At 64.7% G+C, this 57,671-nt stretch carries 43 protein-coding genes and 1 pseudogene (1 of these 44 cut by a window edge); 31 read left to right on the top strand and 13 right to left on the bottom strand.

Annotation, left to right across the window (positions count from 1 at the left end; genetic code table 11):
* The 4 genes from BM397_RS21070 to BM397_RS21055 form a co-directional block, all read right to left on the bottom strand.
* Window positions 1–379: the 5' portion of an amino acid ABC transporter permease gene (locus BM397_RS21070; protein WP_092428189.1), read on the bottom strand. The gene continues 296 nt to the left of window position 1, outside the view; only the first 379 of its 675 coding nucleotides appear in the window; it begins with the start codon at window positions 377–379; its stop codon lies off the left edge, out of view.
* Between the two features lie 10 nt (window positions 380–389).
* A complete protein-coding gene (locus BM397_RS21065) occupies window positions 390–1,061 on the bottom strand; it encodes an amino acid ABC transporter permease (RefSeq protein WP_092428187.1) in 672 nt (223 codons plus the stop codon).
* A 103-nt stretch (window positions 1,062–1,164) separates the two neighbouring features.
* Window positions 1,165–2,010, bottom strand: coding sequence for a substrate-binding periplasmic protein (locus tag BM397_RS21060; protein ID WP_176806765.1), 846 nt, complete (start codon window positions 2,008–2,010; stop codon window positions 1,165–1,167).
* Window positions 2,011–2,191: 181 nt separating this feature from the next.
* The gene (locus tag BM397_RS21055) at window positions 2,192–2,911 is read right to left on the bottom strand and encodes an IclR family transcriptional regulator (protein ID WP_092428183.1); all 720 of its coding nucleotides are present in this window, start codon (window positions 2,909–2,911) and stop codon (window positions 2,192–2,194) included.
* Window positions 2,912–3,194: 283 nt separating this feature from the next.
* Here BM397_RS21055 and BM397_RS21050 point away from each other — a divergent pair, with 283 nt between their 5' ends.
* From BM397_RS21050 to BM397_RS21025, 6 genes are read left to right on the top strand one after another with little or no spacing between them, the layout of a single operon-like run.
* Window positions 3,195–3,923, top strand: coding sequence for an amino acid ABC transporter ATP-binding protein (locus BM397_RS21050; protein ID WP_176806775.1), 729 nt, complete (start codon window positions 3,195–3,197; stop codon window positions 3,921–3,923).
* A 21-nt stretch (window positions 3,924–3,944) separates the two neighbouring features.
* On the top strand, window positions 3,945–6,056 hold the full coding sequence (locus BM397_RS21045) for a hydantoinase/oxoprolinase family protein (RefSeq protein WP_092428179.1): 2,112 nt from the start codon (window positions 3,945–3,947) through the stop codon (window positions 6,054–6,056).
* Window positions 6,053–7,705 carry a hydantoinase B/oxoprolinase family protein gene (locus BM397_RS21040; RefSeq protein WP_092428177.1) on the top strand — a complete coding sequence of 551 codons (1,653 nt, stop codon included), beginning with the start codon at window positions 6,053–6,055 and terminating at the stop codon, window positions 7,703–7,705. The genes BM397_RS21045 and BM397_RS21040 overlap by 4 nt, the downstream gene beginning before the upstream one ends.
* A gap of 27 nt (window positions 7,706–7,732) precedes the next feature.
* Window positions 7,733–9,100: an aminotransferase gene (locus tag BM397_RS21035; protein ID WP_092428175.1), complete on the top strand. Its 1,368-nt coding sequence runs from the start codon at window positions 7,733–7,735 to the stop codon at window positions 9,098–9,100.
* Complete coding sequence (locus tag BM397_RS21030; protein ID WP_218124905.1) at window positions 9,097–9,879, top strand: class II aldolase/adducin family protein; 783 nt, start codon at window positions 9,097–9,099, stop codon at window positions 9,877–9,879. Before BM397_RS21035 ends, BM397_RS21030 begins: the two co-directional genes overlap by 4 nt.
* Window positions 9,880–9,914: 35 nt before the next feature.
* Window positions 9,915–10,991: an AbrB family transcriptional regulator gene (locus BM397_RS21025; protein WP_092428173.1), complete on the top strand. Its 1,077-nt coding sequence runs from the start codon at window positions 9,915–9,917 to the stop codon at window positions 10,989–10,991.
* 234 nt (window positions 10,992–11,225) lie between these two features.
* On the opposite strand, the gene BM397_RS21020 is transcribed toward BM397_RS21025, so the two are convergent.
* The 5 genes from BM397_RS21020 to BM397_RS29050 form a co-directional block, all read right to left on the bottom strand.
* Window positions 11,226–12,653: an MmgE/PrpD family protein gene (locus BM397_RS21020; protein ID WP_092428171.1), complete on the bottom strand. Its 1,428-nt coding sequence runs from the start codon at window positions 12,651–12,653 to the stop codon at window positions 11,226–11,228.
* Between the two features lie 15 nt (window positions 12,654–12,668).
* On the bottom strand, window positions 12,669–13,337 hold the full coding sequence (locus tag BM397_RS21015; RefSeq protein ID WP_092428169.1) for an amino acid ABC transporter permease: 669 nt from the start codon (window positions 13,335–13,337) through the stop codon (window positions 12,669–12,671).
* Between the two features lie 11 nt (window positions 13,338–13,348).
* Window positions 13,349–14,020: an amino acid ABC transporter permease gene (locus BM397_RS21010; protein ID WP_092428167.1), complete on the bottom strand. Its 672-nt coding sequence runs from the start codon at window positions 14,018–14,020 to the stop codon at window positions 13,349–13,351.
* Window positions 14,021–14,088: 68 nt separating this feature from the next.
* Entirely contained in the window at window positions 14,089–14,928 is an 840-nt protein-coding gene (locus tag BM397_RS21005) for a substrate-binding periplasmic protein (protein ID WP_092428165.1), read from the bottom strand.
* A gap of 87 nt (window positions 14,929–15,015) precedes the next feature.
* Window positions 15,016–15,252, bottom strand: coding sequence for a hypothetical protein (locus tag BM397_RS29050; RefSeq protein WP_143015400.1), 237 nt, complete (start codon window positions 15,250–15,252; stop codon window positions 15,016–15,018).
* A gap of 687 nt (window positions 15,253–15,939) precedes the next feature.
* On the opposite strand from BM397_RS29050, the gene BM397_RS20995 reads away from it, so the two are divergent.
* From BM397_RS20995 to BM397_RS20960, 8 genes are all read left to right on the top strand, one after another.
* Entirely contained in the window at window positions 15,940–17,526 is a 1,587-nt protein-coding gene (locus BM397_RS20995) for an ABC transporter substrate-binding protein (RefSeq protein WP_092428161.1), read from the top strand.
* A gap of 54 nt (window positions 17,527–17,580) precedes the next feature.
* Window positions 17,581–18,576 carry an ABC transporter permease gene (locus BM397_RS20990; RefSeq protein ID WP_092428159.1) on the top strand — a complete coding sequence of 332 codons (996 nt, stop codon included), beginning with the start codon at window positions 17,581–17,583 and terminating at the stop codon, window positions 18,574–18,576.
* Window positions 18,573–19,415, top strand: coding sequence for an ABC transporter permease (locus BM397_RS20985; RefSeq protein ID WP_092428157.1), 843 nt, complete (start codon window positions 18,573–18,575; stop codon window positions 19,413–19,415). The genes BM397_RS20990 and BM397_RS20985 overlap by 4 nt, the downstream gene beginning before the upstream one ends.
* 1 nt (window position 19,416) lies before the next feature.
* The gene (locus BM397_RS20980) at window positions 19,417–21,030 is read left to right on the top strand and encodes an ABC transporter ATP-binding protein (RefSeq protein WP_092428155.1); all 1,614 of its coding nucleotides are present in this window, start codon (window positions 19,417–19,419) and stop codon (window positions 21,028–21,030) included.
* 119 nt (window positions 21,031–21,149) lie between these two features.
* Window positions 21,150–22,808 carry a GMC family oxidoreductase gene (locus tag BM397_RS20975; RefSeq protein ID WP_092428153.1) on the top strand — a complete coding sequence of 553 codons (1,659 nt, stop codon included), beginning with the start codon at window positions 21,150–21,152 and terminating at the stop codon, window positions 22,806–22,808.
* Window positions 22,795–23,040 carry a hypothetical protein gene (locus BM397_RS20970; protein ID WP_092428151.1) on the top strand — a complete coding sequence of 82 codons (246 nt, stop codon included), beginning with the start codon at window positions 22,795–22,797 and terminating at the stop codon, window positions 23,038–23,040. The genes BM397_RS20975 and BM397_RS20970 overlap by 14 nt, the downstream gene beginning before the upstream one ends.
* A complete protein-coding gene (locus tag BM397_RS20965; RefSeq protein ID WP_092428149.1) occupies window positions 23,037–24,524 on the top strand; it encodes an amidase in 1,488 nt (495 codons plus the stop codon). The genes BM397_RS20970 and BM397_RS20965 overlap by 4 nt, the downstream gene beginning before the upstream one ends.
* The gene (locus tag BM397_RS20960; protein WP_092428147.1) at window positions 24,521–25,537 is read left to right on the top strand and encodes an alpha/beta fold hydrolase; all 1,017 of its coding nucleotides are present in this window, start codon (window positions 24,521–24,523) and stop codon (window positions 25,535–25,537) included. Before BM397_RS20965 ends, BM397_RS20960 begins: the two co-directional genes overlap by 4 nt.
* A gap of 12 nt (window positions 25,538–25,549) precedes the next feature.
* On the opposite strand, the gene BM397_RS20955 is transcribed toward BM397_RS20960, so the two are convergent.
* A complete protein-coding gene (locus BM397_RS20955; protein WP_092428145.1) occupies window positions 25,550–26,302 on the bottom strand; it encodes a FadR/GntR family transcriptional regulator in 753 nt (250 codons plus the stop codon).
* A 639-nt stretch (window positions 26,303–26,941) separates the two neighbouring features.
* Here BM397_RS20955 and BM397_RS20950 point away from each other — a divergent pair.
* Window positions 26,942–28,654, top strand: coding sequence for a GMC family oxidoreductase (locus tag BM397_RS20950; protein WP_092428143.1), 1,713 nt, complete (start codon window positions 26,942–26,944; stop codon window positions 28,652–28,654).
* Here BM397_RS20950 and BM397_RS20945 read toward each other — a convergent pair.
* Window positions 28,651–29,424 (bottom strand): IclR family transcriptional regulator, encoded by a 774-nt coding sequence (locus tag BM397_RS20945; RefSeq protein WP_092428141.1) that lies wholly within the window; start codon window positions 29,422–29,424, stop codon window positions 28,651–28,653. The two genes, BM397_RS20950 and BM397_RS20945, sit on opposite strands and share 4 nt — an antisense overlap.
* A 126-nt stretch (window positions 29,425–29,550) precedes the next feature.
* Between BM397_RS20945 and BM397_RS20940 the strand changes: the two genes are divergently transcribed.
* From BM397_RS20940 to BM397_RS30095, 13 genes and pseudogenes are all read left to right on the top strand, one after another.
* The gene (locus tag BM397_RS20940) at window positions 29,551–30,633 is read left to right on the top strand and encodes a succinylglutamate desuccinylase/aspartoacylase family protein (protein WP_092428139.1); all 1,083 of its coding nucleotides are present in this window, start codon (window positions 29,551–29,553) and stop codon (window positions 30,631–30,633) included.
* An 80-nt stretch (window positions 30,634–30,713) separates the two neighbouring features.
* The gene (locus BM397_RS20935; RefSeq protein WP_092428137.1) at window positions 30,714–31,733 is read left to right on the top strand and encodes a sugar ABC transporter substrate-binding protein; all 1,020 of its coding nucleotides are present in this window, start codon (window positions 30,714–30,716) and stop codon (window positions 31,731–31,733) included.
* Between the two features lie 92 nt (window positions 31,734–31,825).
* Complete coding sequence (locus BM397_RS20930) at window positions 31,826–34,315, top strand: ATP-binding cassette domain-containing protein (protein WP_092428135.1); 2,490 nt, start codon at window positions 31,826–31,828, stop codon at window positions 34,313–34,315.
* A 59-nt stretch (window positions 34,316–34,374) separates the two neighbouring features.
* Window positions 34,375–35,358: an ABC transporter permease gene (locus BM397_RS20925; protein WP_176806764.1), complete on the top strand. Its 984-nt coding sequence runs from the start codon at window positions 34,375–34,377 to the stop codon at window positions 35,356–35,358.
* Window positions 35,358–36,110 carry a creatininase family protein gene (locus BM397_RS20920; protein ID WP_092428133.1) on the top strand — a complete coding sequence of 251 codons (753 nt, stop codon included), beginning with the start codon at window positions 35,358–35,360 and terminating at the stop codon, window positions 36,108–36,110. Before BM397_RS20925 ends, BM397_RS20920 begins: the two co-directional genes overlap by 1 nt.
* A gap of 4 nt (window positions 36,111–36,114) precedes the next feature.
* Window positions 36,115–37,638, top strand: a complete 1,524-nt coding sequence (locus tag BM397_RS20915) for an aldehyde dehydrogenase family protein (protein WP_092428131.1) — start codon at window positions 36,115–36,117, stop codon at window positions 37,636–37,638.
* A complete protein-coding gene (locus tag BM397_RS20910) occupies window positions 37,638–38,726 on the top strand; it encodes an aminotransferase class V-fold PLP-dependent enzyme (protein WP_092428129.1) in 1,089 nt (362 codons plus the stop codon). Before BM397_RS20915 ends, BM397_RS20910 begins: the two co-directional genes overlap by 1 nt.
* A gap of 16 nt (window positions 38,727–38,742) precedes the next feature.
* The gene (locus BM397_RS20905) at window positions 38,743–39,132 is read left to right on the top strand and encodes a RidA family protein (protein WP_092428127.1); all 390 of its coding nucleotides are present in this window, start codon (window positions 38,743–38,745) and stop codon (window positions 39,130–39,132) included.
* An 8-nt stretch (window positions 39,133–39,140) separates the two neighbouring features.
* Window positions 39,141–39,806, top strand: coding sequence for an N-acetylmannosamine-6-phosphate 2-epimerase (locus tag BM397_RS20900; RefSeq protein WP_245696161.1), 666 nt, complete (start codon window positions 39,141–39,143; stop codon window positions 39,804–39,806).
* The gene (locus BM397_RS20895; RefSeq protein WP_218124904.1) at window positions 39,803–40,666 is read left to right on the top strand and encodes an ROK family protein; all 864 of its coding nucleotides are present in this window, start codon (window positions 39,803–39,805) and stop codon (window positions 40,664–40,666) included. The genes BM397_RS20900 and BM397_RS20895 overlap by 4 nt, the downstream gene beginning before the upstream one ends.
* Window positions 40,663–41,454: a glucosamine-6-phosphate deaminase gene (gene nagB, locus BM397_RS20890; RefSeq protein WP_092428123.1), complete on the top strand. Its 792-nt coding sequence runs from the start codon at window positions 40,663–40,665 to the stop codon at window positions 41,452–41,454. Before BM397_RS20895 ends, nagB begins: the two co-directional genes overlap by 4 nt.
* Window positions 41,451–42,569 (top strand): N-acetylglucosamine-6-phosphate deacetylase, encoded by a 1,119-nt coding sequence (locus BM397_RS20885; protein ID WP_092428121.1) that lies wholly within the window; start codon window positions 41,451–41,453, stop codon window positions 42,567–42,569. The genes nagB and BM397_RS20885 overlap by 4 nt, the downstream gene beginning before the upstream one ends.
* A gap of 93 nt (window positions 42,570–42,662) precedes the next feature.
* A pseudogene (locus BM397_RS30095) lies at window positions 42,663–42,842 on the top strand (integrase catalytic domain-containing protein); the annotation flags it as partial.
* 380 nt (window positions 42,843–43,222) lie between these two features.
* Here BM397_RS30095 and BM397_RS20875 read toward each other — a convergent pair.
* The gene (locus tag BM397_RS20875; RefSeq protein ID WP_092428117.1) at window positions 43,223–45,055 is read right to left on the bottom strand and encodes a gluzincin family metallopeptidase; all 1,833 of its coding nucleotides are present in this window, start codon (window positions 45,053–45,055) and stop codon (window positions 43,223–43,225) included.
* Between the two features lie 3 nt (window positions 45,056–45,058).
* Window positions 45,059–47,683: a caspase family protein gene (locus BM397_RS20870; protein WP_092428115.1), complete on the bottom strand. Its 2,625-nt coding sequence runs from the start codon at window positions 47,681–47,683 to the stop codon at window positions 45,059–45,061.
* Between the two features lie 185 nt (window positions 47,684–47,868).
* On the opposite strand from BM397_RS20870, the gene BM397_RS20865 reads away from it, so the two are divergent.
* From BM397_RS20865 to BM397_RS20855, 3 genes are read left to right on the top strand one after another with little or no spacing between them, the layout of a single operon-like run.
* Window positions 47,869–55,254: a cupredoxin domain-containing protein gene (locus BM397_RS20865; protein ID WP_143015399.1), complete on the top strand. Its 7,386-nt coding sequence runs from the start codon at window positions 47,869–47,871 to the stop codon at window positions 55,252–55,254.
* Window positions 55,236–57,032, top strand: coding sequence for a hypothetical protein (locus BM397_RS20860; RefSeq protein WP_143015398.1), 1,797 nt, complete (start codon window positions 55,236–55,238; stop codon window positions 57,030–57,032). Before BM397_RS20865 ends, BM397_RS20860 begins: the two co-directional genes overlap by 19 nt.
* Before the next feature lie 44 nt (window positions 57,033–57,076).
* Window positions 57,077–57,616, top strand: coding sequence for an SCO family protein (locus BM397_RS20855; RefSeq protein ID WP_092428109.1), 540 nt, complete (start codon window positions 57,077–57,079; stop codon window positions 57,614–57,616).
* Window positions 57,617–57,671: the final 55 nt, after the last annotated feature.

Here is a 57,671-nt window from a genome sequence, read left to right as displayed (position 1 = left end):
CCTCGACTTGTCCGCGCGGCACGCTCTCGATACCGGCGCGGACGACCTCGGCGAAGTAGGCCGAAGTGTTGAACACCAGCGCCAGGACCACCGCCTGCATCGAGGAGGTCTCGAAGCCGAGGAAGGGCAGGCCGTAGTAGATGAAGATCAGCAGCACCAGCGGCGGGAAGGCGCGGAAGAAGTCGATGTAGGTGACCAGCAACATATTAAGTGGGCGGATACGCAGATCCTGCAGGACCGAGATCACGATGCCGCCGAGTACCCCGAGCGGCACTACGATGAACGACAAGATCAGCGTGGTCTTCAGTCCGATCAGCAGCTGTGGCAGCACCGTCTTGGCGATTTCGACGTTGAGGAATTGGAACAGGAAGTTTTCCATCGGGCTTTCCTCAGTGGGTCCAGCGCAGGCGGCTCTCGAGCCGACGACTGAAGATGACGAGGGGGAAGAGTATCAGCAGGTAGCCGAGCGCAGCGGCAAAGAGTGGCGAGGCGTTGGAGGAATAGCCGAGCGCTGCCGATGCCTCTGCCAGTAGGTCCGGCACCGCCACCACCGAGGCCAGCGAGGTGTTCTTCACGGTGGCGATGGTGCGTGATGTGAGCGGCGCGATGACGAGCCGTATGGCCTGCGGCAGAACCACGTAGATCAGCACCTGCCAGCGCGTCAGGCCGGAGGCGCGCGCAGCCTCGCTCTGACCCTTGGGAAGCGCGTTGATCCCGGCGAAGACAAGTTCTTCGGTAAAGGCCGAGAGTACCATTGCAAGCACCGTCCATGCCGTGCCGAAACCGCTGGGTTTCAGCCCCAGGTAGGGCAGGCCGAAGAAGCCCACGACGATCAGCATGAGCGGCGGCAGGGCGCGCAGGATGTCGGCATAGAGCACGATGAAGGTGTTGATGACCCGGTTCTCGAGCGTGCGCAGCAGCGCCAGCCCGATGCCGATGGCAAAACCGGTGATCACCACGAGCACCGAGAGCTCGACCGTGACGACGAGGCCTTTCCACAGGTCTGGGAGGTAGGTCAGGATGACATTCAGGTTGAAGAAGGCCTGAAGCAGATCGTTCATGGGAGCTCCGGGTCGTCAGGGAGGTGAAGAGGTGGCGGCCGGGAGGGAGATCCCCGGGAGGGGGCCCGGCCGCCGGGGGGATGCCGGTCTTGCCGGCACGCCCTTACTTGCAGGCCATCTCGTGGTCGCCGGCTTCGTAGCCGGTCAGACCCTCGGGGCCGTAGCCCGCGACAGCCGTGCCGGTCATGCTGTTCTCGATCGGGGCGATGCCCGTCCATTTCTCAAAGATCTTGGCGATCTCGCCTTTGGACTTGAGGCATTCGAGCGCGGCATCCACGCGGTTGCGCAGTTCGGCGTCATCCTTGTTGAAGGCGTAGCCGAAGTATTGCTGCTTATCGACGTAGAAGCTCGACGGTTTGAAGATCGGCTGCTCCTTCGAGAGCTGACCGGCCGAGGCGCTGTACATCACCGCGGCATCCGCCTGGCCGGTCGCCACCGCCTGCGCCGAGTCGGAGTGCTTGTCGAAGCGGGCGACGGTGATGTCGTACTGTTCGGCCTCACCGGAAATCCAGCGATCAAAGAGGTTGCCCTTGTTCGTCGCCACGGTCTTGCCGCGCAGGTCTTCCAGCGAGCTGACGTCGTCGTTGCGGGCATTCAGCAGCAGGCCGAAGGTCGCGTCGCCATAGCCCTCTGCGAAGAGGATGCTCTGCGCGCGCTCCTCGGTGATCGTCGCCGGGGCGAGGATCATGTCGAACTTGCCGGCCATAAGTCCGGGAATGGTCGCGGACCAAGGCTGGTCGATAACCTTGATCTCTTCACCGAGCTGTTCGGACAGGGCCTTGGCGATGTCTATGTCGATGCCCTCGTAGCTGCCATCCGGGGCAACCATCGCGAAGGGTGCGTAGCCGACGTCGGCAGCCGCGACGATCTCGGCCTGGGCGGTGCCGGCGGAGAGTGCGGCAACGCCCAGGGCGCAGAGGGTGAGACGGAGAGGGGAGGGGGTTTTCATCTGGAAGTCTCCTGTTGGGATCGGCGCCCGAGCAGTTCGGGTCTTGTTAATCCTAGCGTTCTGTCTGATGAAACGCATGTTCACCAATTGGAATACTAGCTCCCCTGGGGTCAAGCCGAGTCTCGGTGATTTCCCTCAAAACCCCTCCTTGCTCCTCCCTTGATGCCTCTAAATTAATCACTCACCCGTAGAAGCGCGCGCCCAGGCGTGCTGAGAGGTTGGCTGCGGTCCGCAGCACCTTCGGCTTGAGTTCTTCAATGTAGCTTTCGGTGAGGCGCGACTTTGGCCCCGAGATCGTTAGCGCCCCGACGAGCCCCTGCGCGGCGGAAAACACTGGCGCGGCAAGGCCGTTGATTTCGGCATCGCGTTCGCCAATGGAGACGAGCGGCAGTTGCTCGAGAGTCCGCAGCGGTGCGGTCAGGTTAGGGTCCTGCTTGGGGAAGGTGGTGAGAACCCGGCCCGCTGCTCCGCGGTCAAGGCTGACCGTATCGCCTTCGGCCACATGCTCCCGCAGCAGGTGATCGCTGTCTTCGCGGAAGAGGCACATGCGGCGATTGCCGATTCTCTGAAAGAAAGAGACGCATTCGTTGGCGTCGAGCACCAGCTGCTGCATCGCGGGGCGTACGTGCGATTCGAGGTTAAACCCTGATGTATAGGCCTTGCCGAGTCGGTAGATCTCGGGGCCGAGCGCATATTTCCTGTCCGCCGTGACGGTGACCATCTGCTCTTCCGCAAGCGACACCAGCATCCGCAGCGCGGTACTTTTCACCATGCCCGTGCGGCGGCTGATTTCTGCAAGCGACAGTTCCTGCGTGCTCTTGTCGAAGAGCTTGAGCACTTGCAGGGCGCGAATCACGGCCTCAACGGATTTGGTTTTTCGTTCGATCTGGATTTCTGTCATGGCTCCTCCAAAATGCCTGAATGCGTACTGCGTGATGCCTGCCTTGATCGCATTATTTTAGAACATCATTTCGCCGAGTGGAACACTTCGGAGTATTTGATCATCTCTTCCTGCGCGGTCGCGGAGGGGATTGCACAAAAAATATGCGGCCAAGTGGGCGGCCTCGGAAATCCAGAAGCTCGAGCTTGACGTTGTGAGAAGTGGTCGTTCTATTCATGAGCATCACGTTTCGCACAGCGCAACCATGGAGGCTCCCTTGCTCGATGACCAGACGACCCGGCCCATTCTCGAACTGCGAGGGCTGACCAAATCCTTCGGGGAAACAGAAATCCTCAAGGCCGTCGATCTCGATGTGGAGCAGGGCGAGATGGTCTTCATCATCGGTCCGTCGGGCTCGGGCAAGTCGACGCTTCTGCGCTGTTGCAACCGCCTCGAAGAACCCAGCGGTGGGCGCATTTATGTAGATGGCAAGGACATCTGCGATCCGAAGAACGACCTCAACAAGCTGCGCCAGAAGATCGGGATGGTGTTCCAGTCCTTCAATCTCTACGCGCATATGACGGCGAAGCAGAACGTGATGCTGGCCCTGCGCAAAGTGCAGAAGAAGTCCAAGGAAGAGGCCGAGCAGACCGCCATCGAGATGCTGACCCGCGTCGGTCTCGCAGAGCGCGTCGATCACTTTCCCTCGCAACTTTCGGGTGGTCAGCAGCAGCGCGTCGCCATCGCACGCACGCTCGCGCTCGGCCCGAAAATCGTGCTTTTCGACGAGCCCACCTCGGCGCTCGACCCCGAGCTTGTCGGTGGCGTGCTGCAGGTCATGCGGCAGCTGCGCGAGGAAGGCATGACCATGGTCGTCGTCAGCCATGAGATGCGGTTCGCGCGCGATGCGGCCGATCGCGTCGTCTTCATGGCCGACGGCGTGATCCAGGAAATGGGCCCGCCCGAACAGATCTTTGGTGCGCCGCAAGTCGCGCGCACCCGTGAATTCCTGTCTTCGCTCGACGGGCACTGAGACCGGACAAAAGGAACCAAGATGAGTCAGATCCGCCTTTCCTTCGACATCGGGGGAACCTTTACCGATTTCGTGCTCCAGGATCCTGAACGCGGTCGCATCCGCTTCTGGAAGACGCTCTCCACGCCGCATGCGCCCGAAAAGGCCGTGGTGCGCGGCGTCAAAGAACTGCTGGCAGCCGAAGGGGTGAACCCGGCTGATGTCGGCATGGTGCTGCATGCGACCACCGTGGCTACGAACGCCATCCTCGAGCGCAAGGGCTCGAAGACCGCGATGATCACCACCGAAGGCTTCCGCGACGTGCTGCTGCTGGGGCGGCAGAAGCGCTACTCCACCTACAATATGCACCTCGCCAAACCGGATCCGCTCATCAAGCGCCGGGACATCTTCGAGCTCTCCGAGCGCGTCTACCTGCGCGGCCACGAGGCCCGCGCGCCGGAGCAAGCCAAGATCGATGCCCTGCTGACCAGGATCGCAGAGGCGGGCTACGAGGCGGTCGCGGTCTGCCTGCTGCATTCCTACGCCGATCCGTCGCACGAGCGCCTGATCCGCACCCGCGCCGAGGCGCTGGGTCTCGAGCTCGTGCTGTCGCTCAGCTCGGATGTCTCGCCGCGGTACCGCGAATACGAGCGCTCATCGACAGTTACGGCGAATGCCTACGTAAAACCGATTGTGGCCCGCTATGTGGATCGGCTCGAGAAAGCACTGAAGGCCGAAGGGCTGACCGCTGATCTCTACATCATGCAATCCAATGGTGGGCTGGTCTCGCCGGAGCTGGCCGCAGACTTCCCGGTGCGCATCGTCGAAAGCGGTCCGGCAGCAGGCGTGCTGATGTGCCGCGCGGTGGGCGCCGAGGAGGGGATCAAGGACCTTCTGACCTTCGATATGGGTGGCACCACGGCCAAGCTCGGCGCCATCGACAATGGCGAGCCGGCGATCTTGCCGACTTTCGAAGTCGATCAGGTGCAGTACACCAAGGGGTCGGGCCTGCCTCTCAACATCTCGGCCATCGAACTCCTCGAGATCGGAGCGGGCGGCGGCTCGATCGCGACGCCCCATCTTGGCGGCATCCGCATCGGCCCGGAAAGCGCCGGCTCCGAGCCGGGCCCGGCCTGCTATGGCAATGGCGGTACCAAGCCCACCGTGACCGATGCCAACCTCGTGCTGGGTTATCTCAACCCAGGCACCTTCAACGGCGGCAATATGAGCCTCGATCTGGAGGCCGCCCGCGAGGCAATTCGGCTGCACCTGGCCGAACCGCTCGGCCTCAGCATTGAGGAAGCCGCTCTGGGGATCCACCTCATGGCGACCGCGAACATGGAACGTGCCCTGCGGATCGTCTCGGTCGAACGCGGCCGGGATCCGCGCGACTATACGCTGGTCGGCTTTGGCGGGGCCGGCCCGGTGCACGCGGCGCGCCTGGCGCGGGCCCTGCATGTGCCCCAGCTGATCCTTCCGCGCGGGGCCGGGGTCGGCTCGGCGGTGGGCTTGCTGGCGGCGGACCCCAAGGTCGACTATGCGATGACCTGCCCGGTTCGTCTCGCAGAAGGGGCCGGCGCAACCGTCAAGGCCCTGCGCGACGATCTGCGCGCCAAGGCGGACGCCGATCTCGACCGGCTCGCCGCGAATGGTGCGCGCAGGCACCGGCTCATGGCCTCGCTGCGCTATGTCGGCCAGGGTTACGAGATCTCGGTCGAGATGCCCGATCCCGATCTGCCCGAGGCCGAGTTCCTCGAGGCCGCCTGCGCGCGCTTCGGCGCCGCTTATGCCAAGACCTACGGCTACCATGACCCGGCCCGTCCGATCGAAGCGATCGACTGGAGCTTCGAAGCGGTCATGCCGATCGGTGCGGGGCTCAATGCGCCGGATCGCCTGGGCGAGGGTGACAGCCGCATCGGAACCCGCAAGGGCTGGTTCGAAACCACCGGCCCCGTCGAGACCGCCATCCATGACCGCTACCGCATGGTGCCGGGAACACCTGTCATAGGCCCCTGCGTCATCGAGGAAGCGGAGACCACCATCCTGCTTCTGCCCGGGGACCGCGCCGAGATCAGCTCCTGCGGCAACCTCGTCATCACCATAGACGCCGAAGCGGACACCGCAGCACAGAGCATGGAAGGTGCAGCAGCATGACCATCACGCCGATCACGCAATCGCTGGTCTGGAACACACTGGTATCGATTGCCGAGGAAATGGGATCGACCCTGCGCCGGACCGCCTTTTCGGAAGCCGTGCGCGAGGCGGACGACTTCTCGACCGGCGTCTTCGACCGCCATGGGCGCCTGCTGAGCCAGGGCAATTTCACGCCCGGCCACCTCGGCTCGATGCCCGCCGTGGTCGAGACCGTCTCCTCGATGTATCCCGGTGAGAGTCTCAAGCCGGGCGATGCTATCGTTTTGAACGATAGTGGCCTTGGCTCGGGGCATTTCCCGGACTTCTACATGGTGACCCCGGCCTTCGTCGACGGGGACTTCTCGGGCTGGGTGGTCAATATCGCTCACCACGTTGATGTCGGCGGGGCCGCTCCCGGCTCGCAGAAGGTGATCGGCGTCACGGAGGCCTATCAGGAGGGCCTTCGCATTCTGCCGATCAAACTGGTGCGCGAGGGTGCGTTCGACGCCGAGCTGCTTCGGATGATCACCGCAAACGTACGCATCCCGGCCGCGGTCGAGGGTGATCTCGCGGCGCAGCGCAATGCCAACGAAGTAGGCGTGGACCGCTTCGCCGAACTGCTGCGCTCGGTCGGTCGCGAAACGCTGGATGCGGCGGTCGATGCGATCCTGGACGCCTCCGAGAAGCGGATGCGCGAGGCCATTTCGGAGATCCCCGACGGCACCTACTCCTTCGACGACTGGCTCGATGGGATCGGCGAAGGCGAGACGGGTCTGATCCCGGTGGCGGTGGATGTCACCGTCTCGGGCGACGGGATGGTCATCGATTTCTCGCGGTCCGGCGATCAGGTCGCCGCGGCGATCAATGCTTATTTCAACTACACGCGGGCGCATGGGTTCTTCGCGGTGAAGGTCTTCACCGACCCCGAGCTGCCGCAGAACGAGGGTGGCTTGCGGGCCATCGAAGTGCGCGCGCGCGAAGGCTGCTTCTTCAATCCCAAGTTCCCGGCACCTTCCGGCGGCCGGGCCGCGATCCAAATCCGCATCTTCGAGCTGATCAACGGCGCCATGGCTCAGGCGCTGCCGGATCGGGTGATGGCCGCCTACTCGCATTGGTCGAACCCGATCTTGTCGGGCACCGATGACGACACCGGCGAGCGTTTCATCTACTACGACCTGATCTTTGGCGGCTACGGTGCACGTCACGGGGCCGATGGCCTCGAGGGCACGGCGCCCGTGATTAACTGCGCCAACATCCCCGTCGAAGTTCATGAGACCCACAACCCCGTCATCATTCACCGGCTTGCGTTGCAGGCCGATACCGGCGGTGCCGGGCAGTATCGCGGCGGCTGCGGCATCGTGAAGGAGGTCGAGCTGCTGGCCTCCAAGGCTTCGCTGACCCTTCTGGGAGATCGCCATGTCAAGCCGCCGCACGGGCTCTTCGGCGGTGAAGCCGGAACGCTCGCCAGCTCGACCCTGCTGCGGGGCGGCGAGGAGATCGCACTGATTTCGAAACAGATGGTGGACCTGCAGGCCGGCGATATCCTGCGCCTGCAACTGGCCGGTGCCGGCGGCTTTGGCCCGGCCGGCGACCGCGACCCCGCCGCCATCGAAAATGACATTGCCGACGGGTTCGTCACCGAGCTGTGCGCCGCGCGCGACTACGCCTGACCCATCGGACTTCCAGAGGAAAACGCGATGAACGAACGCATCTCCGACAAGGCCGCACTTGACGCGGCGCATGCGGTGCACCCGCATACCAACCTGCGGCGCCACCTGCAGTCCGGACCCAACATGATCGTCAAGGGCGATGGCATCGAGGTGATCGACGCCCAGGGCAAGCGCTACATCGAAGGCGCTGCAGGCCTCTGGTGCGCGGCGCTCGGCTTCGGCTCGGAAAGGCTGGGCGAGGTCGCCAAGCAGGTGATGACCGAGATCGGTTACTACCACACCTTCCGCGGCGCCTCGACGCCCTGGGTCTCGGACCTTTCCGCCAAGCTTGGCGCCATCGCGCCCAAGGGGCTCGACAAGGTGCTGCTGCAGACTTCGGGCTCGGAGGCCAACGATACGGCAATGAAGCTGGTCTGGTCGTTCTGGGAAGCCCAGGGCGAGCCTTCGCGGGTCAAGATCATCTCGCGCCACAACAGCTATCATGGTACTGGCGCGCTGACCTCCCAGCTGACCGGCAAGGCCAATTTCCACGTCGGTTTCGGCCCCGGCTTCGACCGGTTCCGCTATGTGACCGAGCCCTATTACTACCGCAAGGCGCTTGAGGGAGAGACCGAGGCCCAGTTCTCCTCGCGGCTCGCGCAGGAACTCGACGAGATGATCCAGGCCGAAGGTCCCGAAACCATCGCCGCCTTCTGGGCCGAGCCGGTTATCGGCTCGGGTGGGGTCTTCACCCCGCCGGAGGGGTACTTCCCGAAAATTCAGGCGGTGCTCGACAAATACGGCATTCTCTTCGTCGCCGACGAGGTCATCTGCGGTTTCGGCCGCACCGGCGAGATGTGGGGCTGCCAGACCTACGGGATCCGCCCCGACATGATCTGCTGCGCCAAGTCGCTTTCGGCGGCGATGTTGCCGCTCTCGGCGGTGCTGATCGGCGAGCGGGTCTTCGAGGCGATGCTGAACCAGTCGGACAAGTACGGCAGCTTCGCCCATGGCTACACCTATGGCGGACACCCGGTGAGCTGCGCCGTGGCGGCCGAGGTGCTGACGATCTACGAAGAGATGGACCTTATTGGCCATGTGAAGTCGATCGAGCCAGCCTTCGTGCAGGGCTTCGAAAGCCTGCGCGATCACCCGCTCGTCGGCGACGTGAACGCGGTCGGCCTCATCGGCTGCACCGAACTTGTGGCCGACAAGCAGACAAAGGCAAAACACGCGCCCGAGGTGCAAATCACTGCCCGCTTCGAGGCCGCCGCGCTCGAGCGAGGTCTGATCACCCGCAATATCGGCAACCGCATCGCGCTGTCGCCGCCGCAGATCATCACGGCCGCCGAGGTCGAAGAGATGTTCACACGTTACCGCGACACTCTCGACGCCGTCGCCAAGGAAATCGCATGACCATGGACAAGCAGAAGAACCGCCCCGCCGATATCTCGCCGGAAGAATGGGACATCCGCTGCGATCTCGCCGCGCTCTACCGCCTGGTCGCGCACTATGGCTGGACCGATCTCATCTACACGCATATCTCCGCCCGGCTGCCGGGCAAGGAGCACCACTTCCTGATCAATGACTACCGGCGCATGTTCCACGAGATGCGCGCCTCGGATCTTGTCAAGATCGATCTCGAGGGCAAGAAGCTCGACGAGGGCAGCCGCCCCGAGCAGGTGGTCAACCGCGCCGGCTTCGTTATCCACTCGGCGCTGCACACCGCGCGCGAGGATCTGACCTGCATCGTGCACACGCACACCAAGGCCGGCATCGCGATCGCCTCGCAGCGCGATGGCCTGCTGCCGATGAGTCAGCACGCGCTGAAGTTCTACAACCACCTCGCCTACCACAACTACGAGGGCATCGCGCTCGATCTCGACGAGCGCGAACGACTGGTGGCGGACCTCGGGACGTCGCACCGCGCGATGATCCTGCGCAATCACGGACTCCTTGTCGGGGGGCGCACCGTGCCCGAGGCCTTCGACCACATCTACTTCCTCGAGCGTGCCTGCGAGGCCCAGATCGCCGCGCAATCCGGCGGCGCGGAGCTTGTCATGCTGCCCGACGAAGAGGTGCGTGCGCACACCTCCTCGCAGTTCCGGCACGATGAGATCCCTTCCTACGTGGACATGGCGTGGACCGCCGCGCTGCGGTTGATCGATCCCGAGACCTCGGACGTCTGGACCTGATCACCTTCATACCCCTCTAGGACAAGGAAGGGCGCATGCCCCGCCAGCTTTCACATCTTCTCGCGCCAGGGCTCTGGCGCGGGGCCGGCAAGCTCGTGCTTGCACTCGGGTTCGGAACTTTCGGGGGGTGGCTCGCGCATCTTGCCGGCCTGCCGCTTGCCTGGCTTCTGGGAGCGCTGATCGCGGCCATCCTGCTGGCCTCTGCGGGGCTCGCGGTCGACGTGCGGGGTGCGAGACGCTACGCGCTCATCGTGCTTGGGCTCGGGCTTGGCCAGAGTTTCACCGCGCCGATCCTCGCGTCCCTCGTCGGGCTGTTTCCGCTGATCCTGATCTGCGCGGTGCTGACGATCGCAAGCGGCGCTCTCGGGGCGGGAATCTACCGGCGCCAGGCGGGGCTGGATCCCAAGACCGCTTTCTTCTGCGGAGTTCCCGGCGGCGTCGTGCTCATGGCCATCCACGCCGAACGGGCAGGGCTTCCCGAGCATGAGATCACGCTGGCGCAGACCGTGCGCCTACTGGTGGTCGTGCTGCTCTATCCGCCATTGATCAAGCTTCTGGTGCCGCACGAGCCTGCGGATATCCTGAGTGTTGGCGCCTCGATCTCAAGCTGGAGCTGGCTGCTGCCCCTGTGGCTCTTTGCCGGATACCTAGCGGCGCTCATCGGTCGGCAACTCGGAACGCCGAACCCCTGGATGCTGGCGCCGACCTTGCTGGCCATAGCGGCCTCGTCACTGGGAGTGCTGCCCACGCAGATACCGCAGCCGATGATCATCGCGGGGCAGATCGTGCTGGGCCTGTCGCTCGGGGTGCAGGTGACGCCGCAATTCCTGCGCCAGGCGGGGCCGCTTTTCGTGGCATCGGTAACCTCCTCTCTACTGATCAGTGCGGTGCTGATCGCCCTTGCTTTCGCGGTCTACGCGCTCACCGACCTTCCGCTCGGCGCGCTGCTGCTCGGGATGGCGCCGGGTGGCATGCCGGAAATGGCGGTTACCGCCCATGCTCTCGGCGCATCGGTGCCGCTGGTGCTTGGCTTTCACCTGGTCCGGGTCGTCGTGGCGAATTTCCTGATCGAGCCGGTCTGGCGGCTGGCGCATCGTCTCAAGCTGAGCTGAGCCACGCCAAGCTAAGCTAAGGTGGTACGGAGGGGCAAAGCTGCCTCTCCGCCGCTGCATTCAGCACATGCCGCGGCTGACTTTCACCAAAACGGCGCATCTATCATGGGGGTGAACTGCCCCGCTCGTCGCGGAAGCCTCTTCCATATGAACAGGAACAAAACGGCCCGGCAGTTTCCTGCCGGGCCGTCTTGTTTGAGCGATGCCGTGGAATTCGCAGCTGCCTAGCGCTCCTCAGAGCGGAAGAGCCAGTGGCACGACCGACATGATCGGAGATAGAGATTTAGACGTTTCGATAGATAGAATGATATTCTTGATTTTTGCCTGCATCTCGGCAGGCAGTACGCCGGCCGTCAGGTCTTCGAACTTCTCCAGAAGCTCGGCATCGCTTGTGCCAATACGAGGGTCCCCCTTCGCCATATCAACCTCGCGGACAAGTGCGGTGCCGTCGGCCATCTCGACGCTGACCCGCGCGATCGTCTGACCTGGATAGAGCGCGTCGAGTTCTGGATCGGCGATCACTTCGACCCGTTTGGCCAACGCGTGCACGGTTGTATCGTTTAGCCGCTCTGGGCTGAGCTGCGCCGTGCCGATCGCGGCATCGGTCAGGGTGACGGCGATGATCCAGGGCAAACTGAACTGAGCCGCGACGCGGCCCGCGCCGGGCTCGATGGGGCGGCCGAGCATCTCGGCCGACAACGCCCAGGTCTTGACCGTCACCCGCGAGATGGCGGTGGGATCGAGGCGCTCTTCGCGGGCCAGCGTCAGCGCCGCCTCCGCCGCGGATTGGGCTTGGCGGCAGATCGGGTAGAACTTGAAGTAGGTGTCCCGGATCGTCCAGAGCGTGCCGAGCCCTTCGCACAGCCGGTCGACCCGCGGCGCGCTTGCCGCAAGCTCGAGCCAGCCTCGCCCCTTGGTCTCCGAGCCTTCGAGCGGGCAGCCGTAGAAACCACGTTCAGCCATGAGTGCAGCCTCGATGCCAGTGCGCGCGGCCCAGCCGGTATGCAGGGGCTTGGCCGAATAGCCGGCCCAGAGCGTTTCGGCAGTGGCATATGGCAACAGGAAACCGGCGGCGCCGAGGGCCCCGGCGAAGCTCTGTTCCTCGAGGCCCAGAAGCCAGGCCGCCGCAGCGGCCGAGCCGACGGTTCCGGCTGTTCCGTTCGGCATGTGACCGCGTCCCATATGTTCAGGGTGAACCGCCCAGGCGACGCGATGCGCGACCTCGTAGCCGACGACAATCGCGGTAAGAAGGTCGCGCCCGGTTGCGCCCTTCCACTCGGCCACCGCGAGCGCGGCACCGATCACCAAGCTGGCGTGAATGCCACCGAAGCGCCAGCCGTCCTGAATTTCATAGACGTCCGAGAGGGTGCTCCAGACCAGCGCTGCGGGCAGCGGGCCGCAGCGCTCGCCGCTGCCCGGCAGCGTGCAGGCATCGCCCGAGGGAAAGGCCTGGACGAACGACAGAAGGGCGGCGGCATCGGGGCTGTCGAGTGCGGCGATGGAGACTCCAAGCGTATCCAGAAGCGTGATCTTCACGCGCGAGAGGACATCCTCGGGAATGTCCTCGTAGCGCAGATTGGCGGCCCAGCGGGCCAGTCGCGCTGTGTCTCCCTGCGGTGGCAGGGCGGTGCCGCGCAGCGGCGGGGTCAACGTGTCATGCATGGGGGTTCCGGACGTTCAGGCGCCGGCCTTTCGGTTTTCGAGGTAGTTGAGAATTTGCACCATCGGGAAGAGCAGGGCGAAGTACATGCCTGCGGCCAACACCAGCGGCGTCGGACTGTAGGTGCTGCCCTGCGCCATGCGGGCCATCTGGAGCAACTCAGGAAGGGTGACGATCGAGGCCAGCGAGGTCATCTTGATGGTCTCGACGATATTCGTAACGATGTCGGGCATCATGTTGCGGGTCGCCTGGGGCAGCTGGACATGGGCCATGACCTGAAGCGCGCGCAGGCCGGTGGCGCGGGCAGCCTCGATTTGGCCATGCGGGACCGATGAGATGCCAGCGCGAAAGATCTCGGCGAAATAGGCCGAGACATTCAGCACCATCGCGAGCACGACGGAGCCCATGACGCCCATGTTGAGCTCGAAGAAGGGCAGGCCGTAGTAGATCAGGATCAGCAGCACGAGCGAAGGGAAGGCGCGGAAGAAGTCCACCCAGATCGTCAGAAGGCGGCGCAGCGCGGGGGATCCCAGCTTTGCAAGCACGGCCATGAGCACCCCTGTTCCCACGCCCACCGGCACGACGACGGCAGAGAGCAGAAGCGTCACCCCCAGCCCTTTCAGAAGGAAGGGAAAGCTCATCTTGAGGATCTCGAGGTTGAGGAAAGTCTGTAGGAACATGTCCATTGTATGGCTCCTCAGGCGCGCATGGCCGGCTGGTGTTCGAGCCGGCGGCTGGCAATCACCAGCGGGTAGATCATCAGAAGGTAGGCGATGGCGGCCATCATCAGTGGCGTGGTGTTGGCCAGTTCACCCTGCACCTTGAGCGCGAGCCCCAGCAGGTCGGGTGTGGCGACGGTTGCCGCGAGAGCGGTGTTCTTGATTGTGGCAATCAGTCGCGAGGTCAGTGGTGGCACGGTCAGGCGGATCGCCTGGGGCAGGATCACGTAGCGCATCGCCTGCAGGAAGCCCAATCCTGTCGATCTCGCCGCTTCCATCTGCCCTGGCGGGATGGACTTGATGCCGGACCAGAAGATCTCCTCGGCAAAAGCCGAGAGCACGAGCGCGAGCACCAGCCAGGAGACGGCGAAACCGGACATCCGGATGCCGAAGTAGGGCAGGCCGAAGAAGAAGAGGATGATGACCACGAGAGGCGGCAGCGAGCGGATGACATCGGCATAGGCGCGCACGGCGCCGCCAAGCAGTCGCAGGCGCATGGCGCGCGCGATCGCGAGGATGAGCCCCAGCAAGGTGCCGCTGACAATCACCAGAAGGCTGAGCCAGAGCGTCTTGAGGAAGCCGGAAAGAATGAGTGGCAGTGCCTGCCAGAAGATCGAGCTGTTGAAGAACTGGTGAATAAAGGCGTCCATTGGGTCCGGCAGTCGGCTGAAGAAAGGATTGGGCCGGACGGTTCTGCCATCCGGCCCCGGCAGCTGCGTCAGTCGCAGGCCATTTCGTGATCAGTTTCCTCGTAGAATTTGGTTCCGGGCTGGCCGAAGCCGGGTTGCGGCGTGTTCGTGATGCCGCCCGGCTCGGGCTGCAGGCCGGTCCATTTCACGTAGATCTCGTCCAGCTCACCCGAGGCCTTCAGGCATTCCATCGCGGCATCGAGCTTGTTGCGCAGCTCAAGATCTTCGGGACGGACGGCGTAGCCGTAGGGCGCTCCCTTGCGGATGGCGAAGCTGGAGACCTTGAGCATGGGCTGCTTCTTCGCGGCGAACCCGGCGGCGGTCTTGTACATCATGTAGCCGTCGGCCTGACCCGAGATCACGGCCTGAACCGCGTCAGGCGAGGTCTCGAACCGCGCGATGGTGATGCCGAACTCGTCCTGCCGTTCGGTGAGCCAGGCGTCGGCGCTCGAGCCCTTGTTGATGGCGATCGTCTTGCCCTGCAGGTCCTCGGCGCCGGCGATATCGTCGTCCGAGGCGCGCATTAGCAGCCCGTCGAGCGCTTCGCCGTATCCTTCGATGAATGCCATCATTTCCTGGCGTTCCGGCGTCATTGTCGCGGCGGACCACATGGCATCGAACTTTCCCGCTGCAAGGCCGGCAAAGGTGGTCGACCAGGGTTGCTGGATCACCTCGATGTCGATGCCCGAAATTTCCGAAAGCCGCTTGGCGATGTCGATGTCGATGCCTTCGAATTCCCCGGACATGCTCTTCATCGAATAGGGCGCAAAGCCGACGTCAGAGGCCGCGGTGATCTTTTCCTGTGCGAGCAGCGACGCTGGCGTGAGCGAGAGGCACAGGCAAAGGCTTATCTTGCGAATAGAGTGCATAAGAGTCCCTGTTGTTGTTTTATAGTTCTATTGAGTGGAATAGCAGTATGACTAATGCAACAACTGACGGACGGGTCGTCAAGCGACTCACGAGCCGTTGACTGCAGATGTCGGCCCCGATGCGACTTCCTGCACCATCTGCTTATTCGTTGTGCGGATCTGCCGTCGCGCCTGGGTTTCGGACGTCGAGATCTGATTAACGGGATTGCGGGGTTTCGGCAGAATCCCGGCGCCAGAAGGGGCCTTGATGCGCAAGAAGAGCCAAGCCGACGCGCGGATTGCGTTCGCGATCGGACAGGTCGATGCCGCCACGACGATCGGCAAGATGCTCCGTCGTCCCTACCACCGAAGGAGCGCGGAAGAGCTGCACCGCTCCGACCACCAGAAAGTGCAGGATGACTTATGCATCCATCGGGTCGGTCTTGCCCCGGCTGTTGCGCAAAGCCTCGCGTGTCCAGGCAATCCTGACCCTTCCGTGGTCAGAGCTTGTTGAGACGCCGGGGGCATCGTGGGCCTGTCCGATCTCCGCCTGCTCGGCGGCCTCGGACTGAGCGGGTTGCGCACGTGGCCTCGGCATCGCGATCGGCGCCCGGCAGGGACCAGAGAGGGCGCTCGGGGCGTTTCAATGCGCTGCAATGAAATAATAAAATGCGAACCCGCTTTGAGGTTTCCTTCGCGAAGGGGCGCAGTCGAAATGTTCCGAAACGCGGGCCTCGTCGTGAAGCGCAACGCAGGGTAGCGGCCACGAATGCTGCTGTTCACTGCCGGGGAATCGTCGCGGCGGGCGGTTCGGGTTGGGCCGCGGCGGGCACCGTCGCTCCCGGCTGAACGCAGAAGAGGATCGGTCCTCACGCCCAATTTTTGACCATATGTGGCAGCGGGGAAATATTTTTGGCTGGACCAATGTGCAAAAATTGGTCCAGCCACTTGACGGGTGCCGACCCTTGCGCTGTTACGGCGGGGCAAGCAGCGCGGAGGTTCGGGCTGCGGGACAGAAAGAGAGAACAGGGAATGAAGATTTTTCAGACAAGACGCGGTGCCTTGCGCCTGACTGCAGCGGCGCTTGCAATCTCGCTCGGCGCAACGGGCGCCATGGCGCAGACCAAGGGCGGTACGCTGAACACCATCGTCCAACCCGAACCCCCGCTGCTGGTGCTTGGCCTTAACCAGCAATCGCCGACCCAATATGTTGCCTCGAAGATCTACGAGGGCCTGCTGACCTATGATCCCGACCTCGCACCCCAGCCCGGTCTGGCCAAGTCCTGGGAAACGTCCGAGGACGGGCTGACCTATACTTTCACTCTGCAGGACGGCGTCACTTGGCACGATGGTGAGAAATTCTCGTCCGCGGACGTGGTCTTCAGCGTCGATAAATATCTGCGGCAGGTGCACCCGCGCGTCCGCCCGATCCTCAATACCTACCTCGAGAGCGTGACCGCGCCTGACGATCAGACCGTCGTCTTCAAGCTCAAGAGCCCCTTCGCACCCTTCATCCAGCTCTTCGGCACCGACAACATGACGATTGTGCCAGCGCACATCTACGAAGGCACGGAATTCGCCACGAACCCGCAGAACCAGCACCCGATCGGCACCGGCCCGTTCATGTTCGAAAGCTGGGAGCGCGGCTCGGCGATCACGCTGGTCAAGAACCCGAACTACTGGAAGGACGGCCTTCCCTATCTCGACAAGATCGTCTTCAGCATCATCCCCGACTCCGCCTCGCGTGCGGTTGCCTTCGAGCAAGGTCAGATCGACGTGCTGCGCGGCACGGATGTGGATCCGGTGGATGTCTCGCGGCTCGAGAACCTCGACGGCGTCGAGGAGACCACCAAGGGCACCGAGATGTATTCGACCATCACCTCGATGATCATGAACGAGCGCGAGCTTCCGTTCAGCAACAAGCAGGTGCGCCAGGCCATCTCCTACGCACTGGACCGCGACTTCATGGTTCAGACGATTTTCTTCGGCATCGGCAAGCCCGCCACCGGACCGATCTCGTCGACGCTGCCCTTCTACGACGGCGATGTGCCGAAGTACGACTACGACCTCGACAAGGCGCGGGAGCTGATCAAGGAATCCGGCGTCGATCTCTCGGCTCATCCGGTGAAAATCCTCGACTACCCCTATGGGTCGACCTGGGCGCGCCTGGCGGAATACGTCAGCCAGCAGCTCAAGCAGATCGGCTTTACCGTGGATATCGAGGCCACCGATGCGGGCGGTTGGGCGCAGCGTGTCGGCAACTTCGACTTCGACACGACCTTCCACTTCTCGGACCAGTTCGGGGATCCGGCGATCGGCGTGTCGCGCCTGTTCGTGACTTCGAACATCGTGAAGGGCTCGCCCTTCGCTAACAACGCTGGTTACAGCAATCCGGAAGTCGATGAGATCTTCGCCAAGGCGGCCTCCTCGACCTCGCGCGAGGATCGTCAGGAACTCTACACCGAGGCGCAGAAGATCCTCGTTGACGACGCGGCCAACATCTACCTCTTCGAGAACCAGAACGTCACGCTCTACAAGGACAGCGTGCACAACCTGATCACCTCGGGGGTCGGCACCAACTCGAACTTCGAGACCGTCTACATCGACGACGCGAAGTAACTCCAAGGGCCAACGGTCGCCTGCCGACCGTTGGCCCCCTTCACTGGAAGCCCCATGACATTTCTAAGACACGCGGTCCTGCGCCTGATCAAGGCTCTGACCGTCATCCTGAGCGTGGTCATCGCCAACTTCTTCCTGATCCGTCTTGCCCCGGGTGATCCCGCGGCAATCATGGCAGGCGAGGCCGGAGCGAGCGATCCCGAATACGTCGACAGGCTGCGCGAACAGTTCGGCCTGAACGAGCCGCTTCTGACCCAGCTCTGGCTCTATCTCAAAGGCGTGGTCCAGTTCGACTGGGGCTATTCCTACCGCATGCAGGTCGATGTGCTTCACCTGATCGCCGAGCGCATCCCGGCGACGCTGCTCCTGATGGGGGCGGCCTTCATCTTCTCGATCCTGCTCGGCATCCTGTTCGGCGTGCTGGCCGCATCCGCCCGGCACCGGCCCGGGCGTGGCTGGCTCGACAGCGTGATCGTCGGAATCTCGCTGCTGCTTTATGCCACGCCGCTGTTCTGGCTGTCGCTGCTGGCGATCCTGCTGTTCTCGGTCCAGCTCGGCTGGCTCCCGGCCTACGGAATGGAGACCCCGGGGACAGACTATGCCGGTCTCGAGCGGGCGAAGGACATCGCCCTGCACCTCGTGCTGCCGACAATCTCGCTCGGCTCGTTCTACATGGCCATGTACGTGCGCCTTGCCCGGGCCTCGGTGCTCGAGGTGATTGGCATGGATTACATCAAGACGGCTCGCGCCAAGGGGGTGCCCTGGGCCCGTGTCCTGCGGCGTCACGTGCTGCGCAACGCGATGCTTCCGGTCATCACCTTCTCGGGCATCCAGCTCGGGCAGATGGCAGGGGGCGCGGTGCTGACCGAGACCGTCTTCGGATGGCCGGGCATCGGACGGCTGATGTTCGATGCGCTCTTGCAGCGGGACTACATGCTGCTTCTGGGCGTGTTCCTCGTCACCTCGACGATGGTCGTCGTGTTCAACATCCTCACCGATATCATCTACAGCTTCGTCGATCCTCGCATCGGCGCAGGAGGTCAGAAATGAGTGCATTTCTGCGCAGGTTCCTCCGCAACCGCGGCGCCGTCGCCGGTTTCGGGATCCTCATGCTCGTGGTGGTGGTCGCGATCTTCGCGCCGCTGCTCTATCCCACCTCGCCCTGGATGATGGTCGGACGGCCCTTGCTGGTGCCCTTCTCCGACGGGCAGTTTCCGTTCGGTACCGACATGCTCGGCCGCGACATCGGTGCCGGGCTGGCTTACGGCGCGCGGGTGTCGATCCTGATCTCGCTGACCTCGACCGTCGTTGCCGTGGTGATTGGCGTCGGCATCGGCGCGGTGGCCGGCTACTACGGCGGTGTCGTCGACGATTTCCTCATGCGCGTCACCGAGATCTTCCAAACGGTGCCGCAGCTGGCCATGGCGGTGGTGCTGGTGGCGATCTTCACGCCCAACATCTACTCCATCGTCATCGCGATCTCGATCGTCTCCTGGCCGCCGGTGGCCCGCCTCGTGCGCGGCGAATTCCTGTCGCTACGGGAACGGGAGTTCATCCAAGCCGCCACGGTGATCGGCCTGAAGCCGCTGCGGATCATCTTCGGGCAGATCCTGCCCAACGCCATGTCGCCGATCATCGTGACGGCCTCGCTGATGGTGGCGACCGCGATCCTCACCGAGTCGGCGCTGTCCTTCCTCGGTCTCGGCGACCGGAACATGATGAGTTGGGGCTTCATGATCGGGGCCGCGCGGACGATGCTGCGCGAAGCGCCGCTGATGAGCATCCTGCCCGGCTGCGCGATCCTGCTGACGGTGCTGTCCATCAACCTGATCGGCGAGGGGCTGAACGACGCCCTGAACCCGCAACTGCGCAAGAAGGGCGGGCACTGACATGACCCAGACAGACACCATCCTGGAGATCTCGGGCCTCGGCGTTCCGCTTCCCTCGGTCGGCGACCGCAGCCATGCAATCACGGATGTCTCGCTCACGCTGAAGCGCGGCGAAATCCTCTGCGTGGTCGGCGAGTCCGGCTCGGGCAAGTCGATCAGCGCCAACACCGTGATGGGGCTTCTGCCGCCCGGCATGTCTCCGGATGCAGGCAGCGTGACCTTCAAGGGCCGCTCGGTTCTGGGTCTCGGCGAGCGCGAGATGGAGGCGCTTCGCGGCGCCGATATCTCGATGATCTTCCAGGAGCCGATGTCGGCGCTGAACCCGACCATGAAGGTCGGTCAGCAGATCATGGAGGTCATGGAAGAGCACAACCGGCCGGCAGATGCCACGGCACGCCAAAAGCGCATGCTCGAGCTGCTCGGAGTGGTCGGCCTGCCAGATCCGGAAAGCCTGCAGCACGTCTATCCCTTCCGGCTCTCCGGCGGTCAGAGGCAGCGTATCGTCATTGCCATGGCGCTGGCCCTCGAGCCGTCGATCCTGATCGCGGATGAGCCGACGACGGCGCTGGACGTGACGACGCAGGCGCAGATCCTCCAGCTGATCCGCGACATCCAGGCCAGCATGGGCATGGCCGTTCTGTTCATCACCCATGACTTCGGGGTGGTGGCGGACATCGCCGATCGCGTCGCGGTCATGGAAAAGGGCCGGCTCGTGGAGATGGGCACCCGCGACGAGGTGCTGGACAATCCGCAGCACCCCTACACGCGGCGCCTGCTGGCCGCCGTGCCGCACGGCCGCCCGCGCACCGACCCGGTGCCCAAGGGCGCGCCGATCCTGAAGGTCGAGAACCTGACCAAGACCTATGTCACAGCTGGCGGCTTCGGCCGGGCGCGGCGGGTCGTGCACGCGGTGCAGGACGTCAGCTTCTCGCTGGCGCGGGGCGAGACGCTCGGCATCGTCGGCGAAAGCGGCTCGGGCAAGAGCTCGATCGGCAAGTGCCTGCTGAAGCTGCAGGACATCGATGGCGGGCGCATCCTGTTCGACGGGTCCGACATCGCGCCCCTTAGCCCCTCGGCCTTCCGGCCGATGCGGCGACGGATCCAGATGATCTTCCAGGACCCCTTCGCCTCGCTGAACCCGCGGCACTCGATCGCGCGGATCCTGACCGAAGGCCCGGTGGCGCATGGCGTGCCGCAGTCCAGGGCGATGGACCGGGCGCGCGAGCTCATGGATCTGGTGCAGCTCGACCGATCGGCGCTCGAGCGCTACCCCAACGAGTTCTCGGGGGGGCAGCGCCAGAGGATCGGTATCGCCCGCGCGCTCGCGCTGGACCCCGAGTTGATCGTTGCCGACGAGTCCGTCTCGGCGCTCGACGTCTCGGTGCAGGCGCAGGTGCTCGAGCTTCTGGACCACATCCAGCGTAGCACCGGGGTGTCGATGATCTTCATCACCCATGACCTGAGGGTGGCCGCGCAGATCTGTCACAACATCGGCGTGATGCACCAGGGCAGACTGGTCGAATACGGCCCGCCGGCAGAGATCCTTGTGAACCCGTCACAGGAGTACACCCGCCGACTGATCGCGGCGATCCCCGGTCGGGCGCAGCCTCACTGAACCGCGCCGGCCCGCGTCTCCGGGACCGGGCCGACCGTCATGCGACAAGGACCGGCGCCGCGCGAGGCGCCGGCCGGAATCTCTGTGCCCGACAGACGGGCGAAGCAAGAAAGAACACCATGGCGCAGGCGCCCTTTGAAGAATTCGACTATGTGATCGTCGGTGCCGGTGCCGCCGGCGCGGTGCTGGCCAACCGGCTCAGCGAAGACCCCGCGGTGAAAGTGTGCCTTCTCGAAGCGGGGCCGAGGTCTCGCTCGCTGTGGCTGCAGTTGCCGGCCGGCTTCCTGAAGGCCATCAGCGATCCGAAAGTGACCTGGCAATTCGACTCCGAGCCGTCGGCGCACACCAACGGGCGCCGGATCGGCCTGCCGCAAGGCCGCACCCTGGGTGGCACCACCGCGATCAACGGCATGATCTACGCCCGCGGGCAGGCCGAGGATTTCGACATTTGGGCGCAGCGCGGCAATCCTGGCTGGAGCTATGAGGACGTCCTCCCATATTTCCGCAAGAGCGAGGCCATGCAGGCCGAGATGGACCCGGAGTTTCACGGCACCGAGGGCCCGCTGACGGTCACTGGCCCGACCTGGAGGCACCCGATCTGCGACGCCTTCATCCAGGCGGCGTCCGACGCCGGCCTGCCGAAGAACCCCGACTACAACGGCACCAGCCAGGCCGGCGCGGGCTATTTTCAGCGCACAATCGCGACGCGCTGGCGCTCCAGCACGGCGCGCGCGTTTCTCTCACCGGCACGGCAACGGCCGAACCTCGAGATCCGCACGGACGCGCTGGTCGGCTCGCTTGACATTGCCGAGGGGCGGGTGCGCGGCGTCTTCTACCGCCGGGGCAGGGGCGGCGAGACGCAAGTCCTGCGCGCCCGGCGCGAGGTCATTCTCTCGGCCGGGGCACTGAATACTCCGAAGCTGCTGGAGCTCTCGGGCATCGGCTCCCCCGAGCACATCGCGGCGCTCGGCCGGCCCGTCGCGCTTGCCCTGCCGGGTGTCGGCGAGAACCTGAGCGATCACTATTCGGTCCGCACAGTCGCCCGCGTCCGCAACAGCCTCACCATCAACGAGATGACCCGCGGCCCGCGCCTGCTGCGGGAGATGGCTATGTGGCTGCTCGGCCGCCCGAGCCTCTTGGCCGTAAGCCCGTCTATCGTGCATTGGTTCGGCTTCTCGGATCCGGCCGTCTCGCGCCCCGACTTCCAGGGCGTGTTCACACCCGCCAGCTACCGGGAAGGCGCCATCGGGCGGCTCGACACCTTTCCCGGCATGACGGCGGGTGTCTGGGGCCACCGCCCAAGCAGCCGCGGCCAGACCCATGCCCGCGATCTCGACCCGGCAAGCGCGCCGCGCGTCGAGGCCAACTACCTGGCCGATGCCGAGGACCGGCGGGTGCTGGTCTCGGGCATCCGTCAGGCTCGGGCCCTGCTGGCGGCACCCGCGCTGGCGCAGTTTTTCGACAGCGAGGTGATGCCCACGCCCGACGTCCGCAGCGACAACGAGATCCTCGACTTCGCGGCGCGATACGGGATGTCGGCGCAGCATCTCAGCGGCACGGCGCGCATGGGACCCGCCGGCGACCCCGACGCCGTCGTGGGTCCTGACCTGAGGCTGCACGGGCTGCAGGGCCTGCGCATCGCCGACGCCTCGGTGATGCCGACACCGCCCTCGGCGAACACCATGGCCGCCACGATCATGATCGCCGAGAAAGCCGCGGATCTGATCCTCGATCGCCCTGCGCCCACAACGGGGAGGCCGAACCTTGCCGCAGCTTGATGACTCACGTGACGGCGGCGCGCGTCTCGCCGATCTGGCGGCCTTCATCGCGGCTCATGCCGCGCGCGCCAAGGTCCCGCTCGCGCCGACACGTGCCGCCGAAATCGCAGCAGCTGCCCTGCCGCATCTCGACCGGTTGGAGACCCTACGGGCCAGTCTCGACGTCGAGGCGGCGCCAGATTTCATCGGGGCCCTGCTGGACATGGGCGAAACCCACGGAGACCAAGAATGAGCCCCTCCTCCGATCCGCTCGCCCGGTCACTGCGCGAGACGCTTGCCGATCTCGCGGAGGGCCAGACCACGTCGCGCCAGCTCGTCGAGGCATGCCTCACCCGTATCGAGCAGTTTCAACCCGTCCTCAATGCGTTCCGCGAGGTCCACGCCGCCGAAGCGCTGGCGGCCGCCGACAAGTGTGACCGTGAGCGCGCTTCCGGCACGGCGACCGGACGCCTGCACGGAGTGCCCATCGCGATGAAGGACATGTTCCATGGTGATGGGGAAAGTGCCGGCTGCGGCTCGGTGCTCCGCGCGGGACGCGTTCCGCCCCTCACTTCCACCGTGCGCCAGCGTATCGATGCTGCGGGCGCCGTCGTCCTCGGCACCACCAACATGACCGAGTTCGCCTATGGCCCGACCGGGCAGAATGCGATCACCGGTGATGTCCGCAACCCCTGGGATCCAGCCTGCATCTCGGGTGGCTCTTCCTCCGGCTCGGCAGCGGCGGTCGCGGCGCGGGCCTCCTTCGCGGCGCTCGGCTCCGACACGGCGGGATCGGTCCGCACGCCAGCCGCGCTGTGCGGGCTCACCGGGCTCAAGCCAACGCATGGCCGCGTGTCGCGCGCCGGTGCCATGCCCTTGTCTTTCTCGCTCGACACCATCGGTCCGCTGACCCGGGACGTCGCCGACAGCGCGCTGCTGCTGTCGATCCTCGCCGGGCCCGACAGGCGCGATCCCGCGACGCTGACGGCACCGGGGGCCTTCGAGGATCCCTTCGCCGAGGGCACCGCCCCGGGCCGCTCGGACGCCCCGCTCGCCGGGCTCAGGATCGGAAGGCCGCTGGGCTACTTCGACGAAGACGTCCCCGCGCATGAGGCGGCCCTGCTCGACCAGACGGCGGAGCTCCTGGCCTCACTGGGCGCCACGATCCTCAGCGTTCCGATGCCGGAACAATTGCCGTTGTGGAACTCCGCCGGCAACATCCTTGTCTGGGGCGAGGCGTTTGCCCTGCACGCCGCCGATATGGCGGAGGGCTCGGCGCTCTCGCCGCAAACCCGCGGCCGGCTGGAGATGTCACTGGCACTCGGAGCGCGCGACTATCTGGATGCGCAGAGAGGGCGGGGAAGCGCGGTGCGAGACTTCTGCGCGCGCGTGTTCTCGCGGTGCGACGTGCTGCTCTGCCCGACCGTGCCCGGCCCGACCCCACTGCTGAGCGAGGTCGACGTGTCCGGCGGCTCTGCAATGATGAAGGTTCTCGACGGTCTGACACGCCTCACCCGACCGGCCAACTATCTCGGGCTTCCGGCGCTCTCGCTGCCCATCGGCATGTCGCGGAGCGGCACACCCTTCTCGGGCCAGCTCATCGCGCCGCCGTGGTGCGAGGCAAGGCTGTGCCGGGTCGGTGCCGCGTTTCAGGGTGCCAGCAGCTGGCACCGGATGGCACCGCCGCTCGACCAGGCTGTCGCAGCGCACCCAAATCCAAAGAAAGGCACACTATGACTCGGACCCAAGGCTTGTTCGACGCGGGCAACGTGCGGCTGCAATCGGGCCGCACCTTCCGCAACATGAAGCTCAGCTATGCCACCTACGGCACGCTGAATGCAGCGCGGGACAACGTCATCCTCTACCCGACCTCCTATGGCGCGCAGCACCAGGAAGTCGAGTTCATGGTCGGCCCCGGCGCAGCACTCGACACCGACAGGTATTTCGTGATCATCGTCGATCTCTTCGGCAACGGCCTTTCAAGTTCGCCGTCGAACACGCCCTGGCCGGACACGGGGGATCGCTATCCGCATGTCACGGTCTTTGATGCGGTCCACGTGCAGCGCCGGATGTTGCGCGAACTCTGGGGGATCGAGCGGATCGCGCTGGTCTATGGCTGGTCGATGGGGGCAATGCAGGCCTACCATTGGGCCGCACTCTTTCCCGAGGCCGTCCCTAAGGCGGCGATCCTTTGCGGGGCGGCGCGCTGCGCGCCGCACAACCGGGTGTTCATCGAAGGCATCGAGGCCGCGCTGAAGGCCGATCCGGCCTGGATCGACGGCGCGTTTCGCGAGGTGCCGCGGCGTGGCCTGCGCGCCATGGGCCGGATCTATGCCGGTTGGGCCCTGTCGCAGGACTTCTACCGCGCCGAGGAATGGCGCAAGCTCGGCGCCACGTCGCTCGAAGACTACGTGATTACTTTCTGGGAAGGCCATTTCAGCCGCCGCGATGCGTCTGATCTTCTGGCGCAGTTCTGGACCTGGAAACATGGCGATATCAGCGCGAACGAGCAGTTCGACGGGGATTTCGCGGCCGCGCTCACCGCCATCCGGGCTCGGGTGCTGCTGATGCCGGGGGATCGGGATCTCTACTTCCGCGTCGCTGACAACCAGAACGAGTTGCGCCATCTCGGCTCCGCCAGCCTCGTCGAAATCCCCTCGATCTGGGGCCACCGGGCGGGCCATCCCGCCAATCAGCCCGATGACCGCGCCTTCATAGAACGGCACGTGAGGGAGTTGCTCGAGGCCTGAGCGGCGGCTGGGTCAGCGCGGCAGCTTGCTGCCGAAGTCGCGACCCAGGCGCAGGCTCGTCAGCTCGGTATGGGCGATCATCGCGCGGCGCGCGGCATCCTCGTCGCCGCGCAGGATGGCATCGGTGATCGCCCGGTGCTCGGCCTCTGCCTTGATCCAGGCGGGGCGCCCGACGACGTGCTGCTCGAGCGTGTTGAACATGACGCTCTCGTCGTGGATGTCCCAGAGCGTGCGGATGGTGATCGCCATGGCGGCATTGCCCGTCGCCTCGCCGATCGCCAGGTGGTAGAGGCGGTTGTGCAGTCGCGGCATGCGCGAGTTCTCCATCCGCATCGCCGCATCGAGAATGGCCTGCTTTTCGTCATCGGTGCCGTTGCGCGCCGCCATCGCCGCAGCCTCCGGCTCGATCAGCATCTGCACGTTGAGCAACTCGAAAGCGCCAACCGGTGCGTAGTCGGGATGGGTGCCCGAGGCGCTGATGTCCTCGCCGCGCAGCAGCAGGTTGTCCACCGGGACCTGCCGCGCATGCTTGCCGGTAACGTAGACGCCGGAGCCGATCCGCACCTCGACGTAGCCCTCGACCTCGAGGGCGATCAGGGCTTCGCGGACGCTGGTGCGGCTGACCTCCAGTTGCTCGGCCAGATCACGCTCGGCGGGGATCCGTTCGCCTTCGGGATATTGGCCGCTGCGAATGCGCTCGATGATCTGGTCGGCGATGATACGGTACAGACGCCGGACGCTTACGGGGGCGAGTTTTTCTGACATGCGGATACCTCGAGAGGCCCGATGGCTGGACCATTTCTGCTCTTACCATCTTGATCGCCTCAGGCAACCGCAGAAACTGGGGTCAGCTCGAAAAGCACTTGTTTACACGGGGTTCTTGATCTCGGTGCCTATGGTGCCGGGAGTCATGGGCCTGTGCGGGTCGAGACGACGCGCCAAGTTCTCTTCCTGCCCAGTCTGCGCGGACGCTGACCATCCGAAGGAATGAGGTCAAGTCTACATGATTTGGCCATTCGGAGTGATCGGCTGCGTCTCATGGCCTTCATTTGCAGCTGCATCGTTCCTGTCCGCTTTCGTGCATGACCTGTGCGCCAGCGAAGGCGGGAAACCTGAGTTGGCGTTCGCCCCGCGCTTGGCCGCCTCTTGAAGTGGCGATAGGGAAAATTGCAGGCTCGGGCGAACGCGCGCGTGGTTTCCTGAGCGAGATCAGACGACGCCCCTGCGCCAGACCCCAGCATTGCGGGATTGCCGCCAGCAGCGTGCCGTTCGGACCGAAAGGAGATCAATTATTCAGCAAAGGTTGGCGTAGTTGAAATCATATTTGAAATCTATTTCATATATGATTGACCTTTGCTGCAGCCTGTGGCGTTGCTCCAGCATCGGATAAACTGGAGCACGGACATGGCCGAAGAGATCAAATCCAAAGTGGATGTGGTGATCGTGGGCGGAGGCTCGGCGGGCTGCGTCCTTGCAAGCCGCTTGTCTGAAGATCCCTCACTTAGAGTTTTGCTGCTCGAGGCCGGCATGGATGCCGCAGATCCCGAAAAATACCCTGATCTTGCCAATCCCTATCCCGGGGTTGCCTATTCGAACCCGATCTATACGTGGCCGGGCATGAAGGCGAGCTATGGCCACAGCGGCTCCAACGCGCCCGAGACCAAGTCAGCCCGTTACGAACAGGCGCGGGTGCTGGGCGGGGGCTCGGCGATCAACGGCATCGGCGCCAACCGAGGTGCGCCCTCCGACTATAACGAGTGGGCCGACATGGGTCTGGTGGGCTGGGGCTGGGAGGATTGCTTGCCCTACTTCCGCAAGCTCGAACGCGACCTGGATTGCGACGGGCCGCTGCACGGTAAGGAGGGGCCGATCCCGATCCAGCGGCGCGGGTCCGAGATTTCCTCCCCGTTCGTCGACGCGATGGTGGCTGCGAACAAGGCTCTTGGCGTGCCCTTCCACCCCGACCAGAACGGCGAGTGGGAAGACGGCATGTTCGAAATGGCCGTGAACATGGACGAGCGCAAACGGCGTGTCTCGGTGGCGTGGGGCTATCTCCGGCCGGAGGTGCGGCAGCGGCCGAACCTCGAGATCCGGACGATGACCACCGTGGCTGACCTGCTGTTCGAAGAGGGTCGGGTCCGCGGCGTGATCGCCGAGCGCGGCGGTGTGCGGGACGCTATCGAGGCGGGCCGGGTTATTCTCTCGGCGGGTGCTCTGGCGACGCCGGCGATGCTGATGCGGGCGGGGATCGGGCCAGGGGCGCATCTTGCCGACTGCGGCATCGCGGTACGCCAAAACCTGCCCGGCGTGGGACAGAACCTGATGGAACATCCCTCGGCGGGGTTGGTTCCCTTCCTGAAGCCCTCTGCGCGGCGTCGCGGCAGACCGGACTATCACATCCCCATCGGATATCGCTTCAGCTCGGGTCTTGAGGGCTGTCCTCAGGGCGACATGCACATGAATTTCGTCACGCGCGCGGCGTGGCATCCGATCGGACGGCAGCTCGGGTCGATCTTCTTCTGGGTCAACAAGAGTTATTCGCGCGGGCAGCTGATGTTGGACCCCCGCGCACCGCGGGGTCAGCCCCGGATCGACTTCCGCATGCTCTCGGATCGCCGCGATCTCGACCGGCTCATGGGTGGGTTTGTGCGTGCTGTCGCCATCGCCAGCGACCCGCGTCTTGGGGATGTTACCCATGGTATCTATGCGGGGGGCATGTCGGAGATCGGCAAGCTCTTCTCGAAGCCGTCGGGCGTCGGCAAGGCGGTGACCAGCCTCGGGGCCATCGGCCTCGACGCCATCGGCAGTTTGCGGGAAAAGGTTCTGCCTTACATGCTCGCGCATTTCGACGACCCTCAGAGGCTGGTGTCGGACCGCGACGCACTGGAAACATACATCAAGTCCACCGTCGGAGGAGTCTGGCACCCGTCCGGAACCTGCCGAATGGGTGTGCCTGGAGACCACATGGCGGTGACCGGCGAAGACGGTGCGGTGCGCGGCGTGCCGGGGTTGCATGTCTGCGACGCTTCGTTGATGCCGACGATCCCCTGTGCGAACACCAATCTGCCGACCATTATGATCGCCGAGAACATCGCCGATCGTCTGCGCCGGGCCTAGATGGGCGGCAGGATCCCCTCGGGCGAGCCCAGTTCGCCCGAGATCGCCATGCAGCTCTGTCGCAGGGCGCGCAAGGCAGCCTGCTGCTGGTTCTCGACGCCATAGCGGTTGACGAAGGCCACGACCACCGAGGCCGCCGCGCGCCCGGTGTCGTCGAGGATCGGAGCGGAAAGGTCGCTGATGCCGTGAAAATCGCGGCTTTCGTGCATCTCGTAGCCCTGGGCGCGAATACGTTCGAGCTTCGCCATGACCGTGGCGCGCTCCGGTGGCGCGTCGAGTAGCGCGAGGCTTTCCTCCAACATGCGCTCTCGGCCCGCCACGTCCTGAAAGGCCATGATGACCTGACCGGAGGTGGAATCTGCTGCCACCCGGCCGAATCCCAGCTTCAGCGAGAAGGCCATGTCGGACCCGCCCGAGAAGCTGGCGATCACCACGGTGCGCCCGGCGCGCTGCACCACGAGGTGCGCCGATTGCTCGATCTCTTCCGTTAGCCTTTCGAGCGCCGGCAGTGCGCAATCGACGAGCGTACGGACGTGAGGCACGCGCAGACCAAGCCTGAAAAGCTTGTCCGTTACCATGAAGGCATCGCTCTCCGCCTCGCGATCAAGGTAGCCGCGCTCCTGCAACGTCACGAGCATACGAAACAGCTCGGATTTTGAGCGACCGAGCGCGTCTGCGATCTCGGCATGTTTCATCGGACGCCCGACCGAGGTCAGCAGCTCAAGGATATCCAGTCCCTTCGCAAGGGCGGGGGTCACGTATTTGCTCATGGTGCCTCTTTGCTACGCAGGCCGACAATGCGCGATCGGAGAATTCTATGCAAGTTTCATATTTAATGTTGACTCCATATGTGAAACGAACTTGGGTTGTCGCATCAGATACTGAGGACCTGCCCGATGACCATGGAATGCCCCGTCGATGCGCCCCTGTTGCACCAGCTCGCCACGCTGAAAGAGCTGCGTCCGGCGCAAAGCGCGGCGGCGCCAGGCTCGGTGCGGCTCGACATCGATCTCGACGAAAGTGGGACCCAGTCGGGCTTTGTCCGCTTTCCGCACTCGCCGGACGATGATGCCTGGGGCGCGGTAATGGTGCCCATCGTCTCGATCAAGGGAACTGACGGGCCGGTTGTTCTGGCCGAGGCCGGGAACCACGGTGACGAGTACGAGGGTGCGCTGACCCTCACCGAGCTGGCGCGCAGCATCGATCCGGCACAATTGCACGGACAGCTTATCCTGCTGCCCGCGATCAATGCCCCAGCTGCCCGGGCAGGCAAGCGCTGCTCACCGGTGGACGGGCTGAACTTCAACCGCTGCTTTCCCGGGGCGCATCGCGGCAGCATCAGTCAGCAGATCGCGGCATTCGTGAATGACGTGCTGCTGCCGCGAGCCGACGTGTTCCTTGACCTGCATTCGGGCGGCAGCTCGCTCGAAATCATGGTGTCGAACACCGTTGAGGTTGCCGCCGACCCGCGTCAGACCGAAGCGAACCTGACCGGGGCCCGTGCCTTCGGCGCCAGCCACGCGGTCTTTGTCAACAACCTCGGCGAGCCGCGCACGGCCACCGCCGCCGCCTCGGCGCAGGGCGTTCTGACCATCGGCACCGAGATGATGGGCGGCGGCTTCGTCGACCCCCACGCGCTGCAGGTCTGCAAGACCGGCGTGCGTAACGTGCTGGTCCACCTCGGCATGCTGGAAGGGGCGCAGCAGGCGCTGGCCGATCCGACCGTGCTCAGCGTCGCGCGACCGGACGCCTATCACCTGACCACAATGGACGGAATTTTCGAACGCTGCGTGCCGCTCGGCGCCGAAGTCGAAAGTGGCGCGCTCCTTGGGCGGGTCCACGACCGTTTCGCGCCGCTGGAGGAGCCGCTGGAGATCCGCGCAGCCTTCGACGGCACGGTTTACGCCCTCCGCCATCCCGCGCTGGTGAGCCATGGCAATTGCTGTGTCGTGCTCGCCGAGCCCGGTCAGCCCGGCTGACATCCGTCAACCAGACTTCCGCAAAGCAAGAGGCGTCCCTAGCGCCCGAATTTCCAGACCACAACAGAGAGAAGACACAGATGACTCTTAAGATTTCCCTTGCGAGTGCGGCCCTGCTTGCCACCGCGCTTACCGCTCCGGCCCATGCGCAGGAGACCACGCTTGGTCTCGCGGCGATCGACCTCCAGAACTCCTTCTTCGTGCGCATGAAGGAAGCGGGGGACGTGGCCGCCTCCGACTATGGTGTCAACGCAAGCTGGCAGTCGGCCGAAGGCAGCCTCGAGAAGCAGGTCGCGATCATCGAGAACTTCGTCAACCAGGGCGTTGGCGCGATCCTCGTGGATCCGCTCGACAAGAATGCACTGGTTCCTGTGATTCAATCCGCCACTGAGGCGGGCATTCCCGTGATCACCATGGGCAACAAGGTGGAAGCCGGAGACAATTACTCGACGCTCTACCCTGACTACGAGAATATCTCGGTCGTGGCCGAAGCGATGGGCCACGCGCTTGGCGGAAGCGGGCAGATCGGCCTTTTGGTCGGAACCCGCGGCAACTTCGTGTCGGACACCCGCGAGCAGGGTTTCGTAGACACCATGGCCGAGAAGTTCCCGGACATCGAAATCGTCGGTATCGAGCCCACCGCCTGGGACAGCGCCCGCGCCACCAATGCCGCGCAGACCTGGCTTGCGACCTACCCCGAGCTCGACGGCATCGGCTGCATCTCGGACAGCATGTGCCTTGCCGCCTCGGCGGTCACCGATGCGATGGGCTCGGACGTGCTCTTCGCGGGCTATGACGGCGACGGTGAAATGCATTCGATGCTGGAAGACGGCTCGATGGTGATGGACGTGCTGACCGGCGCCTACCGCGTCGGTTACTGGAACATCGCGGTTGCTGCGCGTCTGGCGGCGGGCGAGGAGATGGATCGCGACCTCTTCATGCCGACCTTCTTCGTCACCTCCGACGATACCGCAGCCATGCTGAAGGACGCGGGGATGGAGTTCGAATACATCACCCCCGAACAGGCTGCCGTTGAAGCCGAGAACTACACTGAGCAGCTTGGGCCGCAACTGCCCACCGCCGCGATGTCGGTGCAGTAAGTCTACCCCCGAAGACAGGTCCGCGCGCCAAAGCCGGGTGCGCGGGCCCTTCGGCCGCTTGCCCGGCCGTGCCCACCTACCGGAGCCCCCCGATGCCCATTCCCGCCTTGCTGAAACGCAACGAGACCGTGCTATTCCTGCTGCTTGCACTGGCGGTCGCCGTGTTCGGCCTGATTGATCCGCGTTTTCTCGCCCCGACCAACCTCGTCTCGATCGCTCAGCAATCGGCGATCATCGCGATCATCGCCTTCGCCATGACAGCGGTCATCATCTCGCGCGGGATCGACATCTCGGTCGGCTCGATGCTCGCGGCCTCGGGGATCGTCGCCGGGTTGATGCTGGCCACGACCGGCTCGGCACTGGTGGCGATCGTATCGGCGCTGCTGACCGGCGCGGCGCTTGGCGCGATCAACGGCGTCCTTGTCGGCCTGGCGGGCGTGTCTCCATTCATCACCACGCTTGCGACGATGGCCCTTGCACGTGGGCTGGCGTTGTCGCTGTCGAACAGCTCATCGATCATGGTGCAGGACCCGGTCTTGCTGTTCCTTGGCTCGGCGCGGCTCGGGGCTGTCCCCGTTTCGGTGGTTTTCGCTGCGGTCTGTTTTGCCGTTTGGTGGTTCGTGCTGAACCGGACGGTCTATGGGCGCTGGCTGTTTGCGGTCGGCGGCAATCCCACCGCCGCCGCCGCGACCGGCATTCCGGTGCGCCGCGTGCAAATTTCCGTCTACGCACTATCCGGCGTTTTCGCGGCGCTTGGCACGATCGTCGCCATCGGGCGGCTCGGCTCGGCGCAGCCGCTCGCTGGCACCGGCCTCGAATTCACCGCGATCACAGCGGCCATCATCGGTGGCACCCGTCTTTCCGGCGGCTGGGGCTCGATGGTGGGAACCGCGCTCGGCGCAATCCTGCTGGGAGTGATCAATACCGGATTGTCATTCATGCAGGTGCCGCAGACGCTGATCTACTTCGTCACCGCTGCCCTGATCCTTCTGGCGGTCCTGATCTCGCAGCCCGAGAGCCTGAAGCAACTGGTCGTCCGTCGCCGCAAGCGTGTCGAGCCGTCGGCGCAGGCCGCGCCGCAGGAGATCGCGGCGGGCTCGCACCACGAGATCGAGCTGAACGGACTCGGCAAGATCTTCCCGGGCGTCAAGGCGCTGGACGGTGTGACCTTCCGCCTGCGTTCGGGCGAGGTCGTGGCGCTGGCAGGCGAGAACGGCGCCGGAAAGTCGACGCTGGTGAAGTGCCTGTCGGGCATCTACAGGCCAGACGAAGGGCATATCCGGCTCGATGGGCGGGCGCTTGAGACTGCAGCAGCCTTTGAGCGTGCGGGCATCAGTGTCATTCACCAGCACTTCAGCCTGTCGCCCGACCTGACCGTCGTTGAGAATATGTTCCTCGGACGCGAGCCGGTGAATGCCCTCGGAATGCTTGACCGCAGCAAGATGCTGTCGGAGACCCGCCGCATCCTCGATGAGCTGCAACTTCGCATCGACCCGACCGCGCCGCTGGGCCTGCTGACCGTGGGCGAGCAGCAGATGGTAGAAATCGCCCGCGCGGTGCTGTCGAACGCCTGGATGTTCATCATGGATGAGCCGACCTCGGCGCTGTCGAACCGCGAACGCGACAAGCTCTACGAGATCATGGCCATGCTGCGCACCCGCGGCGCCGGCATCCTCTACATCTCGCACAAGATGGAAGAGATCTTTACACAGTGCGACCGCGTGCTGGTGTTGCGCGACGGGGTGTTCGTCGGTGAACGCGAGGTCGCCAAGACCGATGAGGCCGAGATCATCTCGATGATGGTCGGGCGAGAGATCGACGACGTCTTCGCACACCGGGAGGTCACCGCGGGCGCGATGGCGGTCGAAGTCACCGACTTGTCCGACGGAAAACGCCTGAAATCCGCGAGCCTGACGCTGCGTGAGGGCGAGATCGTGGCCCTTGCAGGGCTGATGGGATCGGGCCGTTCGGAGGTGCTCCGCTGCATCGCCGGGCTGAGCACGCCGGCATCGGGCGAGATGCGCCTTTTCGGCCAGCCGCTTGGCCAAGGCGCCCCGGAAGGTGTGGTCTACATTCCCGAGGACCGGCACCTTGAAGGCTTCGTCGGGCCGATGAGCATCCGCGACAACCTGTCTCTGGCTTGGATTAGGGCCCACAGCCGCTGGGGGCTGCTGAACCCCTCTAAGCTGGACGCGCTGGCCAAGGAACAGATTGCACAGCTTGGCGTGCGCCCGCCGCAGCCCGACAAGCTCGTCGGTCAACTCTCGGGCGGCAACCAGCAAAAAGTGGTCATCGGGAAGTGGCTCGTGACGAAACCGCGCGTTGTGCTGCTCGACGAGCCGACCCGCGGCGTCGATGTCGGGGCGAAGTCCGAACTGCATCGCCTCATCGCGGACCTCAAGGCACAGGGCGTCGCGATACTCATGGTCTCTTCCGAGCTTCCCGAGGTGCTGGGTGTGGCCGACCGCATCGTGGTGATGGCCGAGGGGCGGTCGGTCGGTGAATTGGGCCGCGGTGCGACCGAGCAGGACATCATGCGCCTCGCGTTCGCGCATCCCTCCGCCGACATCGCAGCCGAATGAGCGGGGCCAGAGATATGACACAGTTTGACACAACCTCATCCTTCGCCAAGGAATCCGCTATGATCCGCAAGAGCCCGAGCGGTGCCCGGATGGTCCGCCTGCTCAACTACGCCCCGGTGATCCTGCTGGTTCTCCTGGCGGCCCTCTTCTTCGTCATTGACCCCAAGGTCCTGTCCTGGGCGAACATGCTGAACATCGTCGCGCAGGCGACGCCAATCGCAGTGCTGGCGATCGGCGCGATGGTCGTGCTGATCTCGGGGGGCATCGACCTTTCGGCAGCCTATGGGGTTGCCTTTTGCTCGACCCTGATCGCCAGCCGCCTAGACGCCGGCGACGGGCTTCTGCTGTCGCTGCTGATCGGACTTTTGGCGATGGGCGGGATCGGTCTGGTGAACGGTCTGCTCGTGGCGAGGGCGAAGGTGCCGCCCTTCGTCGCCACGCTGGCCACGATGATCGCGCTGCAGGGGGCGACGCTTGCTGTGGCTCAGAAGGGCGTTCTGATCCTCGAAGAGCCGGTGCTGCGTTGGATCGGCATCGCCCGCACGGGAGGCATTCCCAATGTGATCGGAGTTGCAGCTGTGCTTCTGGCCCTGTCGTGGCTTTTGATGCGCCGCACGCGTTTCGGCCTACGCACCTACGCCGTCGGATCGGATATGGATGCGGCGGAACTGGCTGGCATTCCGATAAAACGTCAGTTGCTTCTGGTTTATGCGACCTCTGGCGTCTTTGTTTTCCTGACCGCGGTGATCATGATTTCCCGTGTGCCGGTGGTGACACCAAACGTCGGCGGAATCACCCTTTTGCTCGACGCCATCGCGGCGGCAGTGCTTGGCGGCACCTCTGTTTTCGGTGGGCGCGGTTCGGTCGTCGGGGTCATCGCCGGGGCGCTGATCGTATCTCTGGTAACCACGGCGCTGCGGATCTTCGGCACCGACCCGTCGTCGATCGAGCTTTGGAAAGGGGCCATCATCATCGCGGCGCTGGCTGGAGATACCGTGATCAATCGCCTGCGCGCCCGTGCGATCGACAAGGCACGACATTGATGCGCTTCGAACAGATGACCTCGCCGGAGCTGCAGGCGGTCGGTGCCGGCGCGCGGCGCCCGCTCGCGGTGATCCCCTGCGGCGCGGTCGAGCAGCACGGACCGCATCTCGGTGTCGGGACAGATCACCTGATCGCCTCGGCGGTGGCCGAAGCCGCCGTCGCTCGGGCCGAGGGGACTCTGCTGTTGCCCGCGGTGCCCTATGGAGTGTCACCGCATCACCGGGCCTTCACCGGCACCTTGTCCCTGAGCGCCGCGACATTTGTCTCGCTGCTCACGGAGATTGGCCAGAACCTCTGGGATGACGGTTTCCTTCCGGTGTTCCTGAACGCCCATGGCGGGAACCGGCCCGCGCTTGGGGTTGCGGTCTCGACACTCGGCGCGGCCGGGGCCGGGGCGGCGGCAATCACCTGGTTCGAACATGTGCGCGATGTGGCCGAGGCGACCCTGCCGGACGCTGCTCACGGCACGGGCCACGCCGGTGCGCTCGAGACCTCGGTGATGATGCACCTGCACGGAGCCGCCGTTCGTCCCGACAAGATCAAACCCGGCAGCACCCCCGAAGGCTGGCCCGACCCACACCTCTACGCGGGGCCGTCCCCGACCATCTGGCGCTCCTTCGATGCGATTTCTCCGGACGGGGTGATCGGCACCCCATCCGAGGCCAGCGCTGCGGCAGGGGCCACGCTCTTCGAGGCCGCCGCGACCCGCGTCGCCGGCCTTTTGACCCAAATTTCAAAAACCTACGGATGACTCGATGACCTATATGTTCCGCACCACTCAGGACGGCCCCAACCTGCGCGGTATTCCGATCACGGACAGCAGGCCCGCGGACGGTCTGGTTGCGTTCAACACCATCGGTGGCCAGACCGTCGAGGGTGAGACCGGGCGCTACCTGGAGATCGTCTCGCCCGCCACAGGCCAGCCGGTGGGCCATGTTTCGATGGCAGGGCGAGGTGATGTCGATCGGGCGGTCGCCGCGGCCGAAGCCGCGCTTGCGCCGCTGGCCAAGATGGGCACCTACGCCCGCGCGGCGCTCTGCCAGCGGATCGCGGACTTGATTGTCGGCGCGCAAGACCGGCTCGCGCGCCTGCTCTCGCTTGAACAGGGCAAGCCCTTGGGCGATGCCAGGGACGAGGTCGCCAGCGCAGCACTTGGCTTCCGCAATGCCGCCGAGCAGGTGAAATGGATCACCAGCGACGTGCTGCAGGTCTCCGACCCGAACAAGCGGGTCTTCTCGATGCTGCAGCCCAAGGGGGTTCTTGGTGCGATCACCCCGTGGAACTTCCCGCTGGGCCTGCCCTGCATGTACTATCTCGGGCCGGCGCTGGCGACCGGAACGCCGGTGGTCTGGGTGCCCGCACCTACGACCTCGCTTATTGCCGCCGCATTCATGGACGTCATCGCCGATGCCGATCTGCCCGAAGGCGCACTGAATCTTGTCATGGGTGAGGGGCCGGTGGTCGGCGATGCCGTGGCCACACACCGTAAGGTGCACAGCATCGGGTTCACCGGGTCGAGCGCCACGGGCCGCACGATCGCGAGCCGCGCACCGGGCAAGCACCTGATGTTCGAGCTTGGCGGCAACGGCCCGACGCTGGTGCTGGACGATGCCGACGTCGAGGTCGCAGCAGCACAGGTCGGCGCAGGCTGCTTCGCCAACGCCGGACAGATCTGCACCGCCACCGAACGCGTGCTCGTGCACCGTTCGGTGCACGACCGATTTGTCGAGGGCGTGCTCAAGGTGGCTGCATCACGCAGGATGGGCGATCCCTTCGATCCCGCGACCAACATGGGACCTCTGAACAACGCGGCAGCCCTGGAGAAGATGGAGCAGCACATGAGCGACGCCCGCAAGCTCGGTGCCGAAGTTCTGACCGGCGGCGGTGTGGCCGAAGGGCAGGCGACCAATCTTTTCTACCAGCCCACCGTGGTCACCGGACTTGGCGTGGAAGCGCTTCTGAACGTCGAGGAAAGCTTTGGTCCGGTCGCGCCGATCCTGACCTTCGAAACCATGGAAGAAGCACTGTCGCTCGCGGCCTCCAGCAACTACGGGCTGTCCGCGGCGGTATTCACCTCGACGACGAAGAATGCCTTTGCCTACGCCGAGGCGCTGCGCGCGGGGATCGTCAACATCAACGAGATGTCGTGTTACTGGGAGCCCTGTATACCCGCTGGCGGCGCTGCGGGCACCGACAGCGGTCTTGGTCGCACTGGCGGCATGCACACCATCCGCGAGATGTGCGACCTCAAGACCATCACCTTCGACGTGCGCCGCTGATGCGCCTCGCTCCGCTCATCCCGCCGTCGGAGTTTCCGCAGCTCGATCCCGCATGGGTTCACCTTGCCGGTGGCGGGCAGAGCCCGCTGCATGGCTCGGCCGCAGCGGCGATCGAGGCCTTTCTCGCGCGCAAGGCTGACGGGCAGCGCGGGTATGTAGCGCATTGGGACGTGGCGGCACAGGTACGTGCACAGGTCGCGCGCTTGACGCAGGCCCGGGTCGAGGATGTGGCGCTTCTTGGCAATGCCTCCGAGGCCATCACCCGTGTCGTTTCGGCAATCGACTGGCGGCCCGGAGACAGCGCTGTCATGGCCGCCAATGACTACGCCAGCGGGCGCGCGGCCCTGCAGGCGCTGGCGCCCGACGTTCAGCTGCTGCAGGTGCCCGCGCCTGACGAGCACTGTCCGGAGCAAGCGCTGATCGATGCCTGCGGGCCGAGAACCCGGCTGCTTTACGTCAGTCAGGTGAACCCTCGCTCCGGCCAGCGGCTGGACATCGCAGCGCTTTCGGCGGCGCTGCGGCCTCGCGGCGTCATCGTGCTCAACGACGCAACCCATGCGACAGGCGCGCTGAGCGTGCGGGCGGAGGACGCCGACGTGACTGTCAGCAGCACGTACAAGTTTCTCGGCGCGTCCTTCATGGGGCTGCTGATCTGCGGCAGCAAGGCCGGTCGGGCGCTGCGCCCGGCGGGCGCAGGCTGGTACTCTGATGCAGCTCCGTCGACAGCGCAACGTCACGAGTTCGGCAACGTGCCGCACCTCGACGTGGCGATCCTCGGGGCCATGCTTGAGCGGCTGCTGCGGCTGACGGATGCGGCCCGCGAGGCACATCTTCTCGGCGTTGCCGACGGCCTTGCCGACGCGCTCACCCGGCATGGTCACGCCCCGCTGCCGCGCGCCGGGCAGGCGCGCTCGCAGAATATCACACTCTTCGCGCCTCACGCTGAGGCGCTCGCCGAAGCGCTCGAAAGCAGGGGCGTCCGTGTCTGGTATGACCATGGCCGTCTGCGGCTCTCGGCACAACTCTTCCATTCCGATGAAACGCTGGATCGCTTCGACGAGGCTCTGGCGGACATCGGCACACTCTGAACGAAAGGACTCTCTCATGACTATCATCCGGCACGGTGTTGGCGACGGCAAAGGTTCGGCGGGACGCAAGCTTCCCTTCGCCAAGGCGACGGAAGCGGGCGGCTGGCTCTACGTCTCGGGCCAGACCCCGATGAAAGACGGCGAGATCCAAGGCCATGGCATCGTGGAACAGGCCCATATAGCCATCCAGAACATGCTCGAGATCGCCAAGGACGCGGGCTATGGCCCCGAGCACATCATGCGCGTCGGCGTCTGGCTCGATGACCCGCGCGACTTCTGGAGCTTCAACGGCGTCTTCGAGCAGTATTTTGGCGAGAACCCGCCCGCCCGTTGCTGCGTCGAAAGCCGCATGGTCGTCGACTGCAAGGTCGAGGTCGATTGCATCGGCTATAAGGCGCCGGAATGACGACGGCATTGCCCAAATATTTGCGCGGGGGGCTGATCGCCTCCTGCCAACCGGTCGATGGCGGCGCGATGGACGATGCGTCCATCGTTGCCGCGATGGCGCGGGCGGCTGTCGACGGCGGCGCACGCGGGCTGCGCATCGAAGGGCTGGCCAACCTGCGCGCAGCCCGGGCCCGCACCGATGCCCCGATCGTCGGGATCCTCAAGCGGGACCTCCCGGACAGCCCGGTGCGCATCACGCCCTTCCTTTCCGATGTGACTGATCTGATCGCGGCAGGGGCGGACATCATCGCGGTGGATGCCACCGCTAGACCCCGGCCCCAACCGGTGGCGGAGCTTTTGCAGACGATCCACGATGGTGGCGCGCTGGCGATGGCCGATTGCAGCTCGCTGGAAGAGGCCCGGACCGCAGCAGATATGGGATTTGATCTGATCGCTTCGACACTCTCTGGTTACACTGGTGGCCCGGTGCCCGAAGCCCCAGATCTGGCGCTTGTGCGCGAGATGGCGCGCCTTGGTCCGATGGTGGTGGCCGAGGGGCGTTACAACACGCCGCAGGCCGCTGCCGAAGCGCTGCGTGCCGGGGCGGGCTGTGTCACCGTCGGCTCGGCGCTGACCCGGCTTGAGGTCGTTACCGGCTGGTTTGCCGATGCGCTGAATGGGGTGGCACGGTGACTTGCCTGGCGCTGGACATCGGCGGCACGAAGCTGATGGCGGCTTTGGTTGACGGCGCTCAGGTCATCGACGTGCGCCGCATCGCCACCGACCGTGCCGCCGGCCCGGCTGCGTGGCTGGATGCGGCACAGGCGCTGTGCGCCGGCTGGAAAGGCCGGTACAGCGCGCTCGGCCTCGCCGTGACCGGCGCCGTGGATGCGCGCGGCCTCTGGTCTGCGCTCAACCCCGAAACCCTCAACATCCCGCCGCGCACACCGCTGACCGAGCTGGCAGAGGCGCGCTTCGGACTGCCCGCGCTGGCGCGCAACGATGCACAGGCGGCGGCCTGGGCCGAGCACCGTTTCGGAGCCGGGCAGGGCAGAGATACGGTCTTTCTGACCATCTCGACCGGACTGGGCGGGGGCATCGTCTCGGGAGGGCGTCTGCTATCGGGGCGCTGCGGTCTGGCCGGGCATTTCGGCCAGACAGGCGGGGCGGGAACCTCGGGGCGGTTCGAAGACGAGGTCGCGGGGCGCTGGCTGGCTCGTGCCGCGCGGGCGCAGGGCCGGGCGCTTGAGGCGCCCGAGATCTTCGCCGCCGCCCGTGCCGGCGAGACATGGGCCGAAGACCTGCGGACCTGCTGCGCCGAGCGTGTGGCCCGGCTTTGCGCCGACATTCAGGCTATGTTCGATCCCGAGATTATCGTGATCGGTGGCGGCATCGGGCTGTCCGAGAATTTTGTCGAAACTGTAGACGCCCATCTACCCGAGGCTCCGGACCTGCTGCGCCCCGCGCTGGCGCGCGCGGGGCTTGGCGCCGAGGCTGGGGTGATCGGGATCGCCGATCTCGCCCGCAGCGCAGATCGGAGCCGCGCAAAATGAAGATCTTGATCTTGCCCACCGTCGAGGCGGTCACGAAACACGCGGCGCGGCGGCTGGCGCGTCAGCTCAAGCGCAAGCCACACAGCGTGCTTGGTCTGGCCACCGGCGGCACGATGGACCGCCTCTACGCGGCGCTTCCGGCGATGGTGGCGGAGGAAGGCGCACAGATCGAGCAGATGCGCAGCTTCAACCTCGACGAATATGTCGGACTGAGCGGCGATCATCCGCAGAGCTATCGGCACTACATGGCCACCCGGTTCGGCGTACCGCTCGGCGTGGACCTGGCTCGGATGGCTCTCCCTTGCGGCGATGCGCCCGATCCCGCCGCCGAAGCCGCCCGCTACGAAGCCGCCATTGCCGAGGCCGGGGGCATTGACCTGCAACTTCTGGGCATCGGGCAGAACGGTCACATCGGCTTCAACGAGCCGACCTCTTCGCTGAGGTCCCGCACGCGGATCAAGACTCTGACCCGATCGACGGTCGCGGCCAATGCCCGCTACTTCGACCGTCCCGAAGACGTTCCGACGAGGGCGATCACGATGGGGATTGCGACAATTCTCGACGCCCGCGAGGTCCTGCTGCTTGCAACGGGCGCTGCCAAGGCAGAGGCGCTTGCCGCCGCCATCGAGGGCCCTCTTGCCGCTGCCTCTCCGGCCTCGGCGCTGCAATTGCACCCAAAGGCAACCGTGCTTTGCGATGAAGACGCCGCTGCCGCGCTGCGCCTGCGCGACTACTACGAAACGGTGCACCCCGGTGGCAGGGACCCAAGTTTCGGGGGCCCGTTGTGACACGGCGATCCCCTGACCAGATCATCGCCCGTTACGTCTGGAGCGGCGAGAGCCTGCTTCAGTGGCAGGCCCTGCACTTCGAGGGCAGCGTGCTGCGCCAGATCACCCCGGTCGGGCCCGGCGTGACAGCTGATGTACATCTGCTGTCTCCCGGGCTGACAGACCTTCAGGTGAACGGCGGCGGAGGGGTGATGTTCAACAGCGATCCCACGCCACGAGGGCTGTCGGCGATGCGAGACGCGCACCGCAGGCTGGGGACCGCCGATATTCTGCCGACCGTTATCACCGATCATCCTGAGATAACCGAAGCGGCTGCCGAAGCGGCCCTGTCCTGCTGGTCTGAGAGCGGCATTCTCGGTCTGCACATCGAAGGGCCGCATATTGCGCGCGCGCGGAAGGGCACGCACGAAGAAGGGCTGATCCGGCCGCTGGACCTGCGCACCGTGACTTTGGTCGAGCGCCTGCGGCAGGCGGGAATGCCGGTGATGATCACGCTTGCGCCGGAGTTGGCCGAGGCCTCGCTGCTGCGGCGGCTGGTGGCGTCTGGCGCGGTCGTCAGCGCCGGTCACAGCGGCGCCACCGAGCTGGAGGCGCGCCAAGCCTTTGCGCAGGGCGTGCGCTGCGTCACCCATTTGTTCAATGCCATGGACCAGATGAGTTCTCGCGCGCCGGGGCTGCTTGGTGCGGCGATCCTGTCGCCTGTCGCCTGTGGCCTCATCTGCGACGGCATCCACGTTTCGTGGGACATGCTGAGAATTGCGCTCGCAGCGCGACCCAAGGGGGCGCTCAGCTTCGCCGTCTCGGACGCGATGGCAACGGTCGGCGGGCCCGAGAGCTTCACGCTCTATGATCAGCAGATCGCGGTGCATGACGGGAGGCTGATCAATCGCGAGGGCGCGCTGGCTGGTGCGCATATCGATCAACTGGGAAACCTGCGCAATCTGGTTCACCACGTGGGACTGTCGCTCCCGGCGGCGCTGGCAATGGTCACGAGCACCCCGAGAGCAATTCTTGGGCTGCCCGCACGGCGCATTTCACCAGGGCTCAAAAGCACGGATCTGCTCTACCTCGACAAAGGCCTGATGCCTTTGCAACCTGTGCACTCGGCTCATTGATGTGATCCCCGAAAATGTCCCCGCTCCAGCTCAGAGGTCTCCGGACGCCGTCCTTGGCTGGGGGAGGAGCGGAAACACATGAAGGCCGGAAGGGACTTCGTCCACGATCAGCTCGCGACGGGGCGCAAGCTTCGCGTGCTCACGGTGGTGGACACCTTCTCGCGCTACGTGCGGGTGCTCGATGCACGCTTTACCTATCGCGGCGAGGACGTGGTCGCGACACTGGAACGGGTGTGCAAACGCACCGGATACCACCGCCGAAGCCGCGCCGAGACGAAAATTCGTTGCGAGAAGCTGTGAGGGCAGGTGCTTAGGCGCGCGAGGTTGAACGCCAAGGCGCAGAACTCCGGGTTCGCGCCGTCGTGCTGGACGGCTGCAACGGGCTCGGCATCTCGATTGCGGAGCCCGCAGGACAAGTGCGTGCGGGGAAAAGGGAGCTGCGACCTTCAATTTCTTTGCGCAACAAGGTCTCCTGAAGCGGGAGTTGCATCGCGACATCGGCCTGCGGGCGCTGATTTCGCGGATGGAGATATCTGGCGGGATGCTGGAAACCAATCAAAGGCTGCCGGGGTGAGGGAGCTCGCGCGAGGCGCTTGCTTGGCAATGGATCTAACGCGGCTTCATTCTCGGGCCGTTGCAAATGGCATCTAACTTCAAGCAAAATCGTAGGCTGCGTCGCAAAGCCGGCGGTGGAACTTCTTAGAGACCACATACTTGCCACCCTCCGAAACGAGCCAGCCACGCGAAATTGCGCTGCGGGCGAAATCCAGCTCCTGCGCGATGCGGTCGGCATTGTCGACGCGCTGGCGGACGATGTACGTCGGCTTGCCCGTGAAGTCGCAGACCAGCGTGGCGCCGCCCTTGAGCGGCAGGGTTGTGCCAGTTTCGGGCAGGTGAACGTTCCGGACCTGAGTGATTTCCGCGATGGTTGAAAAATCGACGATTCCGCTGGGCCCGGTCCTGAGCGCGGGCCGGATGGCTGTGATGGTGGGGGGCGATATGGTTTCGTGCGAACCGGAAATGCCCGGGTCGCGCAGACCCAAGGCGGCGCAGAGGGCTGGGTCTGCGTCGATGGCGTGTGCAAGCGCCATGGCCTGCCGGTCCAACTCTTCCGCAGAATGGGGCAGGGTAGGCGTAGCGCCGAAGCGCATTTCACCTAGCGCGAGGCCGGGAATGGGGTAGACGCCGATGTCCGGGGGCTGCCATGCGAGCGTCGAGTCAGAGAGGACCGTCATGCCTTCGGGGAAGATGCCCCGGCGCCGAAAGGCACCGATCAGCTCTTCGCGGTAGCCATCGAGATCCCGGGGGGAAAACAGGCGGTCCGCCGTGACCATCGCGCGCAGATAGTCCGGGAAGATCAGCGCGGCCGGCGGCATGTAGTCGAGGGCGCGGATGCAGATCGTCAGGAAATGCGAGGCGGTGCGCGCCGCGGCTTTGGCGATTTCCTCCAGCAGGAAGGCGTGGGTGGCGCCGTTCGCCTGCCGGGTCATCCTCATGAGAGGATCCACGCGGCGGGCGACGGAGTGCAGAAAGGCCTCAAGCACCGCAGACGCGAGCAGGCCGCCGCGTTTATGCGGCTCTGTCGGTTCGGGCCCGTACCGCGGCAACTGGGCGGTGCCATCCTTCGGATCCGCGTCGGTCCAGGAGATGTCGAGGGTGCGCAGACCCGAGCGGCGCAGGGTTTTCCCGAGCTCGGGGGCGAGGCCAACAAGCGACTCGTGGCGCATCAGCTCGTCACCGGATTGGCGCAGCAGGCTTTGCAGGTAGGCCGGGCGTTCGAAGCGCGACATCAGCGCGACGATATCGGCGATGGCCTCGTGAAAGGCGGCCACGTCCAAGTTGACGGGCAGATCGTAGCCGGGCCTGAGACCGTCGAGAAGCGCGTGTGTGATCTCATGCGCGACCACGTCTGAGGACAGGGCGGTATGCCGATAGAGGGCGTCATCCGGATCGGAGCCATCCGATCGGCTGGGGGCGGCTCCGAAGCCGAAGCGCACCTCCTGTAGAGCGGGATCGTACCACGCATTGAGCTCTTCGATGCCAAAGGGGACGAGCCTTATCGGTGGCGTGCTGTCGGCGGTCCAGAAGCTCCAGGCAATCGGTCGACCAAGCGCGCGGCGAAACATTTCGTAGACATGCATCGCCACGAAATAGGCGTTTCGGCAATGTGATTGCGGGAGGCCCTGATCGAGGAAGTCGTCATCGGCGTTGTCGGGAAGGCAAGGGCGGCAGGCGGGGATCCCGGTCGTTGCGTCGGTGGGGTCCACGGCGAAAAAGGCGCCGGATATGCCGTCCCGCAGAGGTTCGTAGGGGATCGAGACATGCGACAGGGCGTTCTCGCAGCGCCTGAGCGAGGGGTCGACGGTGTAGATGCAGCCGCGGCGGGTGCGCTCGGGTTGGTTTCCGCTGAGCTGATAGATCGCGTTGGCGACACCGGCATAACGCTGGATGTCCGGAGAAACTTGGCAGGCCGGGACGCGTGTCATGCCTCAGAGCCCGGCCAGGGCAAAGGGCAGTTCGGCGCGTGACGGGTCGCAAAAGAGCTGCGGGTTCTGGGTCATGAGGTTCACCGCGGTGTCGAAATCCCGCACGGCACTGCTGTTGGTCATTCCCTGAGCAAGGCCCGGGAGAAGCTGGTGCACGGCGTGTGAGAAGCGGCCATAGCTGACACCGGCCACGGTCAGCTCCTTCGCCAGTTGGCTGGCACCCGCGGCGGAAAACAGAATGTGGTTGGTGCCGGTGTATGGGTTGCCGGAGCGGCTTGCACCGGAGCCGGTCAGCGAGTGGCCGCGCGCGCGGTGCCCGGGCCGCACGACGCGACCCAGAGACCGCGTGCGGTCACCTCCCGCGAGCCGGGTCGCGGAGCCCGAAAAGCAGCTATCGAGGAAGACCAGAAGCTCGGCCCCGGGAGTCAGCTGCTGCAGGATGTTGTGAATTTCATCGTCGATCAACGCGTGTTCGATCAGCGAGCTGGGAACGGTTGCGTAGTACCCGACGATCGCCTGATCTCGGTTCGAGGTCTCGTCGCCAAGGTCCTCGTCGGTGTCGGCAATGTCGATGCCGTGCCCGGAGAAATGCCACACGAGCACGTCGTCCGGACGCGCGGAGGTGACGAAGTCGCGCAGGTGCTCGGCGATGCGGTCGCGGGTTGTGTCCTGGGGACTGGTGTACTGGCGGCAGTCGAAATCCCGGGTGCGGAACCAGTCCGCCCAGAGGTTGGAGTCGTTGACGCAGCCCTGGAGCGGCTGATCGGGATAGGCATCAATGCCGATGGTCAGCAGGCGGTAGGCGCCGCCACGCGGCGCTGCAGGTGGATGGGGACGTGGCCGGGGCGTGGTTTGAGGCGTGGTTTGAGGCGCGGCGGAGGCGGCGACCGAGAGGTAGAACTGCGCTTCCTGGGGCAGGGACGGGAACAACACGTCCGCGCCGCGTGCGCGCGGAGTGGCCGGGAATGGCGGCACGATCGCGGGGTCCAGACCCGGGCGGATAAAGAGCAGCGCGGACTGCATCGTTGTCGCATCGTTGTCGAAGTCGCCGTGGGTCTTTGCCGTGCTCGCAAGCCGGTCTGTGCCGGGAAAGACGCGCGCGCTGGCATGCACGATGGTTTCGCGCAAGTTGCCGCCATTGCCCGCGGCGAGGCGCTTCAGCAGGGCAGTGTCGGCCATCAGGTGGCGCTGCATGCCCAGGAGAGGGATCGGCCCGTCGGGCTCGAATGCGCGGGAGACGAGGTAGAGGAGCGATTTTCCGTAGAAAGCACCGACGGTGTCGTCACGCTCGGCTGTATCGGTCAGGTTGTAGACGCGGCATCGGATCGTGGCGACATCTGGGCCCGTGTCGAGTGCCTGCCGCGCCAGTTCCGTCGTTGCCGCCGGGGCGAGGGTCTGGAATGTCAGGGGTGGACGCTTGGCTCTTTGGAGAACCGGTAGCCAGTGCAGGTGAAGGACAGCACCCGCACTGTGCCCGACCAAATGCAATGGCAGGTCTTCGGAACCGAAGGCCTTGTTGAGTTCCTGTGCGAGTAGCGCCAGTCCGCCGTCGGGCTGGCTTGCCAGCAAGGCCGAAGTCTTCATCGCCTGCCAGACCGGCTGGCCACCGGTGCGCACCAATGCTTCCGTGGCGCCGTCGCGCAGATCAGATGCAAAGCCGCGCGACGGGCTTCCGAGGGTCCCGCGCAGGGCAAAGAAGATCGAAGAGAGCGCATCGGTCTCCCAGACGCAGAAGATCGGGAAAACCTTGTTTTTCATCCACCAATCGACGGTGTCTTCGACATAAGCCAAAGCGTGCGCCTCGGAAGTGAGGCCGCCATGCGCATAAACCATGATATCGCCGCCAGTCTCCGCGACGAAGGATGCGGCGCTGCGGCAGATCTCCCGTAGGTCGGCCTGCGTCGTCGAGACCAGCCCGCGCGGCGACAGCTTGCCGAAGCGCATGTTGACGATGTGGTTGCGCGGATCGACCGGGCGGAAATCGGGCGCAGCGGCTTGGGGGATATTCCGGGCCGCAGAGGGTGTCCGCAGCATTTCGCGGGCGAGCCAGCGCAGGTGATCGTCTACCACGCTGGTCCGGCGCGGGGCCGGCGGCTGGTTCCGGGACTGGGCGAGGACTTTGGCGAATTTGGCCTCGATCCGTTTGCGGGTGAGCATCTTTCGGACGGTTGTATCCCAATCCTCGGAGGAGGCGAGTGGGGGTGCAGTGCGGACGGTGCCGTGCAGCGCATTGATTCCGATCAGGATCTGAACGACGGCGTCCAGCTCGGTCTCCGAGGCTTCGGCCTCCGATGAAACGAGGGCCAGGCGGAAAAGCTCGTCTGAGCGCTTGTCCGGATGGGCAGTCAACACAACACGGCCATCAGGCAGCACCAGCGCGTGAACCGGGACGGAGCCGGAGAGCAGAGACCAAAGCTTTGCCACGAGTTCGCGTATCGCGCCTTCGGCGCCTGCGTAGCGCACGAGCTCAGAGAAACTGCCCATCTCGTGGGGCATGTCGATCGCCAGAAGATGTACCCGGTCCGGGGCAGTTTCCACGAAACTTGCCGCGCGGTCGAAAAGCGCCTCGATTTCTTTCAGGGTCGTCAAAATCGGAAGATCGGAGCTGGGAAATGCATTTTGGGGCATGAGCAATAAGCCTCAAATGAAATTCTGAAAACCCGAGTATTGTGCCTTCAAACTTTGCATCGAGTCAAAAATCTTTTCTCCCTTGTCGCGTCTTGAGTTCAATGAGGTATCGGTAGGGTTGAGCGAATCGAGTGATCCATGTTTTATTAATAGTTGTATTTCAGAAAAATTTATTGAGGTCCCCAATGCGATTTTCATGGGATATTTCCGCCTCTTCGCGGATTATGATTTCTGCATTGCTCGCTGGAATCATTGCAGTTTTCTGGATAGGTTCGGCGCGGGCCGAAACCGATTTCTGCACTGCGGCCAAAAGTGATTTCGCGGACGTTGCAGGCCATGGAGAGTTCCGGCGCGTTGTCTGTGCCGAGGTCGCAGCCCTCGATCAGGTGTTGGTCTACAACCGCTTCGGATCGTACAACCCGTTCGGCATGATCTTTGCCCTGACGCGCGATCTCGTGCCGCTGGGGACTGAAGAGACCGTTGGGGATGCGCCGGACCCGACGTGCGAGGATGATATCGGGCTCCATATGAAGCCCGAGGGACTATCGCCGGGCAACGTGCGCCTGCGCGACTGCAAGCGTGCGAGGCCGCTGACCCTGCGTGCCAATGTGGGCGACGTGGTTCATGTCCGTCTTCATAACTACCTGAGAAAATCCGAGTCCGATGCTGAGGTCGTCGATTATTCACGGACGTTCTGCCGACAGGCGGGCGAAGGGGATACGCAGTGGCGCAAGCTGGTACGAGCGGAGGTCAGCACTGGCAGCGCTGAAGCGGGCGGAACCGCTCGGCCCGGCGGACAGGACCGCTTCGTCGACGCTCTGTGCCCGACTGACAGCGCAGCGAGCAGCGCCGAGCTTGCGGTGCTTGCGCAGGGCGAGCCGGGTGACGGGGCAGCGGATGCCGACTGGCCGCGCACTCGGGGCGTTTCTTTCGTGATCGACGGGATGCGTCCGCTGGCCGATCCGCAAAGTGGCGAGGTCCATGGCGCCTGCGTGGGGCTCGGCGTGCTCGAGCCGGGTGAGGCCTATGTCGATTGCTACTGGCACGCCGAGCGCGAGGGGCCGTTTTTCATCAACTCGGTCGCCGCCCCGTCAGGGGGAGAGGGTGATGGCGGTTCGCTGACGCACGGGCTTTTCGGTTCGCTGGCGGTGGAGCCGCAGACTGAAGGCCTAGCGGCAACGGCGTGGTATCGTAGCCAGGTGACGCGCGCGGCTTTCGATGCAGCCTGGGCACCGGCCGAGTCCGCGGTTCAGCACGCCCGCGATGGCGCGCTCAACTTCGAGGCGCAGGGCGATAACGGGCTGCCTGTCCTAAATCTTTTGCAGGCGCTTGGCGAAGACCAATTCGAACTGGTTCACAACGAGCTGAACGCGATCATTCGACCCGCCGACGCGCCGGCGTTTCGTGAATTCACGGTGGTATTTCACGACGAGCTCAAGACCTTTTATACGCGCAATTTCGAAGAATTGGCTCGCTTCGAACAACTTGCCGGCGTGAGTGATGGCTTTGCCATCAACTACGGCGCAAGTGGCCTTGGGGCGATGATCCTTGCCAACCGGAAAGGGATCGGGCCGGCAGCCGATTGCATGGAGTGCCTTTACGAGGAGTTCTTCCTTGAAAGCTGGGCGAATGGCGATCCGGCCTTGCTCGAGGTCTATGACAGCGATCCCTCGAATGTGCATCATTCCTACCTCAACGATCCGATTGTTTTCCGGAACTATCATGCGGGCCCGAAGGAGACCCATGTCTTCCACTTGCATGCACATCAATGGTTCACCGGCAACGATCCGGGGCGGGGGACCTATCTGGACAGCCAGACGGTCGCACCGCGGCAGGGGTTCACCTACAATATCTATGATGGCGGGTTGAATGATTACGCCAACGAGCCGCGGGCCCCCGGTGATGGCTGGTGGGCGGCGCAGGGGTCGGGCAACCGCAATCGGACGGTGGGGGATTCAATCTTTCACTGCCATCTATACCCGCATTTCGCGCAGGGCATGTGGTCGCTCTGGCGGGTCCATGACGTACTCGAGGACGGCAGCCGCCTGCTGCCGGATGGCCAGGCGGAGCCGGGTCTTTCGGTCAGCCTTCTGAAACCCGAAGAGCGCGTATCGCGCCCTGGTAGTGTCGGCGGTGACGGGAGATGGGACGGGGAGGCAGAGGGCACGCCGGTGCCCGCGCTGGTGCCGCTGCCAGGGCTGCCGGCGCCGCTTCTACCAACCTACACCGGCGGCAGCGTCGAAACGCAAGATGGTGGCTCGGTTGAGGTTGCTGAGGGCAACGCCGTGCCGGGGTATCCCTTCTTCATCGCGGGCAAGCCGGGGCATCGCGCACCGCAGCCGCCACTGGACATCGCGCGGACTGACGATGGCACGGACTGGCATGACGGCGGCTTGCCGCGTCACGTCGTGGAGGGCAACTCCAAGCGCAAGCTGGGGGTCGAGGCCCATACACCGCTCGAGCCTGCGGATTTTGCAGAGGCGCTGCCAGGCCCGAACAGGACGAACATGACCAGGCGCGAGGACGACCTCTATCGGGCGACGGCGAAGATGCTGGCGCTTGGGGACTTTTCGGGCAAGCTGACGCATGCCGTGATCGATGTTCTGGAGAATGACGGCGAGCCCCTGGAGAAGGGCGCGATGGCGTTTCACCACGATGGCGGATCGCTGGCGCTTGCAGATGCTGAGGGCAGGGCGACAGAGTTCGTGTCGGACCGCGGCGGCTATCTCAGTGGACCGCCCGAAAATCCGGGTGCCAAAGGTTACTTCGCCGTGAACGGTGCGCCGCCCAAACCCGGTGCGCCCTTCGCCGATCCCTGCGGTGCGCCCAAAGGCTATGCCACCATCGACCCCAACGATCCCGACGCCAGTCATCCGACGGCGCCGATGGCGCTGATCAAGGATCCTTTCGGCGAGAACCACGGGGAGGGTTACGCCGATTTCGTGCCCGATCCGGCGGTGACCGGCTTCAGGCGATATGACGTTTCAGCCGTCCAGGTGGATATCGTGACGAACAAGGCCGGCTGGCACGATCCACAGGGACGCATCAATGTGCTGACTGGGATATCGGACGCCTACAAGAACCGGGGCCCCAGTGCTCGGGAAGAGCCGTTCTTCTTCCGCGCCTACTCCGGCGACTGCATCGAGTTCCGCCACACAAACGAACTGCCCAAGGAGCTGGAGCTTGACGACTTCCAGGTGAAGACGCCGACCGACACCATCGGCCAGCACATCCATCTGGTAAAGTTCGACGTGACCTCGGCGGATGGATCCGGGAACGGGTTCAACTACGAAGATGGCACTTTCGCCGCCGATGAGATCGCCTTGCGTCTGTGTGCCATGTTGGACGGGGCAGAAACCGATGCCGAGACGGCGGCGCAGGCAGCGAAAGATCAGGGTCTGATGGAAGACTGGGGCGCCTTGTGCGAACACGAGGAAGACCATTGGGTGCCGCGCAAGAAAGACTATTGGTCGACGAAGCTGACAGACAATCGCGCGCGGTTCCAGACCACAGTGCAGCGCTGGTTTGCCGATCCGATCCTGTCCATTGAGGAACTTGTCGACGGGCAGCCAGGCGGCAACGACAAGAGTGACCGCACGATGCGGACGGTCTTCACCCATGACCATTTCGGGCCGTCGTCGATCCAGCAGCATGGCTTCTACTCCGCTCTGGTGATCGAACCGCGCGACATGGAGATTTGTCCCGGTCTCAAAAGTCAGGACGGCTGCATGCAACCGGTGGAGGATATGTCGCTTGCAACGGGCGACGAAACCGGTGTGGGCGTGCACAAGATCGTGCAGACCGCCGGCGAAGAGAACGAACTTCATCCCGACTATCGCGAGTTCGCGCTGGCTGTGGCGGATTTTGCGCTGCTCTACGATCCGAGTGACAGCGACAGCGATCTTGCCGCTGCGGCGGGATCCATCGGAAACGGCCTGACCCTGCTCGGCGCCCCACCGTCGGGCGAAGAAGTCTTCGGGCCGAAGGGATTGGCCAAGCTGGTCTGCGAGGCTCAATTCCGAAACGACCTGGGGAGCATGGATGCAGAGGGCGCAATCGTGCAGTTCTGCGCCTCCGAACTGGAATGGCTGGCTTCTGGCTCGTTGCTCGAAACCAATCCTGTGCCCCCTGCGGTGGTGGCGGCCGGCCTGATCGAGGAGGCAGACGTGATCGACCTGCGGCGGCACCTCGGGCTGGTGCGTCTGCGGGCTGGGTTTGGCGCAGGTTTCGCGCGCCCGGTCAATCCGCCGGAACGGCCGGAATCGATTTCGGTCGATCACCACGATCCCTACCTGGTGAACTACCGCGGCGAGCCTGTGCCGCTGCGGATCGGCGATACCTCGGGCGAGGGCGATGCGGCCGAAGCCGGGCCTGAAGAGGACCCCGAGCTGGAAGAGACGGAAGAGGATGCGAGCCTGTTTCTGCCCGGAACACGGTCGCGCCTCTGGAAGGCGGCAAGCCATGAAGAGGCTGCCTCAGAGGCGGAAGACAGCGCAAAGACCGCGTTCGAATGCTTCGAAGGTGGTGATGGGGCTGGCGCTATTCTGGGACAGTTTGGGCGTCGGGACGCGGCGGGGGTCGGGCCACGGGACGAAAGCATGCCGCTTCCGGGTGTAGAACCCGACGACGCGTTCTGGCAAACGGTCGGAGAGGCCGGGCACATGGACAGCTGTTCGATCGACGGGCAAAGCGATGCCGAACGCGGTGATCTGGCGAATGTCTACCGTTCGACCTTCGATGCTGAGAAGCTGGTGGAACAGGGCGGGCAGGCCTCGGGAAGCGATGTTCCGCTGGCGTTGCGTCCGCATGGCGATCCGGTCACCCCATTGCTTGAGACCTATACCGGCGAGCGGGTGCAGATCCGCCTGATCCAAGGTGCCCAGGAAGTGCAGCACACCTTCAACATCGAAGGTTTGATGTGGCGGCGCAATATCGACCAGAAATTTCCCTCGGAAGCGCCGGAGCTCGATTCCGCTCTGCCCGGGCAGACCTTCTGGCAGGCGTGCCGGGATTGGGGCCGGCAAGGGATCGCGGGGCAGCATGACCGTTGGCGCAAAGGGACGCTGAAGGACGATGACGACACCGCGTTCTGGCAGCAGCATTCCGAGATGGCGGCGGTCTGCGACAACCTGGAAGGGTTCACCACCGCGCAGGAGGTGGGCATTTCCGAGCATTTCGAGATTCCCACAGCGCCCAGTAAATACCAACCCGAGGTGCGCGTCCTCGACGAGGTTTCCGGCGCGGGGGACGATGTGCCGTCGCTGGATTACCTCTATCATTTCGGGTCACACGACGCGGTTTGGAACGGTGCATGGGGTCTGATGCGGGTCTTCGAGCGGCTTACGGAAGGCTCGCCGGACGTGACGAAGATGATCGAAAGAGGCTGCCCGGAGGGTGAGGACTGCACGATCTCGTCGTCTCTGAGGCAGCTCGGCGAAGGGAGGCCGGATTTCGCCGCGAGGAACCGGACCTCGGCCGAGCGCGTAAGCTCTGACCTTGCCGCCTGTCCCGCCAATGCGCCGCGGATCGAATCCTATGCGGTGGCGATGCCGCTCGAAGATGGCATGTCCTATGCCTCCTGGGGCCGCAAACAGCGCGATCCGGACGGGCTTGCTCTGGTGCACCTGCCGCGCAGCCTGGCCCTGCAGTGGATCGGGGGACTGGAGGGCGCCGCGACGGAACTCGCGCGAAACCTGGAAGCCAGGCGCGCCGATGTGGAAAACGGGGAGCTGACGCAAGCCGAAGCTGACAGGCTCAATGAAGCAGACGAGGCCGCCCATGGGGGCCAGCTCAGCGCGATGCTGCAAGACCTGCGCCACGCCGCGCAGCCTTATTTTCGCGACGAGCCAATGGTGATCCGAGGCAACGCTGGCGACTGCCTTTCGCTCAGGGTGATCAACGCGCTGGGTCGGATCGAAGATCAGGCTGCTGGCTCTTGTGGGTCTCCGGCGGACGGTCCGCGCGACTGTCTGGGCGACGCGCTGATGCCGAAAATCGTCAAGCTGAATGTGGAGCCTGACTGGGAGGAGGGCGATGGCGACAATCGCCCCGGGGCGCGTCACATGGAACAAAAAAACCTGGTCAACGTACGACCCTCCGACCGGCTTGCCTTGACGGCGCCCATGTCGATGCTGACGCGGGCGGAGAGGGCGCATCTGCCTTTCGGAGCAAATGTGACTGTTGGTGTGAAGCCTGGCGAAGTGCATGAGGCGGAGTATTATCTCGGGTTTCTGCGCGTGGACTGGCCTTTGATCGAAGCGCTGATGCAACCCGGCGGGCCGGTGGCGCCGCAGACGGGATTTCAGAATCTCAACGCCATGCGGGTCTGCGGCCAACGTGACCTTGGTCACGCGGATGACGGCGACCATGCACCCGAGTACCCTCCGGAGGTCCGTGCCCGGGCGAACTCGATCTTTGAGGGCACGGATGACCAGTTCGTCGTGCGGCTCAGAAGTGAGCTGCCTGCTGAGGTCTCGGACCTAACTTTCGAGATAAATTTACTGGGTAACCTCTATCAGGGCTGGCTGGATTCGGTGAACACCGAGGGCGATGAGGCGGAGGCCCGTCCCCTGCGGGCGGGTGTCCTGGAGCTAGTGGCACAGCGCAGCGCGGCCTGTTTCCGGGATCTCATGACAATCCGCGGGCTTGGCATGCAGCTGGGTGCCGCCGAAGAGTCCAGCTACCCTGAAGACACGCCCCTGCATGCTCAACCTTATGCATTTGGGGCGGTGCCGCTTAAGCCCATATCTGACATCTTCAACCAAGGATCGCATGGGCTCTTCGGCGCGGTGATCGTGGAACCGCAGGGCGCGACCTATGCGGGTCGGGCGCTATTGGACGGTGCGCAGGGCGTCTATGAGCCACAGTCTCCGCTGGTGCGTGTGCGCGGCGCCCATCGCGGGCGGGCAGGGAACACGGTCATCCACTTCGAGGCCCCGGAGAGCTGGCCATTCGAGCAAAGTCCGAAGGGTGCCTTTCGCGAAGTCGTGCTGTTCTATCAGGACGGGCTGAACCTGTGGGACACCGAAAGCGGCAATCTCTGGGAGGCAAAGGATGGCAGCCGGCTGCCCATCGTCGATAACTGCGCGATCTGCGACGACTCCTATGATCTTGGTGAAAAGGCTGTCAGCTACCGATCTGCGGCTTTCCATCTGAGATTGCGGCAGGCGCAGGGGCTGGAGGTCCTCGAACAGCATGGCGACCTGAATGCGCAGTTGTTCGAAAATGACTTCTTTCACCACAAGGACAGCCTCTGGTCGAACTCGATCCGGCTTTGGGCGAAGCCCGGCGAAGAGGTCGTATTCCGCGTGATCCATCCCGGCGGACGGGCTCGGCAACGGGCCTTTGTGACGGTGGGCCATGATTACGATGATCTGTTCCCGGGCTTTGGCTTTCCCCATGCGGCGCTGCTGGCGCCGGGCAAGGCGATCTCGGCAGCACTGTCGGCGCCGGTGCAGCCAGGCTGCTCGATGTGGGCTGACGGACCGCGGCAGATCTTTGCGGGCGGCGTCTGGGGACTTTTCGATGTGCTCGACAACCAGGGGATGGCCTCATGTCCTTTCCTCGAATGATTGGCGGGGTCAGCCGGGCCTGGCTGCTTGCAGCGGTCTTTGTTTTGGCCCTTCCGGCTTTGCCTGCAGGCGCTCAAGGTTTCGGCGGAGCGCTTGACGTTGCTCTGAGCGTCGGAAGCGATGGCGCGGGGCTGGAAGCGGGACGGGTTTTTCGCGTGACCGCGCGACTGTCTGATCCGGCGACGGGCCTGCCGGTGGAGAACGCGCACCTGGCCGGATGGATACGCCCGGTCGACGAGGGCAACGTAAGTTGTGCAGACGCTGCCAGAAGCTATTTCGTCAATCAGGGCGCATTGCCGCGCGGATCGACGGATCTGTCGCGCTCTCTCTATGGCGTGCTGCACGACGACGACCGTCTGGCAGTCGTCGATTGGGAGCACGCCCTGGCCAGTGCAAACATCCGAGCCATCACCGGGCTGCCCAAGGGCGCCCGGGACATTGTGGCCCTGACCGAAGGTTATTCGTTCGCGGTGCGCGCGGCGGACGGCGCGATCTGGCGGGTCGCGGCGGCAGAGGGGACGGAGGCGGAACGCCTTCCTTCCGAGGTGACCGAGGTAACGTCTAATGGCTGGCTCCGGCGCCGCGATGCTCTCGTTTCTCCGGCGGGCGATGACTTTGGTCTGCCAGACGGCGTGAAGCTGCTGCGCCCGACCTTACCGGATCCGGACGACGGCCGGGATAGGGGGGTGCTCGCGCTCGGCGCAGATCGGGCGATGCTTTACCGGCCAGATGCTGCGCCGCAGGCTTTCGTGGCGCCGAGCGCCGCATCGGATGTCGGCTATTCCGACGCAGCGCGAGCCGCGATTTTCACTGATGGCAGTGCAACTCTGACCTTGGTCTTTGAGGGGGGCGTTTCCATCGCGGCGCCATTGGCTGCGGCGGCCAAGCGGATTTCCGTCGATCCAGAGGGGCAATTCGCGATTGCCTGGTCGCCCGGTTCGCCGGTCGTTTCGATCGTCGAGATCTCGACAGCCTCTGTTGTCCAGGGCATCGCATTGAACCGGGCGCCGGTCGATCAGCCGCTGCGCGAGGTGGCCTTCGCCGGGACGGCGGCGTTTCTTCTGCTTGAGAAGCTGGATTTCGTCATGGTGGTCGATCTTGAACAGGCGCGCCGGGGCGCCGTGGCTGCGGTGCGGCCCGTAAGGCTGGGGCCGGCGGTGGAAGACCTGCCCGCCGGTGCCGGCCCGTTCCTTGTCGCCTCGCAGCGCGGCCATGATGCGGGCGCCGTCCTGGCATTGCATCCCGACCTGATGACAGCCTTCCCAGTCAGTCAGGACAGCGGCAACACGACTGCGCCGATGAATGGCTTTCGCATCCGCGGTGCGCGACCATTGGGTCTGGCGGAGCTGAATGCCGCTCTCAAGGAAACGGCCCCGGGTCTGCACAGCGCGGCGACCGTGCTGCCGCGCGGCGGGCGCTATGAGGTGATCGTGTCCGGTGGACCGGGGAATTTCACCTCCTGCGCGCAGTTCGAGGTGGAAGGAGAGACACAAAGCACTTTGGCGCTGAGGCTGCGCGCCATCATGCGCGATGGCGCTGTCTTACTGAGCATCGAGGACGAAGACGGTCAGACGCAGCGCTGGCCAGGGGCTTTGCCGGTGAGGATGCTGGCGCTGGAAAACGGATGGCGGGGAAGTGCGGTCACCAAGCCCCGGGGCGCGACGCTCCACAGCGTCGATGCAGATGATCTGCCCGGCGGGCAGGTCAGTATCGCGCTGGACGTTGTCCTCCCGGCGGGAGTGAGCGTGGCGCCGGCAACACTCGAGGTCCGCCGATGAGATGTCTCCACATTTTCCTCAGCCTTTGCCTTTGGACTGGTTCGGTGAGCGCCCATGACGGCAAGACCCATGCTCCGGTGGCGGATGGAGAAGAGCTCGAGACCACGGTTGTGGAGGCGGAACTGGTGCGGTCCGATGCGCCGCTGCTGGATCAGTTCGGGCGCGCGACGACGCTGACGGATGCGCTCGGCGACGGCCTGGTGGTGCTGAGCTTCACCTATACCAACTGCGAGTCTCTTTGCGGGCTCGCGGATATGGTCCTCGGCGCGCTTCTGAGCCACCCGGCCCGGCCCGACACTCTGCGGATACTGACGCTGACGCTTGACCCGGCGCGGGACAGCCCAGCGGAGCTGCTGAAGCGGCACGAGGCCTTCGGTGCCCCGGACGGCTGGCTGCGGCTGACGGGCGCGCCGTCGGTGGTCATCCCGCTTCTGTCGCGCAACGGAGTGTGGGATGGCGGCCCCATTGACGAGCACAGCCTTGTGCTGATCGTGGGGAATGCGGCGAGCGGCACGGCGACGCGGATCGAGGGGCGGTCCATCGACATTGACCGCATTGTCGACCTTCTGGTCAACGCCGGGTGAGGGCGCTTGCGCTTATAGCCGTGCTCTGGGGGCAGGGGCTCTACGCTGAAGAAAT

It is taken from the genome of Alloyangia pacifica (genome assembly GCF_900116195.1).
Lineage (GTDB): Bacteria > Pseudomonadota > Alphaproteobacteria > Rhodobacterales > Rhodobacteraceae > Salipiger > Salipiger pacificus.
The sequence above is the reverse complement of the archived record's forward strand: the minus strand, read 5'-3'. Positions and strand labels throughout refer to the sequence as shown.

Coding starts and splice junctions, on each gene's coding strand:
- BM397_RS21065 (WP_092428187.1), bottom strand. CDS start 1,061: ATGAACGATCTGCTTCAGGCCTTCTTCAACCTGAATGTCATCCTGACC.
- BM397_RS21060 (WP_176806765.1), bottom strand. CDS start 2,010: ATGAAAACCCCCTCCCCTCTCCGTCTCACCCTCTGCGCCCTGGGCGTT.
- BM397_RS21055 (WP_092428183.1), bottom strand. CDS start 2,911: ATGACAGAAATCCAGATCGAACGAAAAACCAAATCCGTTGAGGCCGTG.
- BM397_RS21045 (WP_092428179.1), top strand. CDS start 3,945: ATGAGTCAGATCCGCCTTTCCTTCGACATCGGGGGAACCTTTACCGAT.
- BM397_RS21040 (WP_092428177.1), top strand. CDS start 6,053: ATGACCATCACGCCGATCACGCAATCGCTGGTCTGGAACACACTGGTA.
- BM397_RS21035 (WP_092428175.1), top strand. CDS start 7,733: ATGAACGAACGCATCTCCGACAAGGCCGCACTTGACGCGGCGCATGCG.
- BM397_RS21030 (WP_218124905.1), top strand. CDS start 9,097: ATGACCATGGACAAGCAGAAGAACCGCCCCGCCGATATCTCGCCGGAA.
- BM397_RS21025 (WP_092428173.1), top strand. CDS start 9,915: ATGCCCCGCCAGCTTTCACATCTTCTCGCGCCAGGGCTCTGGCGCGGG.
- BM397_RS21020 (WP_092428171.1), bottom strand. CDS start 12,653: ATGCATGACACGTTGACCCCGCCGCTGCGCGGCACCGCCCTGCCACCG.
- BM397_RS21015 (WP_092428169.1), bottom strand. CDS start 13,337: ATGGACATGTTCCTACAGACTTTCCTCAACCTCGAGATCCTCAAGATG.
- BM397_RS21010 (WP_092428167.1), bottom strand. CDS start 14,020: ATGGACGCCTTTATTCACCAGTTCTTCAACAGCTCGATCTTCTGGCAG.
- BM397_RS21005 (WP_092428165.1), bottom strand. CDS start 14,928: ATGCACTCTATTCGCAAGATAAGCCTTTGCCTGTGCCTCTCGCTCACG.
- BM397_RS20995 (WP_092428161.1), top strand. CDS start 15,940: ATGAAGATTTTTCAGACAAGACGCGGTGCCTTGCGCCTGACTGCAGCG.
- BM397_RS20990 (WP_092428159.1), top strand. CDS start 17,581: ATGACATTTCTAAGACACGCGGTCCTGCGCCTGATCAAGGCTCTGACC.
- BM397_RS20985 (WP_092428157.1), top strand. CDS start 18,573: ATGAGTGCATTTCTGCGCAGGTTCCTCCGCAACCGCGGCGCCGTCGCC.
- BM397_RS20980 (WP_092428155.1), top strand. CDS start 19,417: ATGACCCAGACAGACACCATCCTGGAGATCTCGGGCCTCGGCGTTCCG.
- BM397_RS20975 (WP_092428153.1), top strand. CDS start 21,150: ATGGCGCAGGCGCCCTTTGAAGAATTCGACTATGTGATCGTCGGTGCC.
- BM397_RS20965 (WP_092428149.1), top strand. CDS start 23,037: ATGAGCCCCTCCTCCGATCCGCTCGCCCGGTCACTGCGCGAGACGCTT.
- BM397_RS20960 (WP_092428147.1), top strand. CDS start 24,521: ATGACTCGGACCCAAGGCTTGTTCGACGCGGGCAACGTGCGGCTGCAA.
- BM397_RS20955 (WP_092428145.1), bottom strand. CDS start 26,302: ATGTCAGAAAAACTCGCCCCCGTAAGCGTCCGGCGTCTGTACCGTATC.
- BM397_RS20950 (WP_092428143.1), top strand. CDS start 26,942: ATGGCCGAAGAGATCAAATCCAAAGTGGATGTGGTGATCGTGGGCGGA.
- BM397_RS20945 (WP_092428141.1), bottom strand. CDS start 29,424: ATGAGCAAATACGTGACCCCCGCCCTTGCGAAGGGACTGGATATCCTT.
- BM397_RS20940 (WP_092428139.1), top strand. CDS start 29,551: ATGACCATGGAATGCCCCGTCGATGCGCCCCTGTTGCACCAGCTCGCC.
- BM397_RS20935 (WP_092428137.1), top strand. CDS start 30,714: ATGACTCTTAAGATTTCCCTTGCGAGTGCGGCCCTGCTTGCCACCGCG.
- BM397_RS20930 (WP_092428135.1), top strand. CDS start 31,826: ATGCCCATTCCCGCCTTGCTGAAACGCAACGAGACCGTGCTATTCCTG.
- BM397_RS20925 (WP_176806764.1), top strand. CDS start 34,375: ATGATCCGCAAGAGCCCGAGCGGTGCCCGGATGGTCCGCCTGCTCAAC.
- BM397_RS20920 (WP_092428133.1), top strand. CDS start 35,358: ATGCGCTTCGAACAGATGACCTCGCCGGAGCTGCAGGCGGTCGGTGCC.
- BM397_RS20915 (WP_092428131.1), top strand. CDS start 36,115: ATGACCTATATGTTCCGCACCACTCAGGACGGCCCCAACCTGCGCGGT.
- BM397_RS20910 (WP_092428129.1), top strand. CDS start 37,638: ATGCGCCTCGCTCCGCTCATCCCGCCGTCGGAGTTTCCGCAGCTCGAT.
- BM397_RS20905 (WP_092428127.1), top strand. CDS start 38,743: ATGACTATCATCCGGCACGGTGTTGGCGACGGCAAAGGTTCGGCGGGA.
- nagB (WP_092428123.1), top strand. CDS start 40,663: ATGAAGATCTTGATCTTGCCCACCGTCGAGGCGGTCACGAAACACGCG.
- BM397_RS20875 (WP_092428117.1), bottom strand. CDS start 45,055: ATGACACGCGTCCCGGCCTGCCAAGTTTCTCCGGACATCCAGCGTTAT.
- BM397_RS20870 (WP_092428115.1), bottom strand. CDS start 47,683: ATGCCCCAAAATGCATTTCCCAGCTCCGATCTTCCGATTTTGACGACC.
- BM397_RS20865 (WP_143015399.1), top strand. CDS start 47,869: ATGCGATTTTCATGGGATATTTCCGCCTCTTCGCGGATTATGATTTCT.
- BM397_RS20860 (WP_143015398.1), top strand. CDS start 55,236: ATGTCCTTTCCTCGAATGATTGGCGGGGTCAGCCGGGCCTGGCTGCTT.